Source organism: Marinobacter adhaerens HP15 (genome assembly GCF_000166295.1).
GTDB classification, from domain to species: Bacteria; Pseudomonadota; Gammaproteobacteria; order Pseudomonadales; family Oleiphilaceae; genus Marinobacter; species Marinobacter adhaerens.
In genome coordinates, this window is sequence record NC_017506.1 from 3,544,770 (window position 1) to 3,602,440 (window position 57,671).

Sequence of the window (57,671 nt, forward strand, 5' to 3'; positions counted from 1 at the left end):
GTTGCTCCGGGGTCAACCCCTGAATACCTGAGGCCTGCCCTTCGTACATGGCCGGACAAGGCAACGGTTCAGGATCGGGTCGACGCTCGGGAAATCCCTGGATGGCCGCCCGGGTGTTCCGGAACAGCACGCGACCGGTACCATGCCGGTCCAGCAGGGCATCGATCACCGATTGCCTCGGATTGTCACCGGCAAACAGCTGGTCCAGCTCTTCACCCAACCATTCCCGCAGCAGCTTCTGATCGCCCTCGCTGATATCGGAGCTTTCGTCCTGAAGCCGTCGAACAACACTGTTGATGGCTTCATACTGCTGCTCTTCTCTGCGGAAGGTTTCCAGATCATGGAAACGGGCCGGGTCGAGAAGCCGCAGGCGGGCAAAGTGACTGGCGATACCCACCTGCTCGGGCGTTGCTGTCAGCAAGAGCAGGCCGCGGCTGACCGCCGACAGTTCCTCAACAATCCGGTATTCCGGGCTAACCTCTTCAGGGCTCCACGCAAGATGATGGGCCTCATCAACAATCATCAGGTCCCAGTGAGCCTTGAGGGCATCGTCCTGCGCCTTCTGGCTTTTCTTCAGGAAGTCGAGACTGCAGAGCACCAGCTGTTCGCTCTCGAACGGATTCACCGCATCTTCATCGCCAAAAATATGGTTAACCAGCGCATCCACGTCGCTTTCCTGCTCTTTCAGAGCGTCGTAGCGACCCTGATCCACTATGGAAAATCGCAGATTAAAGCGGCGGAGCATTTCCACCAGCCATTGATGGGTGAGGGAATCCGGTACCACGATCAAGGCACGCTTTGCCCGGCCAGTGTGCAGCTGATAGTGGAGGATCAGCCCCGCCTCGATGGTTTTGCCAAGACCGACCTCATCTGCCAGAAGAACCCGTGGCGCATGGCGCCGGGCAACTTCATGGGCAATGTATATCTGGTGTGGCAGATGCTGCGTGCGGGCGCCGATCAACCCCTGGGCTGACGATGCCCGCAGGCGGTTCATGTGCTGAAGCGTGGCAAACCTCAGGCGAAAGGCGCCGTTGCGATCGAACTGGCCCGCAAACAGCCGCTGGTGCGGCGCAGAAAAATTCACGGATCCGGCGAGTTTCACCTCGGATATTTCTTGCAGATCGGTGCCGTCGTCCCCGTGATACAGGAGCACCCCGCCCCGGTCCTCAACTGCGCGGACGGTGTACCGTTCGCCATCGAAGGTCTCAATCTCTTCCCCCAACTGATAGATGATGCGGGACAGCGGGGCGTTATCAATCGCGTAGGTGCGCTCCTCATCGGCGGCAGGAAACCCCAGGGTCACCCGGCGCCCGGAGATATCCGTGACGATCCCGAGCCCCAGGCCGGTATCACTGTGGCTGACCCAACGCTGACCAATAACAAATTCCGATGTATCCAAGAAACCTCCAGACCAATTAAGTTCTTGTGGCGCCGTTCTCACGCACCCAGTAAGCCGTCGCCCCACATACCGCCGCCGGCACCACAAACAGATTCAGCACCGGCACCATGGCAGCCAGCGCCACCGGCAGGCCAAAGCCAAAGGCAGACAGGCGTGTGTCGCCGAGCAACCGTCGCAGGGCAGGGAAACTCACCTTGTGGTTGTCTGCCGGGTAGTCCACGTATTGCAGCGCCATCATCCAGCTGTTGAACAGGAACCAGAGAACAGCAGCCACCAGATTAACAACCGGTATAAGACCGATGATCAGCAAACCGATAGCCCGCGGCAGGTAATACAGGATCTTCTGAACCTCGCGCCAGAGTGCGCGGGGAATATCCTTGATGATCGATGCCCAACTGTCATCGGTATTCACCTCCTGGCCGGTCAGGTGCTTTTCTGTCAGTTCGGCAAGATAGCCATAGAAAGGGGCACCAATCAGATTGGCAACGATCACAAAGCCGTAGGCGAGCATCAGTACGATGACCGCCCCGTACAGAATCCAGAACAGCCAATCCAGTGCCTGAAGCCACGCCCAGTCCGGCAACCACGACATCGCGGTGGCAATCAGGCCTGCAAACAGCTCTCCCATGAAGAAGAACAGCAATCCGAAGAGCAGAATATTGATAACCAGTGGAATGATGACGAACAGCCGAAGACCGGGCTGACGAATCAGGCGGAAACCCTCACCCAGGTAGCCCAGTCCACGAAAAAATTACCCTTGAGCATAGCTGGCAGGACCTCCGCTTCAATGACAATGACGGGGCGCAAAGCATATCATGTTGGCAACATTCCCACAGCCCGAGAACGCTCAGTGACTTCCCCGATGGATACATTGAAACAACAACTGACCAGCCTGCTGCAATTCCGCCCCCTCTGGCAGGCAGCCTTTGTGGTTTCCGTTCTGGCCATCGGGTTTCTGGCGACAACCGACAGCCCTCATGCCATACCTTCATCGTCGAACGACAAGGTGAACCATCTGATCGCCTTCCTCGAGCTCACCATCCTCACCCGGCTGGCCTGGCCGGAGCTCCGGCCCATCTGGTTTGCGCCGGCCCTACTGGGCTTTGGCCTTGGCATTGAGCTTATCCAGGCAACCCTGCCCTATCGGGAATTTTCCCTGGCCGATCTGGCTGCGGACGGCGCCGGCATTGCCATCGGACTTCTTCCCTGGCCCGGCATCCGAAACACCGGAAAACCGGATTTGCGAAATTCGCCAGAATCGCTGTGAGATATCTCTTACAAAGGCGTGAGATCTTGCAGTGACGTTGTGTACGCGGCAGTGCCAGAAACTCTTCAGGGAAAAGCTAACTCACTGATAAATTTGTTTTATTGTAGACACCCACGCTGACATCTCCTGCGATGCGTGCACAGTTCACACGTTTGTCAGAATCCAGTTGGTATATTGTTGTTGTCAAGGATGACAGGGAAATGGACGACGCACTGGATGCACCCCGGCAAGGACCGCGGGGAGAGGTAGGGACACAAGGACGCCTCGCTTAAGGGATAACTATTCGGATAGCCGGCTCGGATGCCGGCACCACGGAGTGGCTCAAGGATCTCGCAACACGGCTGTTGCCAAATGCGCAAGGATGCGCCGACCTGTTCCGAGAAAGGGTAACCGTTTGGTTGCCCTTTATTTTTTTATACCTTCTTTTTTCTCACCTCTGATCCATCACTGGTTGTTCTCGGCCAGGTAGATACGAACCCTATTGAACTCCTCGAATTCGTTAAGATCCGGCCAGGTCCGGGCCTCAAGCGTTGTCTGCTTGCGGTAGGCATCGTCACCCAACACTTTCATCCGCGAATCCGCCAGCAGCACCCGAGGAGCCGCCTCGCGTAAAACGCCGAGCAACGGCCGGTTTTCCGGATCGTAGAGCACATCCGCCGCGGTCACGACATCTATTTCGTCCGGTCGGGCTGCCCAGTCAGGGCAAAGGCCAACGGAAACACCATTGAGAGCCGCATTCGCATTAGCCGCGTCCAGCGCAGCCGGATCAATGTCACAGGCGATGGCTTCCTTCGCTCCGGCCATTGCCGCCGCGACAGCCACGATTCCGGATCCCGAGCCGAAATCCAGGACGCGCTTGCCCTCAACCCAATGGGGATTGTCCAGAATCCAGTTGGCGAGCACCTGGCCGCTGGCCCAGCAGAACGACCAGTAGGCGGGTTCGGCAACGACCGCCTGGGCCTCTTCGTGCGATAACGGCCCCTCAAGCACCCTCGGGTCAAAGAGGTACAGGGCAATGCGCTCACAACCGGCAGGACGGGAAACGGCCACCCGGCCTCGGGAGAGGGTTTTGCGCAGGTGCTGATTCAGACTGTCCACTGACATGGGGTACCCAACCTCAATTTTCCGGAAGGCGTCATTGTACCCGTGACCAGTCCGGGAAACAGGCGGCGACAAGCAGAAAAACCCCATTTCCGCTATACTGCCGCCTCCATCTGACAACTGGTTTACCGCTGAAATGGCAAGCAGACCCGACACCGACGACTACCTTTCCCTGTTCCTGAATGATGTGCCGCTGATGGACGTCCGGGCACCGGTAGAGTTCAGCCGTGGCAGCTTTCCGAATACCGAAAACGCGCCCCTGATGAACGATGAGGAGCGCCATCGGGTTGGCATCTGTTACAAGGAGAAAGGTCAGGACAAGGCGATTGAATTGGGGCACCAGCTTGTGTCCGGTGACATCAAGGCCCAGCGCATTGAAGCCTGGAAACGTTTTGTCGCCCGCCACCCGAACGGCTACCTGTTCTGTTTTCGGGGCGGCCTGCGCTCCCGGCTCACACAGCAGTGGATCCGGGAGGCCGGCATTGACTACCCGCTGGTCAAAGGCGGCTACAAGGCATTGCGCCGATTCCTGATCGACAGCCTGGAAGCGCAGATCGAATCCGGCGAGTTCCGCATTCTCAGCGGGCGCACTGGAACCGGCAAAACGCGGGTTCTGCAACAGTTACCCAATCCGGTGGATCTTGAAGGCCTGGCCAATCACCGGGGCTCCAGTTTCGGGCGTCAGGTAACACCGCAGCCTTCACAGATCGATTTCGAGAACCGGCTGGCGGTAGCCATGCTCAAGGCCCGCCACCTGAACAGTGGTCCGGTCTATCTGGAAGATGAAAGCCGCCTGGTGGGCCGTTGCGCCCTGCCCGAATCCCTCAAGGAGCGCATGGCCAGGTCGCCGTTGCTGATCCTCGAGCAACCGATGGAAGAGCGTATTGGCATCATTCGCGAAGATTATGTTGAGGGAATGTACTCGGATTACGTGGATCGCGACGGGGCCGAAGCAGGGTGGCTGAATTTCCGGGACTATCTGCTTAGCGCCATTGACCGCATCCGCAAGCGCCTGGGCGGGGAGCGACACCAGCAGCTGCGCGGCCTGATGGAACAGGCACTCGTGCAGCAGGAAGCCACTGGAGAGACAGCGGCCCACAACGCCTGGATCCAGTCACTGCTCCAAGATTATTACGACCCCATGTACGACTACCAACTGGGCAAGAAAGAAGGCCGGATTCTTGTCCGCGGAGGCCCCGAGACCATTCTCGACTGGGCCAACAAGAGCTCGGTTGCGTAAGGCCCTGACTGAATATTACGCCTGCAGTACACAGCCCTGACATTTGTCTGCTATATAAGGAAATAGACGAATCAGGTTTTTGCAGTAATTTGTCCGTTAATCCGACACTTATGAAAAATACCAACGAACAAGGAGTCCTTTATGGAAGACCTATTTGGCGCTGAAGGCGGTGCCTCGGAACTCATGAATCAGGCCATGTCTCTGGTCATGACATACGCACCCAAGGTCGTGCTGGCGATTGTCACTCTGATTGTGGGCATGTGGCTGATCAACCGGTTTGTCGGCGTTCTAGATAACAAGCTGGGCAAAAAAGACCCCACCCTGAACAAGTTTCTCTGCGGCCTGATCGGAGCAATCCTCAAGATTCTGCTGCTGATCTCTGTCGCCTCCATGGTCGGCATTGCCACCACCTCCTTCATTGCCATTATCGGTGCTGCCGGCCTGGCCGTGGGTCTTGCTCTTCAGGGCAGCCTCGCCAACTTCGCCGGCGGCGTGCTGATCCTGATCTTCAAACCGTTCAAGGTTGGTGACACGATTGATGCCCAGGGCTATCTCGGCTCCGTCCGCGAAATCTCCATCCTGTACACCATCGTCGACACCTTCGATAACCGCCGGATTGTGATCCCGAATGGTCAACTGGCCAACGCCAGCCTGACCAACCTGAGCGCCTATGAAACCCGTCGCTGCGACATGAGCTTCGGTATCGGCTACGGTGATGACATCGACAAGGCCAAGGCCGTCTGCAAGCGCCTTATTGAAGAAGACGAGCGCGCACTGAAGGACCCCGAACCACTGATCGTTGTTGGTGCCCTGGGTGAAAGCTCCGTCGATCTGACCGTTCGGGCCTGGACCAAATCAGGTGACCTCTGGCCCTTCTACTGGGACATGCATGAGAAAGTGAAGAAAGCATTCGACGCCGAGGGCATCAGCATTCCGTTCCCCCAGCGCGATGTTCATATGATTAAAACCGACTGAGATTCGCGATCGGTTTCTCATTGATACATCCGGTTACTCGCAAACTGCGTAACCTCGACTAAGCTGACCATTAATGGCGGGGTTGACCAACCCCGCCAGGCCATCGGGGCCAGGCAATTAGATCAACACAGGCTCCGGAACGCTGTCATTGCTGGTAGGAGGTTGTCACTATGCCGGTACAGCAGTTGAAGGAATTCCTCGATGAGGCAGGTGTGGAATACATGTGCCTCTCCCACCCTCCTGCATTTACCGCCCAGGAACTCGCCCACCACGTCAAGATTGCCGGCGACCGTGTCGTCAAAACGGTGATCATCGAACTGGATGGCAAAATGGCAATGCTGGTGATGCCGGCCACCTGGCGAATCCGCTGGGACAGGTTATCCCGCATCCTAGACACCGACTTTCTTGACCTCGCTGACGAACAGGAATTCCAGGACCGCTTCCCGGATTGCGAGGTAGGCGCCATGCCCCCCTTTGGCAACCTGTTCGGAATGACCGTCTATTGCGCCGAAGCGCTGACCGAGCAGCCCGAACTGGCGTTCGCCGCAGGCAGCCACAGTGAATCGGTACATATGAAAACCTCGGATTTCCTGACCCTCGTGCAACCCATGGTCCTGAACCAGGGATTCAACAAACCGGGTGCACAGAAGCCCGCCTGGCTGATCAAGAACCGTCGCAGGCCTGACGACACTGCCGAGCCGCGGGTGTCAGGTATGGCAGGCTATTGAGGGTTTTCATTCCGGCTTGATCCCGGTCTCTTGTCTGGCTGCCGTCATCGCGTAAACTGAGGGCATCAGACAGGAAACCGATATGACTCAAGTCTTTGATATTGTCGTAGTTGGTGCCGGCATGGTCGGCGCTGCTCTCGCCACTGGCCTCGGCCAGAATGGCTTCCGCGTTGCCCTTGTCGACCGGGCTCAGCCCCCCGACTTTGACCCGGAAAGCGCCCCGGACATCCGGGTTTCTGCCCTGAGCGCCGGCAGTGAGCGCTATCTCCAGAGCCTGGGCGCCTGGGACCACATCCTCGGGATGCGCTCAACGCCCTATAGGCGACTGGCCGTGTGGGATGAAACCCGCTATCCACTGCAGAACCTGGTGCCCCGAAAACTGGCTGAGGTCCAATTCGACGCCACCGAGCTGGGCGCCCACCACCTGGGACACATCGTCGAAAACTCAGTAACCCAACAGGCGCTCTGGCAAACCGCCGAGGCCTGCCCCCAGGTATCCCTGTTCCACGGTCAGGGTGTCGCCTCACTGGCGCAGTCCGGTGATACAGCCACGGTCACCCTGGATGACGACCGCGAGCTGCTAGCAAGCCTGGTAGTCGGTTGCGATGGCGCCCAATCCCGGATCCGGGACCTGGCCGGCATCGGCGTAACCCGTAACCAGTATGACCAGCAGGCAATGGTCATTTCGGTACGCTATCAGGGGCCTGTTGAAGACATTACCTGGCAGGGCTTTCACCCCTCGGGGCCCCGAGCCTTCCTGCCCTTGCACAGTGCCGGTCCGGAACATCCCGGCGAAAGCTGGGGCTCCCTGGTCTGGTACGATTCGCCCGAGGAGCTTGCTCGCCTGAAAGCAATGGACGACAGCACCCTGATGAACGAGATTCAGTCGTCGTTTCCCGCGAGCCTGCCGCTGCTGACACACATCGACAGCAAGGCCTCGTTTCCCATCGCGCGCCAACATGCCAAACACTATCACTCCGGACGGGTCGTCCTGGCTGGCGACTCGGCCCACACCATCAACCCGCTGGCCGGACAGGGCGTAAACCTGGGCTTCCAGGATGCGCAGGCGTTACAGTCGGCTCTGAAAGAAGCCAAGCGCGCTGGAGATGATCTGGCAAATCCGAAGTGGCTGAACCTCTACGAACAACAGCGCCGGCCGGCGAACCGCAGAATGATGCTGACCATGGATGTGTTCTACCATCTTTTCAGCAACCGGATTCCACCGGTCCACCTGCTACGCAACCTCGGCCTCGGCGCCGCCCGCGCCCTGCCCTTCGCCCGCAACCGGGTTGCCCGCTACGCCATGGGCATCGACGAGGAACTGCCGGCCGTGGTCAGGCAGATAACTGCCCGGATTCCCGGCCTTAGTCAGATTTGAAGCCAAACAACAATCCCAAGGACACGCGAAAAGGAGCCACCATGTCAGAGACGATTTTCACCAAGATCATCAACCGGGAAATTCCCGCGGACATCCTGTACGAGGACGACATCGCCCTCGCCTTCAGCGACATCAACCCCCAGGCGCCGGTTCATTTCCTGGTCATCCCGAAAAAGGCCATCGCCACCATTAACGACATCACCGAGGAAGATCGGGAACTGGTGGGGCATCTGTATCTGGTGGCAGCGAAGATTGCCCAAGAGAAAGGCTTTGCCGACGACGGCTATCGCGTCGTCATGAACTGCGGGGAAAATTCGGGGCAGACGGTGTTCCACATCCACTTGCACGTTCTTGCCGGCAAACCTTTGGGCTGGCCGCCTTATACCGACAAGATGAAGCAGGCCTGATTTTCTAGGCTTGGGTGGAGGGACGGCATGTGGGCTGGTAGTGCTGTTTGGGACTATCTTTCGCCAAGGATGGCGAAAGCTAAGCGCGCATGGATGCCTTGAGCGTGTCCCAAACAGCACTACCAGCCCGCTTGCTCCCTCCAAAGCAAAAATCAGCGTCCGACCACCTTCTCAGCTTCTTCCACCGGCGTATGACGAACGTCCTCGCCTTTGACCATGAAGATCACGTTCTCAGCAATGTTACATGCGTGGTCACCCACCCGCTCCAGGGCACGGAGCACCCACATTACGGACATGCACCGTGAGATGTTGCGGGTGTCTTCCATCATGAACGTCAGCAAGGTACGGGCCGCAGCCTGATATTCCTCATCGACACGCTTGTCTTCCTTCATGATCCGCAACGCCTGCTCGGAATCCAGCCGGGCAAAGGCATCCAGGGCATCGTGAAGCATGCTGAGCACGTGGGTGCCAATGTGGCGTACTTCCACATAGCCCCGCGGGGCCTGGCCCTCTTCCTGCAGCTTGATCGCCAGCTTGGCGATTTTCTTGGCCTCGTCGCCAACCCGCTCAAGGTCGGCCACCATCTTGATGACCGAGATCACCAGACGCAGATCCCGGGCCGTCGGCTGGCGACGGGCGATGATCAGGGTGGCTTCCTCGTCGATTTCCACTTCCATCCGGTCAACTTTCTTGTCGTTGGCACGGATTTCGTCAGCCAGATGACCATCGCCATCCACCAGGGCCAGGATGGCATTATCGACCTGGGCCTCAACCATGCCGCCCATTTTGAGGAACTCGGTCTTGAGTTCCATCAGTTCGTCATTGAACTTGTGGGAGATGTGATCCCCGTAAACGTCGTCCTTCTTTGTAGGCATACTGTTCTTCTCCAAAATTCCTCAGGTCCGGAATCAGCCAAAACGGCCGGTGATGTAGGACTCGGTCAGTTCATGTTCCGGCGAGGTGAATACCTTGTTGGTCTCGTTCACTTCAACCAGGTGTCCCAGGTGGAAGTAGGCCGTACGGTGAGATACCCGGGCCGCCTGCTGCATCGAGTGGGTCACGATAACGATCGTGTAGCTTTCGGACAGCTCGGCAATCAGCTCTTCCACTTTGGCGGTCGCAATAGGGTCCAGGGCCGAGCAGGGCTCATCCATCAGCACCACTTCCGGGCTGACGGCAATGGCACGGGCAATACACAGACGCTGTTGCTGGCCGCCGGACATGCCGGTTGCGTTGGCGTCCAGGCGATCCTTTACTTCTTCCCAGAGGCCGGCCTTGCGCAGGCTGTTTTCCACTATCTCGTCCAGATCCGACTTGCGGTTGGCCAGCCCGTGAATCCGGGGGCCGTAAGCCACGTTGTCATAGATGGACTTGGGAAAGGGGTTCGGCTTCTGGAATACCATACCGACCCTGGCCCGCAGTTCGACCACATCCCGCTTGGGGTCGTAAATGTCGTGGTCGTCCAGTTGCAGGGAACCCTTCACACGACAGATATCGATACTGTCGTTCATGCGATTCAGGCAGCGCAGGAAGGTGGATTTGCCGCAACCGGATGGGCCGATGAAGGCAATGACTTCGTTACGGCCAATATCCAGGCTGATCTTCTTGATCGCGGGGGCATCCCCGTAGAATACCTCGACATCCCGAAGCTTGAACTTGGGGTCGTCCGAGTATGGCTTACCAACGGTCTTGCCTTCCTCGATGATGGTTTCAGCGGGCTTCGATTCCTGAACTGGCACGGCAACCTCGTCCGGTTGGGTAACTTCACTGGTAATGGTTGTATTCACACTATTCATCTTGATTCTCCTTACCACCGGCGCTCGAGACGTTTGCGCATCCAGATGGCCAATGCGTTCATACTGATCAGGAAGGCCAGCAGCACCATGATGGCTGCCGACGCTCGCTCAATAAAGGCCAGCTCCGGGCTGCCCGCCCACAGGAACACCTGCACAGGCAGCACCGTCGCCGAATCGAAGAACCCGTCGGGTACGTCCACAATGAACGCCACCATACCGATCAGCAGCAGCGGTGCGGTTTCACCGAGTGCCTGCGCCATTCCGATGATGGAACCGGTGAGCATGCCAGGCATGGCCAGCGGCAGCACATGGTGCAGAACTACCTGCATCTTGGATGCACCGATACCTTCAGCGGCCTCGCGGATCGAGGGCGGAACGCTTTTGATCGCGGCCCGGCTGGAAATGATGATGGTCGGCAGCGTCATCAATGTCAGAACCAGACCACCAACCACAGGAACCGAACGTGGCATCCCGAACAGGTTGATAAACACCGCGAGGCCAAGCAGACCAAAGATGATGGACGGCACCGCCGCCAGGTTGTTGATATTTACCTCGATGAAATCGGTGAATTTGTTCTGGGGCGCAAACTCTTCCAGATAGATCGCGGCCGCGACACCGATCGGGAACGACAATATCAGGGTGACGAACATCGTCAGCAGCGAACCGACAATCGCCCCGAGAATACCTGCCTTGGACGGATCACGGGAATCGCCGCCACTGAAGAACACATCATTGAACGATGTCTCGATAATGCCCCGCTCCAGAAGATCATCTACCCAGGCTTTTTGCTGGTCGTTCAGCTTGATCGAGTAGGCATCATCCCCTGCATGCTTGACGTAGACATCCACATCAGTGTGCGTGAGAAACGTCATGGTCTGGGTGGTACCCAACCACTCGGGATTTGCCTTCAGGGCATCCCGGAGCGTCACCGAGGCGTAAGGGTTGATCAGCTCGCGAACCTGTTTCCGGTCGTCCTCCGTTGCTCCGGGGATCTCCTTGATCAGCGCCTGAACCAGAGGCTCGACAAAATCGGCCATCTTGATCTGGCGCTCGTCCGTGGGATCATCCAGGTACATCATCTCACCATCCAACTGCACATCCATGGTGATGGTGGTCTTCACGAAGCCGGTATAACCCTTGCCGATGATATCGGTGAACAGGATTAACAGAGCCCCCAGGGCAATGGCGATGGCCAAGATGCCGTAGGCGCGGAAACGGCGTTCCTTACGGTAGCGGCGCTTGAGCGACTGGCGGACAATCTCCGCCTGTGAACGTTGGTCAGTCATACTGTTCCCGATATTTGCGTACGATTTTCAGTGCAATGACGTTGAGCAACAGGGTTGCCAGGAAGAGCATGGCGCCCAATGCAAAAGCGGCCAGCGTCTTGGCGCTGTCGAATTCCTGGTCACCGGTAAGCAGGGTCACGATTTGCACGGTCACGGTGGTAACGGTTTCCAGCGGGTTGGCCGTCAGGTTGGCCGCCAGCCCTGCGGCCATGACCACGATCATGGTCTCGCCGATCGCCCGGGAGACCGCCAGCAGAATACCGCCCATGATGCCGGGCAGCGCAGCCGGGAAAATTACCTTCTTCATGGTCTCGGACTGAGTGGCGCCAAGTGCCAGAGAGCCATCACGCATAGCCTGTGGCACGGCATTGATCACGTCATCCGACAAGGAAGACACAAACGGAATGATCATGATGCCCATAACGGCACCGGCGGCCAGGGCACTCTGGGATGACGCCTCGATACCCATGGAGGCGGCCACATCGCTGATAAATGGCGCTACGGTCAGGGCGGCGAAGAAGCCGTAAACCACGGTGGGAATACCCGCCAGCATTTCCAGCAACGGCTTGACCACACCGCGCACTTTTCTACCCGCGTATTCCGACAGGTAAATAGCCGACAGCAAGCCGACCGGCACGGCCACAACCATGGCAATGGCAGAAATCAGCAGAGTGCCGGTAAACAGGGGGATCATGCCAAAGGCACCCTGGGAAGCTACCTGATCAGCACGAAGGGCGGTCTGAGGACTCCAGTGACTACCAAAGATAAATTCGGTGAACGGGACCTTGCCAAAGAAACGAAAAGTCTCGAACGCCACCGAGAAAATGATTCCGACGGTCGTCAATATAGCCAGGGCTGCACAGGCGAAAAATACCCACTTGAGAATGGACTCAACCTGGGAACGGGCATTCAGCCGCGGACGGATTCTCAACCAGCCAAGGAAACCGGCGAGCACGGCAACCGAGATAACAAGGCCAGACATCAGGAACCGACTCTGCGTGCGCAGCGTCTGTAAACGCTCGGCGGCCTCGGCTATCGGGGCTTCAACAAAGCCCGGAGGCAAGGCTCCGCTGGCCACATTGCTGATTTTGCTCAACAGCAGGCTCGCTTCACCGTCGGTCGCCGGAATCATGCCGTCCGGCAAACCACCAATAACAATCAGCTGAATGACTTTGCCCTGAAATGCGGCCCATAAACCGAGCACGATGAGGGCCGGGATACCACTCCACAATGCCGCTCTGGCTCCGTAGTAGAAAGGGAGGGATTTGAGATGACGGATCCCACCCAGCGGCATCGCCAACGACCGGGAGCGAGCGTAACCGAGCCAATAGGCTACGATCGCCAGCACCAGAGTCAGTAATAAAAGATTAGCCGGTTGCATGAAAATTCCTGTATTCGACTTCGGATTGGCGCACAGTTTACAGATTCAGGTCCGCACTGGCACCGGATCGTCCAAACGTGCAAAAGGTGCGGGCCTCCAACGAGACCCGCACCTCCATTCTTGACCGGACGACGGTGTTACTTGAGCTCGTCCAGGGTCAGGTTCGGCATGCTTTCTGCCTTATCCATCAGGTCCATCAGCGCAGCACGGGGCGGCACGATCAGGCCTACATCTTTCAGGTAGCCGTTCTGGCCCATGGCAGCGTTACTGATGAACTCGCCAATGTATTCCTGGATTCCCGGGACCACACCAACGTGGGCCTTCTTCACGTAGAAGAACAGTGAACGGGCCACCGGATACTCATCCGCAGCAATGGCTTCGGCAGTCGGGATCATACCGTTCAGGGTGGCAGCCTGCAGACGGTCTGCGTTTTCTTCCAGGAAGCTGTAACCGAACACGCCGTACATGCCGGTATCACCGATAAGCTTCTGCACGATCAGGTTGTCGTTCTCACCCGCTTCGATAAAGGCGCCGTCTTCACGAACGCTTTCGCAGATGGAGGCGTGCTCGTCCTTACCCAGATTGGCGGCTTCAGGCAGCTGGTCACAACCTGCGGCCAGGGCCAGCTCGTTGAAGGAGTCACGGGTACCGGAAGTCGGGGGCGGACCCATTACACGAATCGGCTTGTTCGGCAGGCTGGAGTCAACATCGCTCCAGTTTTTGTTCGGGTTGGCTACCCACTCGCCGTTAACAGGCACTTTGGAGCCCAGGGCCAGGAACAGCTGCTCGAGGGTGATATCCAGGTTCTCGGCTTCTTTGGAGCTGGCGATCACAATGCCGTCAGAACCGATACGGAACTCGGTAATGTCTGTAACGCCGTTGCTCTGGCAGAGCTCAAGCTCGGAGGTCTTCATACGGCGTGAAGCGTTGGTGATATCCGGGTGCTGGGTACCAATACCCTGACAGAACAACTTGAGACCGCCGCCAGAACCGGTGGATTCCAGCTTCGGAGTGCTGAAGTCGGTCTTGGTGCCAAAACGCTCGGCAACAACCGTGGCGAACGGATAAACGGTAGAGGAACCCACGATGCTGATGGTGTCACGGGCCATGGCCGGTGCAGACATGGCGGCAACGGAGCCAGCCAGTGCTACAGTCGCGAGTGCTTTGTTCAGTTTCATCACGTCAAGTCTCCATTATTCGGTTTGGACGTTGTGTCGGATGTGTTTTACCGATGTGTGCAGACTAATGGCACTCTGTGACAACTTTGTTACAGCTTCTGAAATATAGTCCGGAATGTTCAAATTTGCTTGCAGCGGTGCCTCAGCCCGCTACCATGCGTGTTAAAACAATTCCAGGCTCGCAAGAAGGCAGTACTATGACAGCGTTAGATGATGACAAACCCACGCCCCGTGGCGAACTCACCCTGCAGATTATCCCGCTCCCCTCAGACACCAATGCCAATGGCGACGTCTTCGCAGGCTGGCTGGTAAAACAGATGGATCTCGCCGCTGCGACCATGGCCGGACGGATTTCCCAGGGCCGTAACGCCACCGTGGCCATGGACCGGATGGAGTTCCTGTCACCGTTGCGAGTAGGTTCTCAGGTAGGTTGCTACTGCGAACTCGTCGATATCGGCCGCAGTTCCATGAAAATCAGCGTGGAAGTGTGGACCCTTGACCGCACTGCCAAGAATCCACGTAAGGTCACCGAGGGTCTGTTCGTCTACGTTGCCATTGATGAGCACGGTCGGATCCGCGAGGTGCCGGAGCAGGTTCTCTGACCCTGATCCGCTCTAGTTCCAGCCGTGCAGAAGGCGGGCGTAGTTGAGACGCTCCCAGGTTCGGGCATTGGGGGCGTTCGCCATTGACAGAACGCCCCGGGCTTCCGCCAGCGAGCGGTATCCCATTCCGGAGAGCCGAGCCGTCATTTCCCGGGTAATCCTCGACAGGGCGCCAGCACCCTCCGACAACACGGCCGAGACCACCTGCACAGCGGAAGCGCCCGAAAGGATGGCTTTTGCCGCATCGTCACCACTGTGAACGCCGCCCGAAACTGCCATCTCCAGTGTTGTCTGGCCATACAACATGGCGGCTGCGTGTAACCGCAACGGCAGCTCCGCACTGGTCGACAGCACCACCTCCCGGCTTAACTCCAGCTCGTCCAGATCCATATCCGGCTGATAGAACCGGTTGAACAAAACCACGCCCCGTGCTCCTGACTCTTCGATACCGGCGACGAACGCAGGCAAGGCCGAGTAGAAAGGCGACAGCTTGACGCTGACCGGAATGCTCACCTGCTCAGTCACTGACCTCACAACCGAGAGTTGCCTCTGTTCCAGTGCCTCCGCAGTTTCCTCCGGATCCGAGGCCAGGTCGTAGAGATTCAGTTCGATGGCATGGGCGCCCGCCGCTTCCAGCTCACGTGCATGCCGGGTCCAGCCACCCGCTGAAATACCGTTGAGCGAGGCAACCACCGGCACACCCAGTGAATGTCGCAACAGCTCCAACCGCTGCAGGTAGCTGTCCGATCCCATCTCGAAGAGTTCGGATTCGGGAAAAAACGATCGGGCCTCGGCGTCCATGTTGATCCGCGAATCAATAAACCGGTGAGCCGCCAGCTGCTCCTCCACAAGCTGCTCCTCGAAGAGGGAATGCATCACCACGGCACCGGCGCCAGCGTCAACACAGGCCTTCAGCGCGTCCAGGTCATCGGTCAGGGGGCTGGCGCCGACCACAAGGGGCGAGCGAAGCTCCAACCCCAGCCAACGGGTTGCCAATTCAGTCATGACGTTCACCCTTTTCGTTGTCAGCGTCAGAAGTTTCATGGGGCTCGAAGTGGATCCCCGCCAGCTGCTTGTAGAGCTCACGCTGCTCAGTTGCAGCCTCAGAAGCTGCCGCCACCAGCTGTTCGTAACGTTGGGGATCCCGCAGCTCCAGCATCCGGAACCGGGCCTCTTCCTGCATGTAGGCTTTCATGGTGACTTTCTGGCGCAGGGAGTCCAGCTGCAGGGGCGGCAGCCCTTCGTGGATGCGCCGGGGATCAAACCGGTACAGCGGCCAGGCCCAGCTGTCTACCGCCCGCTTCTGCTGTGCGGGCGAGTGCACCAGGTCGTAACCGTGGGCAATGCAGGGGCTGTGGGCGATGATCAGTGCCGGGCCGTCGAAGCTCTCAGCTTCCTGCAGGGCCTTGGTGGTGTGATTGCTGTGGGATTGCATGGCAATCTGGGCCACGTAGACGTGACCATAACTCATGGCCAGCAGACCCAGATCCTTCTTGCGAGTAGCCTTGCCGGCGGCGGCGAACTTGGCAATTGCACCCATGGGGGTGGCCTTAGACTGCTGCCCACCGGTGTTGGAATAGACTTCGGTATCGAGTACCAGCAGTTTCACATTCTGACCCGAGGCCAGGGCGTGGTCGAGACCGCCATAACCAATATCGTAGGCCCAGCCGTCGCCCCCTACTACCCAGACACTCTTCGGGCAGAGTTCATCGGCCAGGCTGTCCAGCTCCCGGGCCTCTGGCGTCTGCTTGTCCGCCAGCCAGTTCCGCAGTTGCTCAATCGCTGTGCGTCTGGCTGCCATTGCCGATTCATCAACGGTGGTGCAGGCGCTGGTCAGCTCCGGGTAGAGTCCGTCAGGCAGTTCTTCCCGGAACCCTTCCAGTAACTGCCGGGCCCGACCGACAAGCTTGTCCAGCCCCAGACGCATGCCCAGGCCCAGTTCCGCCGCGTCCTCAAACAACGAGTTGTTCCAGGTAGGACCACGGCCGTCGGCGTTCACTGTGTAAGGCGTGGTGGGCAGATTGCCACCATAGATCGAGGAACATCCGGTGGCGTTGGCAATCAGCAACCGATCGCCCACCAGCTGGGTCAGCAGACGGATATAGGGTGTTTCACCGCAGCCGGAGCAGGCGCCGGAATATTCAAACAGGGGAATCAGCAGCGGCAGCGATTTGAAGTCCCGGGGGATACGATCCCGGGGCACATCCGGCAATTGCCGGAAAAACGCCAGGTTCTCTGCCTCCACCTCACGGTACGCTTCGATCGGCTGCATATTGATGGCTTTGCGTTTGGGCTGGGTGCGGTCCTTTGCCGGGCAGACCTCGACACACAAGCCACAGCCGGTGCAGTCATCCGGCGCCACCTGAATCCGGTAATCCAGGCCCTCCAGTTCAGACGTCTGGGTTTCCGGCACCACCTCGAACGCCTCCGGCGCCCCTTTGACCGACTCGGGCTCAAACACCTTGCTGGTGATCGCGGTGTGCGGGCAAATCATCGCGCAGAAGTTGCACTGCACGCAGAGGTCGGATTCCCAGATCGGGATTTCCAGGGCGATGGTTCGCTTCTCGTACTGGCTGGTTCCCGTTGGCCAGGTACCGTCCGGCGGGAACGCGCTGACCGGCAGTTTGTCCCCCTGCCCCTCCAGTAACAGGCGAGTGACTTTCTGCACAAAGTCCGGCGCATTCTCGGGCACCCTTGGCGGTCGGGTGCGGGTGGCCGTCACCTTGTGCGGGACCGGCACCTCATGCAGGTCGTCCAGGGCCGAGTCCACAGCTTCCACGTTGCGGCGCACCACCTCCGGCCCACGGCGACCCCAGGTTTTGCGAATGGATTCCTTGATATGGGCAATGGCCTCTTCCCGGGGCAGGATATCTGCCAGGGCGAAGAAGCAGACCTGCATCACGGTGTTGATCCGCCGCTCCAGACCCGCCTTTTCCGCCACCTCGGCGGCATCAATCACGAACAGCCGGGCCTTGCGCTCGACCAATACCCGCTGGACTTCGACCGAGAGCCGATCCCAGATCTCGTCCTTTGACCAGGGCACATTGAGCAGCACCGTGGCACCCTCGGCAGCGTGTTCGAGCACATCAAACCGCTCCAGAAACTGGGGCGCGTGAATGGCGACGAACTGGGCCCTGTTGATCTGGTAACTGGAGCGGATCGGCAGCGGCCCGAACCTCAGATGGGAGACAGTGGTAGCGCCGGATTTCTTGGAGTCATAGACAAAATGGCCCTGGGCGAACAGCTCCGTGCCCTCACCCAGGATCTTGATGCTGGCCTTGTTGCTGCTGACAGTGCCATCGGCACCGAGACCGAAGAACAGCGCCCGGCGGGTTTTCGGGGATTCAATATCCAGTTCGCTATCCACCTCCAGCGAAAGGTGGCTGACATCGTCCCGCACGCCCACGGTAAAGCGGGTTTTCGGCGCTTCGGCTTTCAGCTCGTCGAAAATAGCGCAGACCATGGCCGGGGTAAATTCACGGGAAGACAGACCATAACGGCCCCCGATCACCCGTGGCAGTACCTTCCGATCGCCCCGACTGTAGGCCTCCATCAAGGCACCACTCACCTCCAACAACAACGGCTCGCCCTGGGCCCCCGGTTCCTTGGTGCGATCCAACACCGCGAGATGTTCGACGGTGTCGGGCAAAGCGTCCAGAAAACGCGCCGTGGCAAAGGGTCGGAACAGGCGGACCTTGAGAACCCCGACCTTCTCACCCTGCTCCAGCAGCCACTCCACCGTTTCATGGGCGCATTCGGCCCCGGAACCCATCAGGATGACCACTCTGTCGGCCTCAGGGTGCCCAACATAATCAAACAGACGGTATTGCCGACCGGTAATACCGGCGAAACGGTCCATCACGGCTGCCAGCTTCTCCGGAAAGGCCTCGTAGAAAGGATTAATCGCTTCCCGGGCCTGGAAGAAGGCGTCCGGATTCTGGGAGGTGCCCCGAACCACCGGTCGGTCCGGCGTCATCCGGCGACTACGATGCGCCTCCACCCCTTCGTGAGATACCAGCGCCTGCAAATCTTCGTTACTCAGCGCTGCGATCTTGGAAATCTCATGGGAAGTCCGGAAGCCGTCGAAGAAATGCATCACCGGCACCCGGCTTTCCAGGGTGACGGCGTGGCCGATGGCCGCAAGGTCCTGGGCCTCCTGTACCGACCCCGAAGCCAGCAGGGCGAATCCGGTACCGCGGGCACTCATTACATCGGAATGGTCACAGAAGATCGACAAGGCATGGGTGGCGATGCTGCGCGCAGCAATATGCATGCAGAAGGGCGACAGCTCACCGGCAATCTTGTACAGATTGGGCAACATCAGCAGCAGCCCTTGGGACGCGGTAAAGGTGGTCACCAGTGAACCGGCCTGCAGTGCCCCGTGCATGGCACCGGCGGCACCAGCCTCGGACTGCATTTCGACCACACTGGGCACCTGCCCCCAGAGATTGGGTTTGCCCAGGGCCGCCCAGTCATCGGCATGCTCGCCCATGACCGAGGCAGGGGTAATGGGATAGATGGCAATGGTCTCGCTCAGGCGATAAGCCACCGAAGACACCGCTTCATTGCCATCGAGGGTATGAAACTCCATGGCCACGACTCCTTGTGGTGAGGCCGAAAGACAGTTCTGAGTCTAGTATCGGCCGGGCCAACCGCAAAGGATCGGGATTGATCTGAGACAGATTTGAAGAAGAAACAGGTTCAGGAACTGGCTGATCCTGCCTGAATCAAATCCTGGAACAGGGAATGATAATCGCCGGCCAGGCTGGATGCCCGCCAACCCTCCGGCGGGCAGGCCAGAAGCTGTCCTTCCAGCAGCTGTTCAAGCGTGTCGGCAGCCACTTCAGCCTCCAGCGCCGCATCTTCCTGATGACTCTCATAGCGACACAGATCCGGCACGTACTCGCGATAGGCCAGGCGATCCGGCGCCAGTGGCACGCAACCTGAAGCCATGGCTTCCAGCATCGACAGCCCCTGGAAATCGTGCAGTGCCGTGGAGATCACAATATCGGCCTGACGCAGCAACTGATCATAGTCTTCACGATTCTCGAGAAACCCCCAGTGTTCGATGCAAGGACCAAACTGTTCCCGGATCCGGTCAAATGCCTTCGGATAGCTGCGAAATCGCTCACCCACCACACTCAACCTGAACGGCATCGAACGCTGGTCCAGCACCTGCAGGAACTTCAGCAGACGATCAGGCCCCTTGTCGTATTCCCAGCGATGGTTCCAGAGCAGATGGGGGCAGGCCCGGTTCATAAGTGACCGGCGATCAGCAAACAACCGGTCCTCGATCGGCACCGGTATCACGCGGGACTTGTCACGCAGCGTTTCGATCAGTCCTTCGGGCACTTCATCGGGCAACTTCTTGAGGAAAGAGTCGGCGCCTGCCAGGAAACTGTTCCGGTTCCAGCCACTGTTGAATACCACACAGTCGGCAGAAAGCGCGCTATAGAGGTTCACCATCTGCGGATCGGCACTGGCGTTCTGGCCACTGGATACCGGGAAGGCGAACTGGTTTTCATGCATGTACAGCAGGCAGGGGGTATTGGCTAGGCGCGGATGTAGCCCCCGCAAGGTTGCCAGGTCCACCATGGAGGTGGCGATGATCAAATCCCAGGATTCCTGCAGGAGTGGCTCGTTCAGCCAGCTCAGTGGATTGCCACGGATACGCCAGCGGAAGAACCTGGGCGGCAGAACAAGACTCTGCCATTCATAACGCGGAAACATGGCGCCTAACTGCTCCCGCCAGCGCCTGTGACTGGCGGCATCGTAGCCAGACAGAAGGAGTATTCTCGGCGTGGTTCCAGAGGTCGTCATACGATGTCTCACTAACCAGCCTGAACCTCAGGCCGAGCCCGGGAGAGCGCGCAAAGCCCGAGCACCGGACCGGGGAACAGCAAGAGAACCACCCAGACATTCAACTGGCCCCAGAGCCCACTGGTCAGCCAGATGGCAGGCAGCGTCAGACCAAACCCGACCGCATTCATCACCGCCAGAGAGGAGCCTACCGACTCCCTCGGTGCCGTTGCCGATGCCAGCGCCGAGAATTGAGGTGAATCGGCAACCACAGCAATGCCCCAGACTATCAGCAAAACGATCAGCAAGGCCGGCGATAGTCCGTTCAGCCAAGGGTAAACCAGGCAGAAGGCTCCGGACACCATCAGGGCTCGCCGGGCCACCCATTCACTACCCCGTGTTCGGCTGAGCCGGCCACCACCGACGCAACCTGCCGCACCAATGCCAATGACAGCAAACGACAACCAGGGAATAAGTGAGTCACTCTGCCCCATCCGCTGCAGCTCCCGGCCGATGAGCAGGGGGGTTAATGTCCAGAACGCGTAGAGTTCCCACATATGGCCGAAGTAACCACCGGCCACTGCCCGGAATCTCGGAATGCGCAGAGCCGCCAGCCCCTGGCTGAGGGGCAATCGCCCGCTGCTTTTAGGCAGGTGCGGGCCGTCACCCAGCAGAAACACCAGCAGCCCTCCGGCCACGGCAAGACAGGACGCTGCCATCAGAGGCCACTCCCAGGGCATGCCCAGGGTTGCTCCGCGCATCAGGTGTGGCAGCGCCGTTCCCAGTGTCAGCATGCCCACCAGCCAGGCCAGGGCAGCCCCGGCGTACTTTGGCGTCCAGGCGATTACCATTTTCATGCCCAGGGGATAGATGCCGGCCAGACACAGCCCGGTGGCAAAGCGCAGGAGGAAATCGAGCGGCGGCGCACCGGCAGCGAAAATAAATCCACCGTTAACCAGAGCCCCCAACAGGCTCGACAGCGCAAAGATCCGACTCGCGCCAAAGCGGTCGGCCAGGCCGGTCACCGCAATGGTCAGGGTGCCCGCGATAAACCCGGCCTGCACCGCCAATGTCAGCCGCCCGAGATCACTCTCGGTCAGGCCCAGCTCGCCGGCCAGCGACAACCAGACACCGTTGATACTGAACCAGAGCGAGGTGCCGAAAAGCTGGGCCAGAACGATCACAGGGAGGGGGTAACGTCGTAGCAGGTCGATCATTGTTTCACCAGTCGGTCCAGTCGCAGGCGCTCCCGGTCGTCGAACAGTCTTCGCCCGCCCCAGGAAACTGCCATCAGGGCACCGAATCCGGTGCCGACGGTGATGATCAGCATCACCAGAATCTGGTATTTCACCGCCACTGCCGGCGGGCTGCCTGCGAGAATCTGGCCGGTCATCATACCGGGCAGGCTGACGATACCGGCAGCGGCCATGGCGTTGATGGAAGGCATCATACCACTGCGCATGGCGTCCCTCCGGATATCCTCCAGTGCCTGCTTCCAGGTCTGGCCCAGCATCAGGCGGTTTTCGATGACGGCCCGCTGCCGCCAGACCGATTCGTTCAAACGATCCAGCGCCAGGCTGACGCCTGTCATGGTGTTTCCGAGCATCATGCCCAGAAGGGGAATGGCGTACTGTGGGGTGTACCAGGGGTCTGGGCCGATCACTACCGAGAGCGCCAGTACCGTCACCGAGAAGGACGATACGAACATCGATCCGGTGCCGATACCGAACGCCCACCAGCCCTGGAGTCTTCGGCCCTGACGCGCAACAACCTCCCGGCCGGCAACCAGAAGCATGACCAGGGCCATCAGGGCGATCCAGTAGAACCCGGACGACGCAAACAGTGCCTCCAGAACCAGCCCGATCAGCGCCAGCTGAATCACTGTTCGAAGTGCAGCGATCAACAGGTTTCGGGTAATGCCCAGTCGGGCCAGATACCCCGTCCCAGCCAGGGCGAGCACCAGCAGCGCCGCCAGCCCCAACTTCCACCAGGCCAGATCAATCACTTCCATCGGCGCGCTCCAGACTGGTGCCAATAATCCGGTAATGGGCATCGGCCACCCGATGAATCTGGCCAACATCATGGGCGACCCAGAGCACTGCGATCTGCCGCCTCCGGATTTCCTCAAGCAACCAGGTTTCAATCGCTTCTGTGCTGTCGTTGTCGAGGTTGGCGGTGGGTTCGTCCAGTAAGAGAACCTCAGGCTCAAGCAGCAGGGCCCGCCAGAGCGCCAGCCGCTGCCGCTCACCGGAAGACAACCGGCTTACCGACCACTCCATAACCTCGGGCGGGAAGCCCAGCGCTGACGGCAAATCTGCCTTCACATGATCCGGGAAGTGACCTCCAACCTCATCAAACCACCACTGGCTGTCTGCCGGCACCATCACCACCCGGCTTCGCCATTGGTGGGCGGGCAAATCCTCCTGGCAGGTATCAGCCACAGACACGGTGCCCCCATGGGGCTCCAGGTCCGCCACGGCTCTCAGCAGCCGACTCTTGCCACTGCCTGACGGACCGGACAGACAGACAACCTGTCCACCAGGTACCGTCAAAGACACGTTACTGAGAGTGCCAACACAGAGATTTTTCAGGACCAAATCTGTCAAGATAGCCTCATCAGGGCTCGCCAATGTTCATAACGGATATACCATTGCACAGTGTCCTGCCAACAACCAGCCACACAGGCCAGGGATGTATGAAGCTTCGATCTCTTGTTACGTTCACACTGGCAGCTGCACTGATTGCCCCGCCGTTGGCAGCAGAAGTCAGTCTGGCACCGTTTGCCGGTTTTCGCATGAGCAGTTCGGTGGATATCGAGACCGCTGGCGCCAGCACCTCAGACCAGATCGACTTCCGGGATTCCGCCAGCCAGGGACTGGTGTTCAATTTTGATCTGGCAGAGCCCGGCAAACAGGGAGAGATTTATTTCGGCCAGCAGAGCACCTCGGCCCGACTGGACAATGGTCTGTTTGCACCGGGCCTGGATTCCATCGACCTGACCATCTACCAGCTCCAGTTCGGCGGGCTGTATTTCCCGGGTGGCCAGAATCACGGCGGGTTTGTCTCTGGTGTGTTCGGCGTTACCCGCCTAGAGCCGGACGATTCACGGTATGAAACCCACCACCGGGCCGCCCTGTCCATTGGCGGCGGGTACCAGTTTTTCCTGACGGAACAGCTGCGCCTGAGGCTTGATCTGCGTGGCGTTTACACAGCCCTGAACTCGGGCGGCTCCGCGTTTTGCTCCGGCGGCTGCGAACTCAGATTCGACAGCAGCGGCTACCTGCAGGTGGAAGCCGCCGCAGGGCTGGCCATTCGGTTCTGAAGCCCGGTCAGGCCGTCACTGGCCGACGCTCCGGCAACAAAACCGACAGCAACGCGGCCATGGCCACCAGACCCGACGATATCCACAAGCAGGCCTCCAGCCCCCAGGCCTGGTAGACCCAGCCGGACAGAATCGTTCCCAGCAATCGCCCGGCCGCATTCGACATATAATAGAAACCCACATCCAGCGACACCCCATCCCCACGGGCGTAGCTAACGATGAGATAGCTGTGCAGGGAAGAGTTGACGGCAAACAGCACGCCAAACAGCAGCAGACCACCAACAATCACGATTTGGGGTGACCAGCCCGCCATCAGGCCAATGGCAATCGCCGCCGGAATCAGCGCCAGCGCTGCTGCCCAGAGCACAGCAGGCTGTTTGCCTTCCATGTTGCCGGTGATGCGCGGGGCAATGGTCTGGATAAAGCCATAGCCGATAATCCAGCTCGCCATAAAGCCGCCTACTTTCCAGAAATCCCAGCCAAAGACCGTGTGCAGGTATACTGGCAAGGCCACCACAAACCAGACATCCCGGGCGCCGAACAGAAACATCCGGGCTGCGGACAAAACGTTGATGGCCCGGCTTTTGGAGAGGATCTCGCTGAACTTCGGTTTGGCTTTGCTCTTGCCCAGATCCTGTCCCAGCAGGAACAGGCTGGACAGCCAGACCAGTCCCAAAGCCACCGCCATGATAATCACGGCACCCTTGAAGCCGGCCGCCATCAGCAGGAGCCCACCGAGGAAAAAGCCCACACCTTTGAGGGTATTCTTGGAGCCCGTCAGAATGGCCACCCACTTGTACAGGGTGCCCTGCTGCTCATCCGGCACCAGCAGCTTGATGCCGCTCTTGGCGGACATCTTGTTCAGATCCTTGGCAATGCCTGAGAGCGCCTGCGCCGCCATTACCCAGGGCACGGTCAGCATCGCCGCCGGTACCGCCAGCATGGCCAGCGCCACAATCTGCAGGAACAACCCGATGTTCATGGTGCGGTTCAGCCCCATGCGGGCGCCCAGGTAACCACCCACCAGATTGGTGACCACCCCGAAGAACTCGTAAAAGACGAACAGCAGGGCGATTTCCAGGGGCGAGTAGCCCAACTGGTGAAAATGCAGCACTACCAGCATCCGCAGGGCGCCATCGGTAAGGGTGAAAGCCCAGTAGTTGCCGGTGATTACCAGATACTGTCGGATGGCAGCCGTCATATCAGGCCAGACCCACCCTGCGCGCCAGTTCCGCGGTGCGGTTGGCGTAGCCCCATTCGTTGTCGTACCAGGCGTAGATTTTCACCTGGGTGCCATTCACCACCATGGTGGACAGGGCATCGACGATGGAGGAACGCGGGTCGGTCTTGTAATCGATCGACACCAGCGGTCGCTCTTCGTAACCCAGGATGCCTTTGAGCTCGCCTTCCGCGGCTTCTTTCAAGAGCTGGTTTACTGTATCCCTGTCCGTGGCCGTTTCAACTTCAAACACGCAATCGGTGAGCGACGCATTGGTCAGCGGAACGCGCACTGCGTGGCCATCCAGACGCCCTTTCAGCTCGGGGAATATTTCGATAATCGCCGTTGCCGAACCGGTGCTGGTAGGAATCAGTGAACTCCCGCAGGCCCGCGCCCGGCGCAGGTCCTTGTGGGGCGCATCAATAATGGTCTGGGTGTTGGTCAGGCTGTGAATGGTGGTGATAGAGCCGTGCTTGATGCCCAGCTTCTCGTGAATCACCTTTACCACCGGTGCCAGGCAGTTGGTGGTGCAGGAAGCAGCGGTCACAATGCGGTCGCTGGCCGGCTCGAAAATATCGTCGTTCACACCAACCACAATGTTCTTGGCGCCCGCCTCCTTCACCGGTGCGGTGACCACGACGCGTTTCACGCCCTGATCCAGATACGCCTGCAGGGCACTGACCTTCTTGTTGACGCCACTGGCCTCGATCACCAGATCGCAGCCGGACCAGTCAGTTTCGCCAATGGTGCGGTTATGGGTCACGCGGATGCGCTTCCCTTCGATCTCGATCTCCGTTCCATCGGCTGTTGCGTCATGGCTCCAACGACCATGGATGCTGTCAAAGTTGAGCAGATGCGCCAGCGTAGCTGCGTCGGCACCCGGATCGTTGATGGCTACAAACTCCATGTCTGGCCAGCCCCAGGCGGCCCGCAAGGCCAGACGACCGATACGGCCGAATCCATTAATGCCTACTTTGATTTTGCTCATAATCTGCTCCTGATGGACCTGTTCCCTGAATTTAACCGCGCGGGCACTACAGGCATTGGACAGCCGGGCGGTCTGCCATGGCCAGCAATCGCGCCAGCGGGCTCTCTATCAATTGTTCGTTATGGCTGGCGGTTTCATCGAGCACCCGGGCCAACCACTGTGGAATTCCCGGGCTGAGGGAATAGTAGATCCACTGGCCCCGACGCTCCGTGGCCAGCAGGCCTGCATCCCTCAGAGTGGCCAGATGCCGGCTGACCTTTGGCTGGGGCGCCTCAAAGGCTTCCGTAAGCTCGCAGACGCAGAGTTGTTCCTGGCTTCGAATCAGCAGCAGGGCTGCCAGGCGTAAGTCGTCAGCCATGGCCTTGAATACTGTAACCGGGTCATAGCTGGCGGGTTTTGGTCCGGTTTTTTTCTCATGCACCATTGCGAACAGCGCAATGCGCTCTTTGATTTCCTTGAGAGTGAGGGCGAAGGTGGAGTGGCGGTTTGCCGGTACCGGATCGGCAAAATCCCAGGCAATCTGCTGGGCCGGCTGGCAGACCGTGCCGCACTCGCTGGAGGCTTTCTCGCAGAGGGTAATCACGTAATCCCAATACTGTTCCTTCAGATCTGCCAGCTGCTTGCTGTGTAAGCCTTGGGTGGAGATGCCGGCTTCCTCCAGCACCTGCAGTGCTATGGGGTGGGGCCTGGTTGGCTCGGTACCGGCGCTGGCGACTTCAAACCGGTCCCCCGCCATGTCGCGAAGCAAGGCTTCTGCCATCAGGGAACGGGCACTGTTGGCGGTACAGACAAATAGAACGCGGCGCTTCATATCTGGAGTTCCGTATATTCGGTTTTATGAATATCTAATTTTGTGCATAATAGATTCAGCGTCCCTACGAGTAAAGGAATCATCAAACAGGATGAGCACCAACACAGAAATAACCCGGGCTGAAGACGCCGACGGCGGCATGGATTTGTTCGGCAAGTTCCTGTCGGTATGGGTGGCCCTGGCCATCATCGCCGGCGTGGCGCTCGGTCAGCTCGCACCAGTGGTACCCGAAACCCTGTCCCGTTTCGAGTACGCGCAGGTCTCCATCCCCATCGCCATTCTGATCTGGGCAATGATTTTCCCGATGATGGCGCAGATTGATTTCAGTGCAGTGGTCGGCGTCAGAAAAGAACCGAAAGGCCTGGCGATCACCACCATCGTCAACTGGCTGATCAAGCCTTTCACCATGTTTGCCATTGCCTGGTTTTTTCTGATGGTGGTGTTCGAGCCATGGATCGCTCCGGGACTGGCCAGCGAATACCTGGCTGGCGCAATCCTGCTAGGCGCGGCGCCCTGCACCGCCATGGTGTTCGTCTGGAGTTACCTGACGAAAGGCGATGCCGCCTACACCCTGGTCCAGGTATCTCTCAACGACATCATCATGCTGTTCGCCTTCGCGCCAATTGTTGTTTTCCTGCTGGGCATTTCGGACATACAGGTGCCCTGGGATACCGTGCTGCTGTCCGTAGTCCTGTACATCGTGATTCCGCTAGCGGCCGGGTACCTGACCCGCCGCGCCCTGATCTCGCGGCACGGTCAGCAATGGTACGACGACGTTTTCATGAAGCGCCTCAGCCCGGTCACCCCGGCGGCGCTGATCGTCACTCTGGTGTTGCTGTTCGCCTTCCAGGGTGAAGTGATCCTGAACAATCCCCTGCACATTGCACTGATCGCCGTGCCGCTGATTGTTCAGACTTTCCTGATTTTCTTCCTGGCCTACGGCTGGGCGAGGCTGTGGAAAGTCCGCCATTGCATCGCGGCGCCAGGCGCCATGATTGGTGCCAGCAACTTCTTCGAACTGGCCGTGGCCGCCGCCATCGCACTGTTCGGCCTGCAATCCGGCGCAGCGCTGGCAACCGTCGTCGGGGTTTTGGTGGAGGTACCTCTGATGCTGGTGCTCGTTCGCATCGCCAACAAGACCCGGGATAGGTTCCCGGCATAAATCGCGGCGGCCACCGCCGGGCTTTTGGTCACGGCGCTGGCCTCACTCGCATTACCTGTTCAGCTCACCGTCACCCTGCTAATATCGCGGCCACATTTCTGACGTACTGAATCTGACGGAATCCACGCAATGGACGTTTTCCAGGCCCTTTTCCTTGGCCTTCTCCAGGGACTGACCGAATTCCTACCCATCTCCAGCTCCGCTCACCTGATCCTCACCCCGGCGCTGTTCGGCTGGACCGATCAGGGCGTAGGCTTCGACCTGTCGGTGCACGTCGGGACCTTGCTGGCGGTTGTGCTCTATTTCCGGAGGGATGTTTTTGGTATTGCCCGGGACGGAATGATTTCCGTCAGCCGCCGCAAAATCGTTGGCCAGGGCGCCCTGGCCTGGTACCTCGTCATCGGCACCATCCCTGCGGGCCTGGCCGGCCTGGCGTTGCTCGATATGATCGACAACGAACTGCGGGCGGTGGAAGTCATCTTCTTCACCACCCTGTTCTTCGGCCTGCTGCTCGGTCTCGCCGACTGGCTGCCCAAACGTCAGCGCACGCTCGACAAACTGAACTGGAAAGACGCCGTCCTGGTAGGCATTGCCCAGGCCATGGCTTTGGTCCCCGGGACGTCTCGCTCTGGCGTTACCATCACCGCCGGTCTGTTCCTGGGCATGACCCGCGAAACCGCCTCCAGGTTCTCATTCCTGTTGGCAATCCCGATCATCGTGCTGGCATCGGCAGTGAAACTGCTGGAAGTGGCAACTTCGGATGTGATCGTCGACTGGAGTGGTTTTCTGATTGGCGGAGTGACCTCATTCCTGATGGCCATTACCGCAATCCACTTCTTCCTGAAGTGGCTCAACAAGGTAGGCATGTGGCCGTACGTTATCTATCGGATTGTTCTGGCGGGCGTGATTTACGCAGTTCTTATGTAAACGCGGCGCCCAGCAAAGAGTCTGAAGCGCAGGGTTGGGGTGGCCTTTCCAAAACTGTGCGGAGCCAAGGATGGCGGAGCCCAAGCGCCACATGGGTGAGGCCGAGCGCTTATGAAGCGAAGCTTCATGCGACAGCCGAACGACTGCAATCTGTGATTGCAGGCTGGACCCCGGAGGGGTGCCGCAAGGAGCGTGTTTTGGAAAGGCCACCCCAACCCTGTGCACGCACCCAAACTAGCAGGCCTCCAACGGCGCATACGCCAGAACCAGCCACTTGGCGCCCTCATCAAAGTTCACCTGCACCCGAGTATGGTGCCCGGTACCCTCCGAATTCATCACGATGCCCTCGCCAAACTTGGGATGGCGTACGCGCTGACCCAGGCTAAAGCCTGACTGCTGCGCCGAATCCTGGCTGAACATGCTCTCATTCGGACGCTCGACCATGGCCGGACGGGTGACGGTATTTCGCAGCCGTACTTCCTGTAGACAGTCGCCCGGAATCTCCCGCACAAACCGGGACAACGCGTTGAACTTTTCCTGACCGTACAAACGCCGGGATTCGGCGTAAGTGAGTACCAGCTTCTTCATTGCCCGGGTTATGCCTACGTAGGCCAGTCGGCGCTCCTCTTCCATGCGACCCGGCTCTTCCAGGGACATGCCGTGGGGAAACAGCCCCTCTTCCACACCGGCCAGGAACACCAGGGGAAACTCCAGGCCCTTGGCAGAGTGCAGGGTCATCAGCTGAACGCTGTCTTCATGATCCCCGGCCTGGGACTCACCCGCATCCAGAGCCGCCTGGGCGATGAATTCCGACAGCGCGTCGACCCCATCCTCCACTTCGTAATCAGACAGGGCATTCACCAGTTCCTCCAGGTTTTCCACCCGGGCCTGGCCTTTCTCGCCTTTTTCGCTGGCGTGATAATCCTTCAAGCCGCTGTTTTCGATGGTCTGTTTCATCAGGCCATGCAATGACGCATCGCCGACCATTTCGGAGAGGCCTTCGATGATCGCAATGAAAGACTGCAGGCCGGTTTTGGCCCGGCCTTTCACCTGCCCGGCGTCCAGCAGCCGCTCGGCGGATTCCCACAAGGAGATGCTTTGCTCGGTGGCGTATTCCCGAAGTTCAGCGAGACTTTTTGCGCCTATGCCACGGGGCGGCACATTCACCACTCGCTCAAATGCTGCATCGTCGCGGCGATACTGGACCAGCCTCAGGTACGCCAGGGCGTTTCGGATTTCCTGGCGGTCGTAGAAACGCAGACCTCCATAGACCCGATAAGGGATCCCCTGGCGCATCAGGGATTCTTCCAGAACCCGGGACTGGGCGTTGGAGCGATAGAGAATCGCGGATTCACTGCGCAGATTGCCGTCCTGCACCCAGGCGGAAATGCTGTCGGCAATGTAGTTGGCTTCGTCCTGCTCGTTGAACGCCGCGTACAGGCTGATCGGTTCACCTTCAGGACCGTCGGTCCAGAGCTCCTTGCCCAGCCGGCCCTGGTTGTTGGCGATCACCGCGTTGGCCGCCTTCAGGATCATCTGGGTGGAGCGGTAGTTCTGCTCCAGACGCACCAACCGGGCATTGGGGAAATCCCGCTGGTACTGCTGGATGTTTTCGACCTTGGCGCCCCGCCAGCCGTAGATAGACTGATCGTCGTCCCCCACCACCGTCATTGGCACGCGATTGCTGGCCAGCACCTGCAGCCAGGCGTATTGAATGGTGTTGGTGTCCTGAAACTCGTCCACCAGGATATGCTGGAACCGGCTCTGGTAATGGGCCAGCAGCTCCGGGCGATGCAGCCACAGTTCATGGGATCGGAGCAACAACTCGCCAAAATCCACCAGACCACCCTGCTGGCAGAGTTTTTCGTACTGGCGATAGATCTTCAGCATGATCGACAGGAAATGGTCGCCCGGATTCTCCTGGATATGATCCACCCGCAGCCCTTCGTCTTTCTGGCTACTGATAAACCACTGGGCCTGCTTCGGCGGCCACTTGCTCTCATCAATCTGGTTTTCCCGCATCACCCGCTTGATCAGCCGCAGCTGGTCGTCACTGTCCAGCACCTGGAAGTTCTCCGGCAAGCCAGCGTCTTTCCAGTGCGAGCGCAGCAGACGGTGCGCGATGCCGTGAAAGGTGCCGAACCAGAGGCCGCGAGCCGGAATGTCCATCATCTGCTCAATGCGGTAACGCATCTCCTTGGCGGCCTTGTTGGTAAACGTAACCGCCAGGATGCCAGTGGGCGGTACCCGATCCACGGTCATCAACCACGCAATCCGATGGACCAAAACGCGGGTTTTGCCGCTACCTGCGCCGGCCAGAACCAAGAGGTGATCGTTCTGAGCGGTAACAGCTTCACGCTGGGCATCGTTCAACGGATCGATGATGTGGGAGACGTCCATAAAGAATCGGTTCGCTACTGGTTAAATAAACAGGTCTGAGAGTATAACAGGAGAAATGCGGGATTTCTTTTGGGCTTGGGTTAGCCCTTTTCTTGAGGGGAAAAGCACGAGGGCGGGGCTCTGTTCAGGACACGCTACGAGCACATCCATGTGCGCTTGGCTGTGGCCATCCCTGGCCACAGACAGTCCTGAACAGAGCCCCGCCCCCGCGCTTATCTCGCTTTGGAGATGGCTTCTCTGTTAAAAACCCCTTGGTACAGTCTGCGCTTCAACAAACTCGAACAGACCTTCCAGGCCGCCTTCACGACCAATACCAGAGGCTTTCATGCCACCAAACGGCGCTTCCGGTGTCGGGCCGGTGCCGGTGTTCCAGCCGCAGTGGCCGAAACGAAGGCCAGCAGCCACGCGCTGGGCGCGTTCGGCATCGTTGGTGAACACGTAGGAGGCGAGACCGAACTCGGTGTCGTTACCAGCTTCGATGACTTCCTCTTCCGTGCGGAACAGGGCCATGGGCACCAGCGGACCGAAGGTTTCTTCCTGGTAGCAGCACATATCCCGGTTTACGCCGTGCACGACGGTCGGCGGGAAGAACAGGTCGTTACCCAGATCTTCCGGTTTCTTGCCGGCAACCAGGGTAGCGCCTTTTTCGAGGGCATCCTGTACGTGACGCTTGACCTTGTCGTAGCCGGCCTGGTTGATCAGGGGGCCAAGGTCCACGTCGCCGTTGATGCCGTCGCCGACGGTCATCTTGTTGACCCGCTCGGCCAGTTTTTCACCGAAGGCATCGGCCACTTTCTCGTGCACAAAAATCCGGTTAGCACAGACACAAGTCTGACCGCCACCCCGGAATTTGTTGGCGATGAGGTTATCCGCCGCCGCATCCAGATCGGCATCATCAAAGACAATGAACGGCGCGTTGCCGCCCAGCTCCAGGGCCAGTTTCTTGACCTGATCCGCCGTATCGACAATGAGCTTGCGGCCCACTTCGGTGGAACCGGTAAAGCTGAGCATGGGCACGTCGGGGCTCTCGCAGAGAACCTTGCCGATCACGCTGGCTTTACCCATCACCAGGTTCACCATGCCGTCGGGTATGTCGGTGTGCTTATCCATCAGGCTGAAGAGGGCAATCATGGTCAGCGGGGTTTCACTGGCCGGTTTGATCACCGAGGGGCAGCCTGCCGCCAGCGCAGCGGAGAGCTTCTTCGCGATCATGCCAATGGGGAAGTTCCAGGGCGTGATCAGGCCGGTGACACCAATGGGCCGGTAATGGACCGTCCAGGTGCAGTCTTTCGGCTTTTCCGGAATGGTATGGGCATCCAGGGCCTGGATGTGCTTGGAGCAGTAATCGAAGAACCCGGCGGCGTAATCCACTTCACCCTGGGCCTCCTGCAGCGGCTTGCCGTGCTCCATGCACAGGATCCGACCGACTTCCTCCTTGTTGGCCTTGAGCGCGTCCCGGATGTCTTCCAGCCACTTGCGGCGGGTCTCGATGCTGTAGGGACTGGTCAGTCGCAGTGCCGACTTGCCGGAGGCAACGGCGGCGTTCACTTCGTCTTCAGACATGGATGCGACCTGGGCGATCACCTTACCCGTTGCCGGGTTATAGACATCGAAGGTGTTGCCATGTTCATTGTCAGTCCAGCGACCACCGATATAGCCGGTCAGCTTTTCCAGCAGGGGTGACTCGATCATCTCGGCTCCTCTTCTGTGATTGGCTCCGCCCCGAGTGGGGCGCAGTAAGGGTAATCTGGTTGCGTCAGTGTTTTATGTCTTTCATAGTGGATGTTGTATCCCAACCTGTAAAGTCAAGGGCAGGCTTTTGATCATCGCCTGAGTGTGCCTATACTCGGGGGATCAGCCACCCAGGAGACCGAACAATGAAGGCATTTTCCATCCCGCACAGGATGAGCATGTTCCACAGACCTACTTTACCCGGGGACAGATGCGCCAGCCCCAGGAAATTCCTGCCCGCACTGGTGAAATGCTGGGCGGACTCAGGGAACTGGGCATCTCTGTGCTGCAGCCAGCAGACCAGGGCGCGGGGCCGATTTCAAAAGTCCACGATCTGGGCTACCTGCGCTTTCTAGAATCTGCGCATCGGCGCTGGAAGCAGATGGATGACTGGGGCGATGAGGTTATTTCGAATATCTTCGTCCGCTCCCCGAATCACCTGACTGGCATTCTCGCCGAGGCGGCCCGCTATCAGGCCGATGGCAGCTGCCCGATTGGCGAACACACTTGGCATGCCGCGTACTGGTCTGCCCAGAGCGCGCTGGGTGCGGCTGATGCACTGATCGCCGGCGACAGAACGTCGTACGCCGTGTGCCGTCCGCCTGGGCACCATGCCCGCCGGGATGCCGCCGGTGGTTTCTGTTACCTGAACAACGCCGCAATTGCTGCCGAGCATATGAAGGCCCGGTTCCCGAAAATCGTTATCCTGGATACCGACATGCACCACGGCCAGGGTATCCAGGAGATTTTCTACGATCGCAGCGATGTGCTGTACATCTCCATCCACGGCGATACCACCAACTTCTACCCGGTAGTCAGCGGCTTCGAGAACGAACGTGGCGAAGGGGAAGGGTTTGGCTACAACATCAACATGCCGATGCCCCATGGTTCCACGGAAGATGACTTCTTCGCGAAACTGGACGACGCCCTTGCAGCGATCAAGCTGTTCCAGCCGGACGCCATCATTCTGGCCCTCGGGTTCGACATCTACAAGAACGATCCCCAGGCCAAAGTATCGGTATCATCGGAAGGTTTCTGCAGGCTCAGCACCCATGTGCGCCAGCTGGGACTGCCTACTCTGGTGGTGCAGGAAGGCGGATATGACCTGGACGCCCTGAGCGAGAACGTCCAGCAGTTCTTCAAAGGCCTGGCCGGCTGATATTTCAGGCAGCGGGCGCGTAAACCTTTACGTTTTCGTGCCCCTCGGCCCTGAGGTGCCCCGCATGCATGCGGCTCATGGTGCCGCGATCGCAATACAGGAGATACTGCCGGTTGGCCGGCAACTCCGGCAGCTGTTGATTCAGCTCGTAGAACGGAATCTGCAGAATTTCGTTGTTAGTCAGTTTCAGCGGTGACTGCTCCCCCTCGGAAGGGTGGCGGACATCAATGATCACGTCGTCCACGGAGGGCGTCTGCACCATTTCCACTTCCTCGGGGGTCACGGTCGTTTCCAGCAACCGATTGACCGGCGTTTCTTCCCGGGCCTCGATTGCGCTTGCAAGCACGGAAAAATCCATCCGGGATTCATCTTCCTCTACCCGGTGTAACTTGGCACGAGTGGCCGGCTTCTGGGAAATCACACCACAGTATTCCGGCATGTTGCGGGCATAGACTTCGGTACCAATCTCCCTGGCGATGCGGATAATGGATTCCTTGTCCATGGACACCAATGGGCGCAGGACCACTTCGTCACTGGCCCGATCCACCACATTGAGGTTACTCAGGGTCTGGCTGGACACCTGGGCCACGGCATCTCCTGTCACCACCCCCGAGGCGTTGTTTTTGCGGGCAATCTCTGCTGCCGCCATCAGCATCTGACGCTTGAGCACCACGCCCCAGTGACGGTGACTCACCGAACGCATGATTTCAGCGACAACACCCTCGAAGGGCACCGAGATAAACTTGGCACTGTGGGAGGCACCGTAGCGATCCCACAGGTAGTGCACCACCTGGCGCACACCAACCTCGTGAGCCGTGCCTCCGAGGTTGAAAAACAGGAAGTGATTGCGCAAACCCCGACGCATCATCAGGTAAGCCGCCACCGACGAATCATAGCCCCCGGAAATCAGGGTCAGCACATTTTCGACACTGCCCAGCGGATAGCCGCCCAACCCCCGGTGCTTGCGATGGGCAATATGGAACTGGTCGTCCTGGACTTCAATCCGCACCTCAACCTGTGGGGATTTCAGGTCAACCCCACTGGCACCCGATGCCTGCATAAGCGCGGCACCCACGGTGCGCTCCAGATCAATAGAGCGGAAACTGTGTTCACCGTGACGTCGGGCCCTGACGGCAAAGGTTTTGCCAGTCAACCTGTCCGCAAAGGCCTCAACAGCCTTCTTGGCAACGTCTTCCAGACTGACAAATGGAAACGCTCCGATTTCCTGGATCGTGGAAATGCCCGGTATGCGCAAAAGCAGCTCAAGGGCCGGCCCGGACAACCCGCGACCGTCTGGCACCTCCACGTCTACCCTGTCCCAGCTGCCTTCAACCCGAATCTCCGGATCAAGCCGCGCCAGCAGCTTTCGGATGTTCTGGCGCAGATGACGCATCTGCTGGCGACGGACGGGTTTACTCTTGATAGCAACTTCCGGAGCGGGACGAATAAGCAGTTTCATAAATCGGAATTTTGTCGGGTGGCGTATTGTACTGAAAGGCCTTAGTCTACCCTTTTGACTGCGCGCCTCAAAATCGGGCATTTCCGCAACATCCAGGAGTTTCACCGTTAATGCAGGAAACCACCATCAATGCCCTCGTCTCACCAGAGGGCAGCCTTGAAATTCTCTCCAATCATGAGGTCAACCGCCTCAAGGACCGCAGCGAAGGCGGGCTTTACCGGCTGTTTCGCCAATGCGCGCTGGCGGTTCTCAATACGGGCATCGAGACTGACGACTGCAAGGCATTGATGGAATCTCATGCCGACTTTGATGTCCGCCTGGTACCGCAGCCCCGGGGCCTCAAACTGGAACTGATCAATGCGCCCGGCCATGCCTTTGTTGATGGCGAAATGCTGAGGGCGATCCGCGAGCACCTGTTCTCGGTTTTACGAGACATTATCTACTCGCATTCAATCCCTCAGACAGCCGCCGGTTTTCGCCGGGATGATCCGGAGGACCTGACCAATTACGTATTCCACATTCTCCGCAACGCCCGGGTGCTGCAGGCGGGAAGACAACCAGACCTCGTGGTCTGCTGGGGTGGCCACTCCATCGGGCATGAAGAATACCAGTACAGCAAGGATGTCGGTCATCAGTTGGGGCTCAGGGCCCTGAGCATCTGCACCGGATGTGGCCCGGGTGCCATGAAAGGTCCCATGAAAGGTGCCACCATTGGCCACGCCAAGCAGCGGGTAAAGAACGGTCGCTACATCGGTATTACAGAACCCGGCATCATTGGCGCCGAAGCCCCAAACCCGATCGTCAATGAACTGGTCATCATGCCGGACATTGAAAAGCGCCTGGAAGCGTTCGTCCGCTGTGGTCACGGCGTGATTGTATTCCCAGGCGGTGTCGGCACCGCCGAGGAAATTCTCTACCTGCTCGGGATCCTGCTGCATCCGGACAATGCAGATCTGCCCTTCCCGGTGGTATTTACCGGCCGGCAGGAAAACGCGGAATACTTCGAGATGATCGATAAGTTTATCCGGAACGCCCTCGGGGATGAGGCTGCGAGCAAATACGAGATCATCATCGACGATCCGGTGCGCGTGGCCCAGACCATGAAAAAAGGAATGAAGGAGGTCGAGACGTTCCGGCGCGCCATGCAGGATGCCTATTATTTCAACTGGATGCTGAAGATCGACCCGGTGTTCCAGCTGCCGTTCGAGCCCAATCACGACAACATGCGGGCGCTGGAGCTGCATCGGGACCAGCCTGTGCACCTGATCGCTGCGAATTTGCGCAAGGCCTTCAGTGGCATTGTTGCCGGTAACGTCAAGGAGGGTGGTATACGACAGGTTCAGGAGAAGGGGCCGTTCGAAATCGCAGGCGACCCGACTCTGATAAAACCGCTCGAAGCCATGCTCGAGCAGTTTGTGACCCAGAACCGGATGAAACTACCGGGTTCTTCGGCCTACAGACCGAGCTATCGCATCGTCAGCGGAGCGGCCTGAGCCGCTTCGCTGACAGGGTAAGGCTTACTTGCCGCCGTCTGCCGGCAGGCTCGCGAAGTAGGCCGCCAGATTGGCAATGTCGGCGTCACTTAGGGCAGCAGCCTGCCCCTGCATAATCGCGGCCTGGCCGCCAGAGCGTTGCTTGTTCTTGTACGCCTTCAGGGCCGATACCAGGTACTGCTCGTTCTGGCCCGCCAGGTTGGGGTATGTCGGGATTTGCGCAAGACCATTCTGGCCATGGCACGCAGCACAGACAGCCGCCTTGGCCTTGCCGGCTTCGGCATCTGCGGCAGAAACTACTGCAGGCACAGCAGCGCCAAGCGCAAAAATTCCCGCAACAGCGTAGTGTTTCAGATTCATTGTTATTACCCTCTCATCGTCATTTTCCAGATTTTAAGGCCGGTTCGGAGGCCGGGCGCTAAACTGACTTGCACTTATAGCACAGAGCGGGGCAACCTCAAATGCGATAGGTCAAGGACATCTTTTCGACGTTAGTCCTCTTTCCTGTTCTGGCTATTAGGGTGAAAGTACGTTCGATTCCGTATCCAAGATTGATTTAATTCTCCGGAGAAAACGCCAATGTCTGTAGAGGCCGAGGAACTTGCATGCCGCGAAGGGCACATGGGTGTTCTTACACTGAACTCCCCGGGCACTCTCAACGCGCTTTCCGAACACATGATCGAGCAGATCCAGGACATCCTGGACCGCTGGGCCAATGATGACCGAATCTGCATCGTGGTCATTCAGGGCGCCGGTGAGAGAGCCTTTTGCGCCGGCGGTGATATCCGCGAACTCTATGATGCAATTCTCGACGGGCAAGAGCCGGAGAAACCGGTACGGTTTTTCAGCCGGGAATACCGGATGGATTACAACATCCATCGCTTCCCAAAGCCCGTGCTGGGTATAGCCCACGGCGTGGTGATGGGCGGCGGTCTTGGTGTGTTCTCAGGCTGCCGGTATCGGCTGGTTACGCCGGATGTCACGCTGGCAATGCCCGAGATCACGATCGGGCTGTTTCCGGATGTGGGTGCCAGCTGGTTTTTGAAACGGCTGCCAGGAAGGCTGGGGCTGTTCATGGGGTTGACCGGCGCCCGTTTGAACGTCAGCGATACGCTGCGGGTTGGTCTCGCCGACATGGCCATCCTGCCGGAGGACCGGGATCGCCTGCTTGACCGACTGGCCTCGGAACGCTGGACCGGCCAAACCGCCGCCGATGACAATCGACTGTTCAGGTTACTCAACCAGATCCAGACACCGGATTACCGGACACTGCCACCCAGTCACCTCGCCCGGCACGAACAGCGGATTGCCAGGCTGAGCGCCGGCGATGAACTTCCGGACATCGTTGATCAACTGCTGGCAGCGGAGGTTGACTGCGACTGGTGGCATGCCTGTATGAACACGCTCAGAAACGGATGCCCGGTCTCTGCATGGCTGGTCTGGACCCAGTTACAGAAAGCGCAGCAAATGTCCCTGAAGGACGCCTTCCGCATGGAACTGGCGATGGTTTCCGAATGCATCCGCCGGCCTGATCTGACAGAGGGAATCCGGGCTCTGGCTATCGACAAGGACCGCCAGCCAAAATGGAGTTACCCGAGCGTGGCCGATGTGCCGGAAGACGTGGTTGCGGCTCATTTCACCCCGGAGTGGGATGACGAGACGGATCCGATGGGCCTGGAGTAAGCCGGTCGGCGCTAGAATTCGGCGCCCGCCTGCACCAGCAACATTTCCAGATCCCGATTGTTGGTGGCGCGGGCAACGTCCAGTGCCGTTTGTCCGTCGCTCGCCTCGTAATTGACGTCGGCTCCGGCCGCCACCAGCCTCTCCGCCGTCAGCAAATCCCCGTTGGCCACGATTTTCATCAGCAAAGATTCGCCTCCCTGACTCACGTTGACGTTGGCACCGGCTGCCACCAATACCTTCACCACCGACAGATGGCCGTTTTCCGCCGCCCGCATCACGGGGGTATACCCGTACGGGTCACTGGTGTTCACATCGGCGCCGGCCGATAACAACAGCTGCACGCGCCGCTTTTCACCATTCCCGGCGGCTGAAACCAGCAGTGCATCCGCCTCGGCCAGGGCCTCGGGGCTCAGGGCAACCGGTTGGTTCGGGGAGGCGCAGGCGGACAGGAAAACAACAAGCGGAAGCAATATGAGCAAAACACGGAAGGCGCCGGTTCCCTTGGCCATAACAAACAGTCTCTGTGGATCTCGTTGAAAGGATACGAGGGCCCATTCTGGGCAGACACCGGCGGAAATTAAATCGAGCGAGTCACAAACCCGGGCCATCCTTCAAAAGATCACGCACCACCTGTCGCAGACGATCTTCGCCTTCTCTCTGGCCCAGGCAAAGCCTGTCCGCCTGCAGCGCGGACCAGGGCCGCCCCTGAAGAACACCCTGGCACCAGACCGCAAGCGCCTCATGGCTTTTCAGCCACGCCATGATCCCCGGTGCCTGACTCAGCTTCCGCAATACCGGGACCGTGACCTGAAAGCCACGATGCCCATTGGCGAAATTGCGGAGATCCCGCAAATCATCCCTGTCCAGCGTCGGCCCGGGGGGCAGATCGGCGGTTATCCCGGCCAGCAATGTCGGCTCCAGCCCCTGCCAGTTGCCGGGCAAGAGAGTAAGCCAATGGTCGGCCAGGCGGTTGCGGATGCGTTCTTCCAGATCGCGACCAGCCTGCGAAAAGCCGGCCACCATCTGCAGTGGATATTCGCCACTGGATGCTTCCTGCTGCCAGCCAACCCTGACAACATGCAGACCGCAGGTCTGCCAAAACGCGAGCAGGTCAGCGCTGCCACCGAAGCTGGTTCCGAGGTAATCAACATCCTGCTCGGCGGCATACGCCCTGGCAGCCTGCACCATGCTTTGGCCAATGCCCGCGCGTCTGACCTCGTCTGATACTGCAATGCGGACAACCCTCAGACCCCGCAGGACCGCGGCCTCGGGATAGCCGCTGTGGCTGGCCAACGATTGCGGCAGCAGATGGCCCCGTATTCGCCGGGTGCCCAGACTGACCTGTTCTGCCAGCTCAGCCGGAAGGCCACCCTCAAGCGCGCACCAGAGCACACCAACCGTCTGATCGCCAATTCGCGCGCGCCAGCTACGGGCGGCCGGGTCATCCAGCCACTGCCTCAGATCAGCGGGGCTGGTCCGGTAATGGGCATCCACCAGCAACCCAAAGGCACGGGACAGGGCTCCGTCACTTGCCTCTGCCGGCTCCCAGGGTTCGATGACCAGCTCCCCGGCGCTGTATTCAGTTTTCCCGGGCAAGCGACCACCGTCGGCAGCCAGCAGAAAGAGTCGGGTGATCAGGGCTTCCAGCGGATCGTTCAGGGTCCAGCGTACCGGCTCGCTCAACGTTACCGACTGCCACTGGGGCGTTGATTGATCAAGGACCTGCCGAAAACGAATGGCAAAGCCCCGGCCGGCCCCTTCGTAACCATGGACCGTGGTGGCGAACGCCACTCTCGGCCAGCCGAGCAGAACCGATTTCAGCAGCGGCGCCGGAATCGCTGCTGCCTCATCCACCAGGACCACTTCGGCTTCCGGCCGCAAAGTCAGCAATTCACGTACCGGCATAAACCTCAGGCGGCCACCGGCTCGGGAGCTGAGTATCCCTGGGCTGGCTTCGGCCAACTGGTCTCCGAGAGTCTCACAGGCGTGGCGAAAGAGGGTCTCCACATTCTGCTCCGAGGGCGCGGTAACCACGATGTCCTGCCTGCCTTGGCGCAACAATTCGGCTGCAGCCATACCCATCGCCGCAGATTTGCCACGGCCCCGGTCCGCCGTCACTACCAGCGGCCTGCGCCGGCGGCCTAGGCCAAAACGGACGAGGCGCTGAACCAATTGTTCCTGATCCCGGGTGGCGGCGATTCGAAAGCGTTTCTCAGGCAGGGGCGGAACCGGCGGCCGTGATTCCGGACGGTCGGGTGACACCCGGATGACCGCATCATCGTCGGCAAGCAGGTCGGCCATACGGGCAGCAAACGGATGGTTCGGACCATGCTCCAGACCGGTTCTCGAGTAATCGGGATCCGCAAAGCGGGACCACTCTGCCAGCGGCGGCATCAGCCAGAACAGCAGGCCACCAGCGGTGAGCGCACCCGAGAGCGCGGCAAAGGCATCCGGAGGATTGCCGTGCCAGCCATCCCAGACGATAAGCGAGACTTCACACCCGAGCCACTTTCGAGCCCCGGGAGGCGTGACCCGGGTCAGCCGGGTATCGGGGCTATGATCCGCTGGTCCCGTCCATAGGCCGCTCTGTATTTCCAACCCGGGTAACAGACCGGAAAGCCACCTGAGGTTCTGTTCCCGATCACCCTCAAGCAGAACCAGTCGGCGTTCACCGTTGGCGGTGAGGCTGTCCTGCAGGGCACGCCATGCGGACGGATCCGCTTTGGCATCGGGTCCGGAATGGCTCATCAGCTAAGGTCGGCACCATGAGACTTGAGGTCGTCCAGGGCGCATTTTTCAAGGGCAGCCCGATGGGTAGCCCGCAGTCGGACCCTGGGGGCGCAGCCGGCTTCAAAGGCTTCCTGCCACCGGCCGGCACACAGGCACCAGCTATCGCCCGCTTTCAGGCCTTCGAAGCCGAATTCAGGCCTGGGGGTGCTGAGGTCGTTGCCCTGGGCTTTGGAGAATTCGAGGAATTCGTCGGTTACCACGGCGCAGACGGCGTGCAGGCCAAAATCATCCGGGCCGACGTTGCAGCAGCCATCGCGGTAAAAGCCGGTGATCGGGTCTTTGCCGCAGGTTTCGAGTTTTTCGCCAAGTACGTTTACCGATTCGGACATTTCCATGTTTAAGACCCTTTCGCTCTCATGTTTTGATCGCAATTATGCGGGAGCGGTATCCGCTCTACCAGCAGGCCGTTACAATACCGGCCATGCCGACCGAACCCCAAATTCCTGAGACCACCAACCTCCCGGATTTCCTCACCGATGAGCAGCGGGCGATTATCACCGCGGGCTATGAGAATTCGGTGATTACCGCCGTAGCCGGCAGTGGCAAGACGTCGACGCTGGCCTGGCGAATCCGGTATCTGCTGGAACAGGGCCACGATCCGGACCGGATGCTGGTGTTGATGTTCAACCGCAGCGCCCGGGTGGATTTCGAGCGCAAGCTGCAGGAGGTGTGCGCCCGGAGCGGGCTGGCGCTGCCGGAGATACGGACGTATCACGCCATGGGCTTGAGGTTGTACAAGAGGTTTGTTCGGGAGGGCTATCTGCCGGGGTTTTCGGACAAAATCCTGACCGAGCAGGAGATCAGCTTCCAGGCCTGGCAGTTGACCCGACGGCTGGCGCCGGAGGATCTGGCGGATGAAATCCGGCGCAACAAGAAAGATTTTGTCGAGACGGCGACGGGGTTTATTGATCTGGTGAAAACAACGCTGTCGCCGGCGGAGATCGTGTTTGAGGAGCTGGGGTACTCGGACAAGCACAAATACCTCATTGACCTGTTCCACAGCTTTGAACAGTGGCGTAAGAGCCAGGGGCGGATCAGCTACGCCGACATGCTGTACGAGCCGGTGATGGCGATTCACCAGAATCCGCCTTTGCAGCGGCTGGTAGGCAACAAGATGGATCTGATTCTGGTAGATGAGTACCAGGACACCAATGAAATCCAGCACCTGCTGCTGCGCTACGTGGCTGGAGACCGGGCCCGGGTGACGGTTGTTGGCGACCCGGACCAGACGATCTACGAGTTCCGGGGCGCAAAGCCCGAGTTCATTCTCAAGCGGTTCAGCGATGAGTTCGAAAGCCCGCTGGAGCAGACGCTCAGCTATACCTTCCGGTACGGCCATCGCGTCGCTTTGCTCGCCAACCATCTGATCTGTCACAACACCGGTCGCAAAGATGTGCTTTGCCATTCCCACGCTTCCACGCCCGGCACGGAGATCACCCTGCATCGGTCGGAAAGCGATGCCGATACCGTGCTGCAGATTCTTCAGGGCCAATCGGAACCGGCTCTGGCAGGCACGGCCATACTGTTCCGGGTCTGGAGTCAGAGTGTCCCTATCGAGCTGAAGTTGCTGGCTCGTCAGATTCCCTACCGGATTGATGCCGGCAAAGGCGCGCTGTTCAGCCGGGAAGTTCAGGCGATCACTGCCCTTCTGATGGTGGTGACCGGGAAACTGGAAAACCTGCCGGACGAGGATCGCCTGGAGCTGGCACGACAGCTGTTGCGCTTTCCTCATGTGGGTCTGAAAGAGCCGGAGCTGGAGCAGTTGGCGCGTTTCCTGGCAGGATTTTCCAGTGGCTGGCACGAGCGTCTGCTGGCGATGGACTTCGACGCGCTTGCGCCCATGGCCGCCCGCAAGCTCAGGAAACTCGGCGAAGTGCTTGCCCAACTGCACAGCTACGGAGGTCCGGTTGCAGGACTGATCAGTGTCTATGCCGAGCACACTGATCTTTACGAGGGCATCCGCAGCCTGGCGCTGACGCATGAGAGTGCCGAGGAACGGATCGATACGATACAAGGATTCCGGCAGTACCTTAAAAGCCTTGATGTCACAGCTGAAGGCGCCCTGGAGCACCTGAAAACCCTCAAGCAACAGGCGGGTGAAAAACAGCAGGGTGGGGTGCTGCTCTCAACGATTCACCGCACCAAGGGTCTGGAATGGCCAACAGTTATCATTCCCGGACTGCAGGAGAAATACCTGCCGTACAGCCCCCGCCCCCAGGACAATGCCAGAGCATTTCTGGAAAGCGAGCGACGGCTGCTGTATGTGGCCATGACACGCACACGCCAGCAGCTTCACCTGATCACCCGACCGGCCAGCAAGCAACCGCACCTGGACGGCGATCTGGGCCCAAGCCGTTTCGTGGAAGAGTGCTGCTTTGAGCTTGCCGAGGAATTCGGTCGCTGGCTGGATGAGCGATCTCCGGCAGAATCATCAACCACTCGGTTAACTGCCCCCCTGACACCGGTCAGCCAGCGTTACGCCGACCGGGAGAGCGTCACCCTTGAGGGCCAGGCGGCAACATTCGAAAACTCAACGGAACCACTCTGGCATCAAAAACGTCTTGGCCACGCGATCTTTGGTCCCGGCTCGGTGGTCGCCGAAGATGAGAATTCTTTCGAGGTACATTTCGACAACGGCGAGGTGCTTAACTTCAGTAAAAAAAGCGCGCATCTGTATTTTTCCGCTCTGGCCTGAAACGACCTCGGGGTCGTAAAGGTCAACTGGGTACAATTGCGGACGTAACAATCCGTATCATTTTTTTGTTTTTTTTGGCCTACTGGCCTAAATTCCGGGTATACAAGCACTTTTCATGTGGAAGTGCGGTACCACAACGACAATGAACAGGAGGTTCTGCATGAACGTCATGCGTCCGATTTCCGCGGCTGTACTGGCCGCTACCCTGGCAACCCCGGCCATGGCCGATCGTCAGGAAACCGTTTACATCAACCCGTTTGCCGGTTTTCAGCTGTTTGACGACAAGCGCGATCTGAGCGAAACCGGCACCTTCGGCGTTGGTGTGGAATACCGCTTCCGTCCCCACTGGTCGGTAGAGGCGCTTTACTCACGTGCCGATGCAGACCGCAAATACGTGCCGGGCGAATCGGAATTTGATGAAGTCCGGGTTGACGGTACCTACTACTTTGCAGGCCCGGACGAAGCCTGGAACCCATACGTGTCTCTGGGCGCAGGCCATGCAGACTTTGGTTCGGACAACAGTGGCGTTCGCACCGCGGGCAGCAATCATGACGAAACCCGAGTGAACGTGGGTACCGGCTTCCGCTACAACATCAACGACGCCGTATCACTGCGCGGCGACCTCCGTGAATTCCACGGCATCGATGAGAGCACCTTCGACACTCAGGTCTCTCTGGGCATCAGTTTTGCGTTTACCCGCACCGTGGCACAAGCGGCTCCGGCGCCTGCGCGCCCGGCAGATGCAGATGGTGATGGCGTGCCGGATTCACGGGACCAGTGCCCCGGCACCCCGGCAGGCGCAACCGTTGACAGCAATGGCTGCGAGCCGGATTCGGATCGCGACGGCGTGGCCGACAGTCGTGACCAGTGCCCGGACACACCGCGCGGTGCGGAAGTAAACAGCCGTGGATGTGAGCTGGACAGCGATAATGACGGCGTGGTCAACAGCAAAGACCAGTGCCCGGATACCACCGCTGGCGCGGACGTGGATGCATCCGGCTGTGAAGGTGTAACTGAAACCATCCAGACCTTCACCATCGAAGTCCAGTTCCCGACCAACAGCTCGGTCATCGGCAATGCCTACGATGAGGAAATTCGTCGCGTCGCAGACTTTATGCAGGAAAACCCGGAAACCATCGTGGAAATTGCCGGCCACTCTGACAGCCGCGGTGACGCGGACTACAACCAGTTCCTGTCCCAGCGTCGCGCTGAAGCAGTTGCCGGCCGTCTGACCGGGCCTCTGGGTGTTGATCCGGCACGAGTGGAAGCCGTAGGTTACGGTGAGGAGCAGCCGATCGCGTCCAACAACACAGCGGACGGCCGAGCTGCCAACCGCCGGGTTGAAGCGCGCATTCAGGTTCGCCGTTAATTTAAGGTTTTACCTGAGTGGTTTGAAAAGGCGCCTTCGGGCGCCTTTTTTGTTTCTGAAAAAATGCGAGGAACCGATGCTCAGAGCCATGGCACTGATCTTCACGCTCTCTGTTCTGGCAGTGCCGGCGCAGTCCCAGGTTTTTCGCTGCGAAAAAGACGGCAATACGGTGTTCTCGGACCAGCCCTGCGGCGAGGATGCTGAATCGCTTGAGCTACGGGATAACCGCATTGGCGGCAGTTTCAATCAGAACCTCCCGGTGCAGGAGTCCCCTGATCCAGAAGAACAGACAGAAGAGTCAGAACAAGAAAAAGAGGCCGGCACATGCCGTTTTATCAACTCCACCGATTTGCGTCGTTATCTGGTTCGCGAGCAGGTGGTGCGGGGCATGACCCGGGACAACGTGCGCCGTGCTTTCGGCAACCCTCCTGAAACCTACACCAGCCCCCAGGAAGTCTGGATCTACCAGACCCGCTATTATGGCGCGCTCTATGAGCTGACCTATGTGTATTTCAGGGATGGCTGTGTTGAACGGGTTGAGTACCGGAAACCCTGACCGCATCGAGCAGGAGGTTGCGGGGTGTCAGTGAACGATCGCAGAAATGCCCCAGCCTGACCCTGTACCCCTGCTCTTCCAGAAAGAGCGCGTAATCCAAGACCATCCAGAGCTCCAGAGGACGCCGGAACAGATGCCTGACCAGCTCATGGCGGCGAACCTCGGCCAGCCGTTGCACGCCAAACGCCTGCCAGTGATCAAAGTCCACCGTATCGGGTAATCGGAGCTGCTTTTTTGCCGCCGCCCAACGGCAAAAGGCGGGAAAGCCTTCGTTCAAAAGGCGGGGCGGATTCGAAGGAACCGGCAGATACTCATCACACCCACGAAGTTGCCGCTGCAGACCATCAAATCCCAGGCGCCACTGGCTGACAAGGCGGGTCTGTTCCCTCACCCGGGCCGGTGCCGTCACGGTTTCCTGAACCGCAAGCCGAAGATCGTTACGGCTCGGCTGCAGCGCTTTTGGGTGATCCGCCGCCCGCTGTGAAAGCGGCCGGTAGTGTTCCATCTCAGTGAGGTGGTAGCAGCAGGGCGAGACACTCAATCTTGGCAACCCGGCTTCACTGCCTCGCTTCAGCAACTGTCGGTGCAGATCGCCACAAGCATGCAGTGCAACACCGTGGTGACGGCTGGGAAGCGACAAATCCTCTGCCATGACATCCTGGCAGCGGATCGACACGGGATCTCCGAACTGTTGTGCCAGTCGGTTGCCATCGCGCACCAGCTCCGGATTCCACTCGAAACCCTGTATCTCACCGGGGCAAAACGGCGCCAGTGTCCGGGACAGATGGCCCTTACCACAACACCAGTCCAGGGCGGGGTGTTCCAGCGGTATCAGTGCCGCCGTAAAGGCGCCCGACTGCAGGCGTTTCCGACCGGGCATATCCGTGGCCCGGATTTCCGGGAGCGTCGCCTCTGATGCCTTTTCGGGTGCCGGCAACAGCTCCGGCAGTTGAACCATGTCGGCGTAACGGTCGAGGGACGGCAACCATGAGGCAACCCGAGCCGCCAACTCAACCGGGCTGCCATCCAGTTGCTGGCATTCCCCATCGGTTAGTTCCGCCAGCATGGTGCCCAGTTCCGGATAAAGACGCGCCCAGGCAGGCTCCGGCGTCATGAACGGCGCCGGTTGCCAGAACTCGGAATGCTGTACCAGCCAGTCGTTCAGCTGCTGCCAATGCTGGTAAAAAGATTCCGCGCCGTGGTGTAAACTCGCCGCCGGAGGTAACGTCATGCAACTGGCCTTTGTACTTGTTGAACCCAAGGTTCCGGAAAACGTCGGTGCAGCCGCCCGTGCGCTGTGCACCATGGGTTTCGGCGAACTGTGGTTGGTCAATTCCGATCTGCACACCCGCCCGGAAGCCCACTGGCTGGCCCATGGCAGCGACCATATCCTGGACAATGCGCGCATTTTCCCCGATCTGGCTGCGGTAAGAAACTCCGTAGACCTGCTGATGGGGACCTCCGCCAAGACCCGGCATCAGCGCCAGGATTGGCACGGCCCCTCAGATCTGCGGAAGGTTCTGGCCACGAAGGGTGCGTCCGTGGCAACCGCAGCACTGGTGTTTGGCCGGGAAGATCGCGGGCTGTCCAATGAAGAGCTGGCTCTCTGCGATCTGTTAACCGGCATCCCCATGAAGGTCACCTACCCCTCCCTGAACCTTGCCCAGTCGGTGATGCTCTACGCCTGGGAAATGTCCGGGCTTTCGGATGCCATGGATATCCGGCATGAACCTGCCGATGACAATCGTCTTGGCGCGCTCCGCGGCCGGCTCGAAACCTTACTACCGGAGCTGGACACTCCGCCGGAAGGGAAACTGTCCCAGTGGGTCTTTGAGCGGCTGCCGTTATTGTCTGATCGGGATATCGGGTTTGTTCATACGCTGTGCTCGAACATTGAGCGCGCTGTGGATTGCAGATCTCAGTCGCGCTCGAATTCCAAGGCGGAGCAGGACGGATAGCCCCTCCCGGGATACGCTGTGAATACGTCCATGTACGCTCGACGAAAACATCCATGTTTTCGACGCTCCCGGGAGGGGCTATCCGCCCTGCTCTCGGGCCTTTTGCGCGCACCGGGGTATTGAGCCTACTCCCGGAATCTTCCTGGGCGGAAGGCATCCAGGCAAACGGACGGTTCCTCGCCTTCAATTACCTGGGCGATGACATCGGCACTGCCGGCAGAGAGAGTCCAGCCGAAGGTGCCGTGGCCGGTATTCAAATAGAGGTTCTCTCTGGGGCCTCGCCCGATAATCGCAGGGCCATCCGGGGTCATGGGGCGGAAGCCGGTCCAGGTTTCGGCGGCGTCGAGATCGGCGCAGCCGGGGAACCGGGACTCCACCGATTTTCGGATCGTGGCCAGCCTCGCCTCCGGAATGTCTCTATTGAAATCCGCCAGCTCGACAAACCCTGTGGCGCGTAATCGATCGCCCAGACGAGTAGAAACCACTTTGAAGTTGTCATCGTGAATGGTGGAAGCGGGGCCTTGTTCCGGGTCCTTCATGGGGACCGTCAGGCTGTAACCTTTTACCGGATAGATGGGCAGTTCGAGGCCGAGGGGCTGAACCAGGTGGTTGGACCAACACCCGGCGCTGATCACCACGGCATCCACTTCCAGGGCTTCCATGACTCCATCGCTGTTTCTGACTGAAATTGCGCTGACCCTCTGGTCATCGGCAATCAGCTTTTCCGCTTCCACGTTGTAACGAACCACTATCCCCTTTGCCTCGCAGACTTTAGCGAGTTCCCGGGAAAATTTGTGGCAATCGCCGGTTCCGTCGGTGTCATAGCTCAGGGCGCCATAAAGCGGACCATTGCCAACCATGCCGGGCTCGGCGTCGCGCACCTGTTCGGGTGTGAGCAAACGGGAAGGGATGCCCAGTTCGTTCAGCAGTTCATGGGTCGTCCGGTAGCCTTCCAGCGCTTCCGGTGTGCTCGCCAGGTGCAGCAGACCCTGGTGGTCGCCATCGAAGGACAGATCAAGCTCCTTCTCAAGCGCCATGAATCGCTCCCGGCTGTGGATACCGAGGCGCAACATGGCGCGGCGATTCAACCCGAACAGCCCTGGCGACCAGGCGTAACGGAGCGTAGCAAACATGAACTTGAGTGTTTCCACAGACGGCGGGAAGCGAAGTTTCAGGGGGCCATCCTGCTTGAGGATCCAGGGGATGGCCTTGAACACAATCGCGGGATCGGCCCAGGGGTACACCACCCCATAGGATCGCTGGGCCGCGTTGGCCTTGCTGGTCTCGTTGCCGGCCATTGAATGACGTTCCAGCACAGTCACCTGGTGGCCCCGGCGATTCAGTTCATAGGCGGTGGTCATTCCCACCACGCCGCCACCAACAACAGCAATGTGCATGCATTCCTCCCTCATGTTTACTCCACGCCGGTCTTCGCCAGAAGACGCCGGTACTCTTTTAAAACGCTTTCATCTTCTTTCGGATATTCCGGCGCCAGTTTCTGCAATTGCTCAGCCAGTATGGCTGCGACAATCGGGCGCGCCTGGGGCTTCCGATCGCCCGGCACGATAAACCAGGGTGCCTGCTCTGTATGGGTCGCGGCAATGGCTTCCTCGGCAAACGCTTCGTACTCCCTGCGTTTTTCCCAGCCATCGATATCGGACCGATCAAACTTCCAGCGCTTGCGCGGCTTGTCCAGACGCTTGAGAAGCCTCTGGCGATGCTCATCCTCAGACAGGTTGAGCCAGATCTTGATCACCGTGGTGCCCTCTTCCACGAGATGATTCTCGAAGTTCCGGATGGAGCGGTAACGGTTTTCCCAGTTATAGCTGTCTGCTTCATGAACCGGCCAGACCCGTTCTGCGATCACAGCCTCATGATGGCTGCGATTGAAGGCGACCATCTCACCAAAGCCGGGCAGAAACGGCGTGACCCGCCAGAGAAAGTCATGGCGGGTTTCGGCCCCCCTCGGCCGGCTGAACGACCAGGCATGGAAACCAGCGGGGTCGGCGTAGGTTGCCAGAGTACGGATCAGGCTGTCTTTTCCACTGGTGTCCGGGCCGTGGGTAACCAATAGAACCGCCCTGGACTGGTTGGCCCAGAGCCGGCGCTGGTATTCACCGATCTGATCCAGACTGGCTTCCAACCCTGGCAGGGTGGTGTCATCGCCATCCAGAAAAGTCGGGTAATCCCGGAATCTGGGTTTTCCAGGGTCGTAGAGAAAAGAACTGGCAAACGCCGACAATTTCATCCAATGCTCCGTGCAAGTCCCTATGAATGTAATACAGGTCAACAATCGTACAAACTGGTAAACTTGTAAGATTGAATTCACAGAATAGCAGCCCGAATACAGGTTGCGATGGAGTGTAGTACCCGGCAATGAGTAAAAAACGTCGCGAGATTCCCGTATTCGATCAGCCGATCATCGAAACCCACTGTCACCTGGATTACCTCACGGACCGCCCGCTTGAGGAAACCCTGGAGCAGGCAAAAGGGGTCAATATCGAGAAAGTGATCACCATTGCGGTGTCCCCGGACAACCTTGCCAGAGTACGCGAACTCAGCCAGGTTGCGCCTTGGGTTTATGGTACTCAGGGGATCCACCCCCACGATGCTGAAAGCTATTCTGATGACGTGGAAGCCGAAATCCGTGCCCACGCCCGGGACGAGAAGATCGTTGCGGTGGGCGAGATCGGGCTGGACTATTTTTACGACAACGCCGACCGGGACGTGCAGCGCGAGGTGTTCCGGCGCCAGCTCCAGATCGCCTGTGACACAGACAGACCCGTGGTGATTCATAGCCGGGAAGCCGACGAGGATACCATCGAGATCCTGGGCGAGTTTGAGACCACCCTCAAGCGCCGTGGCGTCATTCACAGCTTCACGTCCGGCCCCGGGCTTGCACGCTATGCCCTGGATCAGGGCTGGTGCCTGGGCTTCAACGGTATCACCACGTTCAACAAGGCGGAGAATGTACGGGACATCGTGCGCATGGCGCCGATCGAGCAGATCCTGCTGGAAACCGATTCCCCCTTCCTGACCCCGGTGCCCTACCGCGGGAAGGAAAATGCACCGTTTTACCTGCCTTTTGTCGCCGAGAAAATCGCCGAGGTGAAAGAACTGCCTCTGGACGAGGTGATTGGTAAGACTTACGCAAACAGCCTGAGGACGTTTTTCCCCGGCGAATGATCAAACGCGTCCCCATTTCAGCACTCAAGGTCGGCATGTACATAACCGACCTGAACAACGACTGGATTCCCCACAACACCCAGCGCAAGCGCGGTGTGATCAAAAAAGAGGAAACCATCGAGAAAATCCGCCGTATGGGCGTGGAGTTTGTCTATATCGATGCCTCGAAGGGGCTCGACACCCAGGACTCGGAAACCGCCGCCGAGGTGGATCGCCGGAATGAGTCGGCCCTGCAAAAGGCGGGTGAACTGACGCCCGGCCTGCGGCCCTATGTACCACTTGCCGAAGAAATGGTCATCGCCCAGCAGATCCATAGCCAGGCCCAGGGGCTGGTGGGCGAGTTCATGAATCACGCCAAGGTGGGCGGCGCCATTGATGTGGCCCCCATCCATCAGTTGGCAGACGAACTACAGCATTCTGTGCTCCGAAATGCCAACGCCCTGAGCTGTCTGGGACGCATCCGGGAAAAGGACAATTACCTGCTGGAACACTCGGTCAATCTGAGTGTGCTGATGTCCCTTTTCGGAAACTACCGGGGCCTGTCGTCTGACGTCCTGCACCAGACCATCGTTGGCGCCCTGCTCCACGACCTTGGCAAGATCCTTACACCCGACGAGATACTGCACAAACCCGGCCGCCTGACTGCCGAAGAGTTCGAGGTGATGAAACTCCACGCCCGCCATTCACGGGACATTCTGGCTACCACAGAGGGCATTGGCGAGCTCACCGTCATCACGGCGGCCCAGCACCACGAACGCCTCGACGGCACAGGCTATCCAGAGGGTCTGAAGGGTGATGAGATCTCGGAATACGGTCGCATGGTGGCGATCAGCGATGTATACGATGCCATCACCGCAGACCGGGTCTATCACAAGGGCATGACACCAACACAGGGTCTGAAGAAGCTTCTGGAGTGGAGCGGCACTCACCTCGATCCCAGTCTGGTCAAACAGTTTATCCGGTGCCTGGGCCTTTACCCGGTGGGCTCGCTGGTGCTTCTGGAAAGTGGTCGCCTTGGCGTCGTGGTTGAAGCCAATGAAAGTGACCAGAGGCTGCCGACTGTGCGCATTATGTACCACACCAAATTCCGAATGCCGATCACGCTAGAAACCCTCGATCTCGCGAAACCGGGCACACAGGACCGGATTCTGCGAGCCGTTGATCCGGAAACCTACAAGATTGATGTCCGGAAATTCCTCGCCTGAGAACGCTGACAGCCGCGGACAGCTCGGAATGGAGTGGTTCAACGGCTGCTATCAGGAAGATGGATCAGAGAATCGGACATAGCGATTGCGGCCCCGGTGCTTGGCCTGATACATGGCCTGGTCGGCCTGGCGCAGGAGCTGGTCGCCGTCCAGATCCTCTGCCTGCGGGAACAGCGTGTAGCCGATACTGGCTGAAACTTCGACGCTGTGGTCCGCTACCCAGACCGGTTCGGCCACCCGGGCCAGCAAACGCATCAAGAGGCTTTCCAGGGCCGGATCGTCCTGAACATTCATGACAATGGCCGCGAACTCATCACCTCCGATCCGCGCCAGGGTGTCCTCTTCCCGGAGTTCCGAACGCATTCGGTGTGCGATCTCGACCAGCAACTGGTCACCCGCCTCATGGCCGAAGGCATCGTTTACCGGCTTGAACTCGTCCAGATCAATATAAACCACAGCCAGTTTGCCGCTCTGTCGGCGTGTCAGGGCCATGGCCTGCTGCAACCGGTCGGCAAACAGAACCCGGTTAGGCATTCCGGTCAGGGCATCGTAATGGGCCATGATCCGGAGCTTTCTTTCCTGCTCTTTAAGCCGACTGATGTCACTGAAAATACCGACAAAATGCGAGACTTCGCCATGATCGCCACGAACACTGCTGAGTGTTACCGACAAGGTAATCGGCTCGCCATCATTGCGCCTGCTGGCGAACTCTCCGGACCAGAAGCCCTGAGACCGGGCACTGGCGAAAATACCACTGCCTTCCTCCACCGGTAAGGGTGGCAGTCTTCCTATTGCCCGATTGCGGGGCCGGCCGGTTATCGCCAGATACGCATCGTTGGCATCAATCACGATGCCGTGATTATCAGTAATGAAAATAGCCTCGCGGGCGTATTCGAAGACGCTCGCCGCCAGCCGCTGCCGCTGTTCCGCGTGTTTCCGGAGAGTGATCTCATACAGGGAGCAAAGAATCAGAGCCTCCGGTTCGTCCTCGGTGTGGACGGGCGCCATGGTAAGCTCCACCCAGATCTCCGTGCCGTCAGAGCGATTCAGAACCCATTCGCACTGTTCCACCTGACCCGCCGAAACCCGGGCCAGCATGGGCGCCATTTTCTGTCGGGAAATCTGCCCGTCTGGCTGGAATTCCGGCGAAAAGACCGCCAGATCCTTGCCGACCAGTGATTCACTGGAGGTGTACCTCAGCAGGTCGACAGAAGCCCGGTTGGTGTCGATGAAAAGTCCACCCCGGATCAGCAATGCAGCTTGTGGCCAACCCCGGATAAGCTGGCGCAGACGCCTCTGTTCCGCGGCCAGCTGCCGCTTGCTCTTGCCCAGCCAGAGCGACGATGCCACCAGCAACATGAGCAACACCAGAATGGTAAAGACCCAGAGGCGATACTGGTGCAACGCATCCACCCAGGTAAGTTGGGGCGCCTGGTCGTAGGGCGGCACCCGCAGAGTGCGCGCCAGGTACTCAACCGACTGGTAGTCTGCAGGCGGCGAAAAACCCGAAATGCCGACTGACAGCGCCACCTCGTCTTCCGGCTCAATGGCAAAAAGCGCCGACGCGATACGACGGACAGCCCGCTCGTTTACATGGGGCAGCGCCACCAGGGGCCATTCCGGGTATAGACGGGTTGAAACAACGTAGGGGAAACCCGCCAGCCGCTGACGGTTCAGAACCTTTACCTTGGTAAACAGATCAGGGTCTTCCTGCGCCATCTGCTCCAGAATGCTGGTTCGGATAAAGCCTACATCGGCATCTCCGGAGAGAACCGATCGAACCACTCGGTCGTGGGTGCCCATAAACCGGATCAGATTCACTCTCCGGATATCAATACCGGCATCCAGGAGCTCGAGAACCTGCGTCTGGTAGCCCCCCAGGAAATGGACACCGGGCGAGGCAATGGTCTTATCACGGATATCAGCGAGCTGTTCAATGTCGTCGCGCTCGGCCCTGGTAAAGATCACGCCACCAAGACTGCCAGTCGAAGACTGGCCGGAGCGCCTGACCAGAGTCGCCAGAACGCCGGTCAGACTGCGTTCGCTTCGGATCAGTAGAAAATGGCTGGGATTGGTAAGAAAAAAATCGAGCCGGTTGGCGGCGATCGCCCGGCTCATATTCTCCTGATTGAGAACCTCCAGCCTTACGGATATGCCGGTTTCCCTGGACAAGTAGTCCGTCAGAGGCTGGTAACGTTCCTGAAGCACACTGTCCGGCCGATAGGCGAATACACCCATAGTCAGTGTTTCATCGGCACTGGCTGATGCCATCGCCACAAATTCCGTGGCAAACAGAAAACAAAGACAGGCAGCAAACCGGCGAATATTCAAGAGACCCTCGCTGGCAGAAACGAAGGATCTGACATGCGCTGGATGCCAGGATTCTGATCAATCATACCCTCTGCCAGCATAAGGCGAGACAGGGATCCGGCCATGGTTTCGATGGGTCCGGCTGCTCTGAGATAACGCTGGTTCGCGGCCAGATCCGGCAGCATAACGCTGGCCAGTGCCGTGCGGACCTCGTCCGGACTGATCCCCTGACGGGTGGCAATCCGGTACATTGAGTCGTGCATGCTCCGCACGAGATGCTGCAGGCCGGAAAAATGTCCGGTCAAAAGGTCGCGAACCGCTCTGGAATTGCTCTCTGCCACTTTCCGGGTCACCACCAGCACATCGAAGATGGTTTCCGGAATGGCACTACTATCGAAGAGTCTGACGCCTCCGGCGTTCTCTATGAGTGACGCTGTTGGCTCGTAGCACACGGAAGCATCCACTTCACCGCGGGACCAGGCTTGTGCATGCTGGCTTACCGGCAAATCCACTTTTATCACGTCGCTGCGATCGAGCCCCGCTACCTCAAGGATTTTAAACAGCATAACGCCCGAGACACCGTCCAGCTCCACCGCAATTCGCTGCCCCTTGAGGGCTGCCAATTCCGTGATCGATGGCTTGACCATCAGTACATCGGCGCCGGCGGACACATCAGCGACGGCGACCACAACCAGTTCCAGCCCTCTCGACCATACGCGTATGGTTTCATCGAGAGTCAGCGCCGCCCCATCAAGCGCCCCTGAAAGAAGGCCCTCCATGGAGTCTTTGGCAGACGTGCCCGGCACCAGCGCAACCGTATCCGGCAACCAGTTGAAATCACGGGCAAGGTACAGTGGCTCGTAGCCGATCCAGGGGTGGATACCGAACCTCAGCGGGCCGGGATCGCTGCAACCCGGCAATCCCGCCACGGACAGTCCGGCTGCTATCGATAGACCAAGGAATTCACGGCGTTGCATCAGGCTCCGGACCGGGCGAAGACATTAACATTTGTCAATAAACGACAGTTTACTGCTTCACATACTACCCGTAAAACCGCAACTTGCCTTGCACCGCGTCAATTTATCCCAAAGACAGGAACACCCCCATCAGCACCGGCGAGAGAAAAGACAGCAAGAAACCGGAGGCGATCGCCACCGGAACACAGGTCAGCCCGCCACTGCTGCGGATTACCGGCAGGGTGAAGTCCATGGCGGTAGCGCCACCATAACCAATAGCCATGGCCGGCCTGTTGGCAATCAACAAGGGGATGATTGCCAGTGCAACGATCTCCCTGAGCACATCATTGAGGAAGGCCACGCCGCCCCACGCAGGGCCAAGGGCTTCGCCGATGACAATGCCGGACAGCGAGTACCAGCCAAACCCGGAGGCAACCGCCAGGGCGTCGTGCCAGGGCAAACCAAGCCAGGGTATCAACAGGGCACCGGCCACCAGGGAACTGAGCGTCAGAGCCAGCGCGATACCGAGCCCCTGACGATTCATCAGAAGTTTGCGCAGCGAAAGCCCGGCATTGCGCAGCTGCAGGCCGATCAGAAACAGCAGCAACATCAGGGACCAGGTCGCCAGCTGTTCCGCCATGGGCATGTCCGGCAACAGGTAGTAGCCGGCAAGCAGCCCGGCAATAACCGCCACCAGCGGTTTCAGGCCAGCCAGAAAAAGCCGGCGGTATCCGGGGCTGACACTGCCCTCGACCCGCTCGATGGACATTGGCTGCCAGCGGTGGAACATCCAGAGCCCAAACATGTTGGCGACGAAAAGCACCAGCACCAGTGCCAGTACCTGGGTCGCCATGCCACCCAGTTGCGCCGCCAGGCCCTCCATCTGGCCAAGCCCCAGACCCAGCAGCAACAGGATGAAGTAAACCAGTGCCTCCACCGTGTAATGGATCACCGTCATGGCCCGGCGGTTTTCCAGGGCGATGGCAAAACCCAGGAACAGGGGAGCAAGAATGAGCAAGGCTCCAGTCAGCATGGCGTCCTCGAAACAAAAAGGGGGTTATCAGGTCAGGGGTTTGAACTGGTCGGGGTCGGCATCCGGGCTGGCCTGTTCACCCTGCGGAACGCCGATGGTGCGGGCAAGACGTTGGGCGGTAACGGACCAGACCGCATAATCTCCGGGCTTCGGTTCGTAGCCTTTTCCCATCATGGTGCCGGCGACGCTCCTGAGAACCGATTCAGCCCGGGCCTGGGTTGGCCAGGGCCCACGGCAGAACTGTCCATCCGGGCGCCCCTGATCAGGGCCAGAGAGAGCGACCAGGCCCCAATGGCCGCCGCCTGCTGGCCGGATGTGTAGCTCGATGCGTTGGCCGTCTTTCACCATGACAAGATCCCGGAGCGGGCTACGGCCGTGGAAATAGTGGAGCTTCATGGCGTTATGCTGTCAGTGCAGAACATGCCCTGACCTGTCCTGAACGAGAACCCAGGGTGCGATGACGACCGCCCAGAGTTCCGCATTGCGATCATACCAATCCTGCGCGGTGTCCGGCGCAACCTCACCAACGCGTCCATCGTTCATCCACTGTTCGAAACGGGCTTTGTTATCCGCCGCCAACTCAGTCGCCACTTCAAGCAGATCCAGGTCCGGCGACACCCTGACGACCTGTCCCCTCGCAAAGTAGGTCTGCAGTTCGTGCCAGTGGATGCGAGAAGTCTCAAGATTCAGCTTGGCTTTCAATTCGTCCCGGGATGGGGAGG

At 59.1% G+C, this 57,671-nt stretch carries 51 protein-coding genes (2 of these 51 cut by a window edge); 19 read left to right on the forward strand and 32 right to left on the reverse strand.

Features of this window, described 5'->3' with window-relative positions:
• Positions 1-1,399 carry the 5' portion of an RNA polymerase-associated protein RapA gene (rapA, locus tag HP15_RS16730; protein WP_014578556.1) on the reverse strand. 1,463 nt of this gene lie to the left of the window's left edge, so 1,399 of the gene's 2,862 nt are visible here — the first part of the coding sequence; its start codon is at positions 1,397-1,399; the stop codon falls past the left edge of the window.
• Between the two features lie 16 nt (positions 1,400-1,415).
• Entirely contained in the window at positions 1,416-2,138 is a 723-nt protein-coding gene (gene cysZ / locus HP15_RS16735; protein ID WP_041645684.1) for a sulfate transporter CysZ, read from the reverse strand.
• A gap of 123 nt (positions 2,139-2,261) precedes the next feature.
• On the opposite strand from cysZ, the gene HP15_RS16740 reads away from it, so the two are divergent.
• Positions 2,262-2,666 carry a VanZ family protein gene (locus HP15_RS16740; RefSeq protein WP_014578558.1) on the forward strand — a complete coding sequence of 135 codons (405 nt, stop codon included), beginning with the start codon at positions 2,262-2,264 and terminating at the stop codon, positions 2,664-2,666.
• Between the two features lie 444 nt (positions 2,667-3,110).
• Here HP15_RS16740 and HP15_RS16745 read toward each other — a convergent pair whose 3' ends face one another.
• On the reverse strand, positions 3,111-3,770 hold the full coding sequence (locus tag HP15_RS16745) for a class I SAM-dependent methyltransferase (RefSeq protein WP_041645686.1): 660 nt from the start codon (positions 3,768-3,770) through the stop codon (positions 3,111-3,113).
• A 133-nt stretch (positions 3,771-3,903) separates the two neighbouring features.
• Here HP15_RS16745 and mnmH point away from each other — a divergent pair, with 133 nt between their 5' ends.
• The 5 genes from mnmH (at position 3,904) to HP15_RS16770 (ending at position 8,495) form a co-directional block, all read left to right on the forward strand.
• A complete protein-coding gene (gene mnmH, locus HP15_RS16750) occupies positions 3,904-5,007 on the forward strand; it encodes a tRNA 2-selenouridine(34) synthase MnmH (protein WP_014578560.1) in 1,104 nt (367 codons plus the stop codon).
• Positions 5,008-5,148: 141 nt separating this feature from the next.
• Positions 5,149-5,982, forward strand: a complete 834-nt coding sequence (locus HP15_RS16755; protein WP_014578561.1) for a mechanosensitive ion channel family protein — start codon at positions 5,149-5,151, stop codon at positions 5,980-5,982.
• Between the two features lie 170 nt (positions 5,983-6,152).
• Positions 6,153-6,710: an aminoacyl-tRNA deacylase gene (locus HP15_RS16760; protein WP_014578562.1), complete on the forward strand. Its 558-nt coding sequence runs from the start codon at positions 6,153-6,155 to the stop codon at positions 6,708-6,710.
• An 82-nt stretch (positions 6,711-6,792) separates the two neighbouring features.
• Complete coding sequence (locus HP15_RS16765; protein ID WP_014578563.1) at positions 6,793-8,088, forward strand: FAD-dependent monooxygenase; 1,296 nt, start codon at positions 6,793-6,795, stop codon at positions 8,086-8,088.
• Positions 8,089-8,129: 41 nt separating this feature from the next.
• A complete protein-coding gene (locus tag HP15_RS16770; RefSeq protein WP_014578564.1) occupies positions 8,130-8,495 on the forward strand; it encodes a histidine triad nucleotide-binding protein in 366 nt (121 codons plus the stop codon).
• 152 nt (positions 8,496-8,647) lie between these two features.
• Here the strand turns inward: HP15_RS16770 and phoU are convergent, their stop codons facing one another.
• The 5 genes from phoU to HP15_RS16795 all read right to left on the reverse strand — a co-directional run bounded on the left by phoU (position 8,648) and on the right by HP15_RS16795 (position 14,136).
• A complete protein-coding gene (gene phoU, locus HP15_RS16775; RefSeq protein ID WP_008172965.1) occupies positions 8,648-9,370 on the reverse strand; it encodes a phosphate signaling complex protein PhoU in 723 nt (240 codons plus the stop codon).
• Positions 9,371-9,403: 33 nt separating this feature from the next.
• Entirely contained in the window at positions 9,404-10,291 is an 888-nt protein-coding gene (pstB, locus tag HP15_RS16780) for a phosphate ABC transporter ATP-binding protein PstB (protein WP_041645688.1), read from the reverse strand.
• Between the two features lie 11 nt (positions 10,292-10,302).
• Positions 10,303-11,577, reverse strand: coding sequence for a phosphate ABC transporter permease PstA (gene pstA / locus HP15_RS16785; protein ID WP_014578567.1), 1,275 nt, complete (start codon positions 11,575-11,577; stop codon positions 10,303-10,305).
• Positions 11,570-12,958 (reverse strand): phosphate ABC transporter permease subunit PstC, encoded by a 1,389-nt coding sequence (gene pstC, locus HP15_RS16790; RefSeq protein WP_014578568.1) that lies wholly within the window; start codon positions 12,956-12,958, stop codon positions 11,570-11,572. Before pstC ends, pstA begins: the two co-directional genes overlap by 8 nt.
• A gap of 137 nt (positions 12,959-13,095) precedes the next feature.
• A complete protein-coding gene (locus tag HP15_RS16795; protein WP_169702178.1) occupies positions 13,096-14,136 on the reverse strand; it encodes a substrate-binding domain-containing protein in 1,041 nt (346 codons plus the stop codon).
• Between the two features lie 197 nt (positions 14,137-14,333).
• On the opposite strand from HP15_RS16795, the gene HP15_RS16800 reads away from it, so the two are divergent.
• Positions 14,334-14,738 carry an acyl-CoA thioesterase gene (locus HP15_RS16800; protein WP_008172970.1) on the forward strand — a complete coding sequence of 135 codons (405 nt, stop codon included), beginning with the start codon at positions 14,334-14,336 and terminating at the stop codon, positions 14,736-14,738.
• 12 nt (positions 14,739-14,750) lie between these two features.
• On the opposite strand, the gene HP15_RS16805 is transcribed toward HP15_RS16800, so the two are convergent.
• The 6 genes from HP15_RS16805 to HP15_RS16830 all read right to left on the reverse strand — a co-directional run bounded on the left by HP15_RS16805 (position 14,751) and on the right by HP15_RS16830 (position 23,143).
• Positions 14,751-15,743: a dihydroorotate dehydrogenase-like protein gene (locus HP15_RS16805; protein ID WP_014578570.1), complete on the reverse strand. Its 993-nt coding sequence runs from the start codon at positions 15,741-15,743 to the stop codon at positions 14,751-14,753.
• A complete protein-coding gene (nifJ, locus tag HP15_RS16810) occupies positions 15,736-19,329 on the reverse strand; it encodes a pyruvate:ferredoxin (flavodoxin) oxidoreductase (protein ID WP_041645690.1) in 3,594 nt (1,197 codons plus the stop codon). The genes HP15_RS16805 and nifJ overlap by 8 nt, the downstream gene beginning before the upstream one ends.
• A 110-nt stretch (positions 19,330-19,439) precedes the next feature.
• Entirely contained in the window at positions 19,440-20,558 is a 1,119-nt protein-coding gene (locus HP15_RS16815) for a tRNA-queuosine alpha-mannosyltransferase domain-containing protein (protein ID WP_014578572.1), read from the reverse strand.
• Between the two features lie 11 nt (positions 20,559-20,569).
• On the reverse strand, positions 20,570-21,754 hold the full coding sequence (locus HP15_RS16820) for an MFS transporter (RefSeq protein WP_041645692.1): 1,185 nt from the start codon (positions 21,752-21,754) through the stop codon (positions 20,570-20,572).
• On the reverse strand, positions 21,751-22,548 hold the full coding sequence (locus tag HP15_RS16825) for an ABC transporter permease (protein ID WP_041645695.1): 798 nt from the start codon (positions 22,546-22,548) through the stop codon (positions 21,751-21,753). Before HP15_RS16825 ends, HP15_RS16820 begins: the two co-directional genes overlap by 4 nt.
• Positions 22,535-23,143, reverse strand: coding sequence for an ABC transporter ATP-binding protein (locus HP15_RS16830; RefSeq protein ID WP_041645697.1), 609 nt, complete (start codon positions 23,141-23,143; stop codon positions 22,535-22,537). The genes HP15_RS16825 and HP15_RS16830 overlap by 14 nt, the downstream gene beginning before the upstream one ends.
• A gap of 89 nt (positions 23,144-23,232) precedes the next feature.
• On the opposite strand from HP15_RS16830, the gene HP15_RS16835 reads away from it, so the two are divergent.
• A complete protein-coding gene (locus HP15_RS16835) occupies positions 23,233-23,859 on the forward strand; it encodes a hypothetical protein (protein ID WP_014578576.1) in 627 nt (208 codons plus the stop codon).
• A 7-nt stretch (positions 23,860-23,866) separates the two neighbouring features.
• On the opposite strand, the gene arsJ is transcribed toward HP15_RS16835, so the two are convergent.
• Genes arsJ through HP15_RS16850 form a run of 3 tightly spaced genes read right to left on the reverse strand, consistent with a single transcriptional unit; the run spans position 23,867 to position 26,877 of the window.
• Positions 23,867-25,060, reverse strand: coding sequence for an organoarsenical effux MFS transporter ArsJ (arsJ, locus tag HP15_RS16840; protein ID WP_014578577.1), 1,194 nt, complete (start codon positions 25,058-25,060; stop codon positions 23,867-23,869).
• Position 25,061: 1 nt separating this feature from the next.
• Positions 25,062-26,066 carry an ArsJ-associated glyceraldehyde-3-phosphate dehydrogenase gene (locus tag HP15_RS16845; RefSeq protein WP_014578578.1) on the reverse strand — a complete coding sequence of 335 codons (1,005 nt, stop codon included), beginning with the start codon at positions 26,064-26,066 and terminating at the stop codon, positions 25,062-25,064.
• A gap of 46 nt (positions 26,067-26,112) precedes the next feature.
• On the reverse strand, positions 26,113-26,877 hold the full coding sequence (locus tag HP15_RS16850) for a metalloregulator ArsR/SmtB family transcription factor (RefSeq protein WP_014578579.1): 765 nt from the start codon (positions 26,875-26,877) through the stop codon (positions 26,113-26,115).
• Between the two features lie 91 nt (positions 26,878-26,968).
• Here HP15_RS16850 and arsB point away from each other — a divergent pair, with 91 nt between their 5' ends.
• Complete coding sequence (gene arsB, locus HP15_RS16855; RefSeq protein ID WP_014578580.1) at positions 26,969-28,039, forward strand: ACR3 family arsenite efflux transporter; 1,071 nt, start codon at positions 26,969-26,971, stop codon at positions 28,037-28,039.
• A 129-nt stretch (positions 28,040-28,168) separates the two neighbouring features.
• A complete protein-coding gene (locus tag HP15_RS16860) occupies positions 28,169-28,966 on the forward strand; it encodes an undecaprenyl-diphosphate phosphatase (protein ID WP_014578581.1) in 798 nt (265 codons plus the stop codon).
• A gap of 234 nt (positions 28,967-29,200) precedes the next feature.
• Here HP15_RS16860 and uvrD read toward each other — a convergent pair whose 3' ends face one another.
• Positions 29,201-31,366, reverse strand: a complete 2,166-nt coding sequence (uvrD, locus tag HP15_RS16865; protein WP_014578582.1) for a DNA helicase II — start codon at positions 31,364-31,366, stop codon at positions 29,201-29,203.
• A gap of 240 nt (positions 31,367-31,606) precedes the next feature.
• Positions 31,607-33,058 (reverse strand): NAD-dependent succinate-semialdehyde dehydrogenase, encoded by a 1,452-nt coding sequence (locus HP15_RS16870; protein WP_014578583.1) that lies wholly within the window; start codon positions 33,056-33,058, stop codon positions 31,607-31,609.
• Between the two features lie 250 nt (positions 33,059-33,308).
• On the opposite strand from HP15_RS16870, the gene HP15_RS16875 reads away from it, so the two are divergent.
• Positions 33,309-34,256, forward strand: coding sequence for a histone deacetylase family protein (locus HP15_RS16875; protein ID WP_014578584.1), 948 nt, complete (start codon positions 33,309-33,311; stop codon positions 34,254-34,256).
• Between the two features lie 4 nt (positions 34,257-34,260).
• Here the strand turns inward: HP15_RS16875 and thiI are convergent, their stop codons facing one another.
• Complete coding sequence (thiI, locus tag HP15_RS16880) at positions 34,261-35,715, reverse strand: tRNA uracil 4-sulfurtransferase ThiI (protein WP_041645701.1); 1,455 nt, start codon at positions 35,713-35,715, stop codon at positions 34,261-34,263.
• A 110-nt stretch (positions 35,716-35,825) separates the two neighbouring features.
• On the opposite strand from thiI, the gene ppnN reads away from it, so the two are divergent.
• Positions 35,826-37,208, forward strand: a complete 1,383-nt coding sequence (gene ppnN / locus HP15_RS16885) for a nucleotide 5'-monophosphate nucleosidase PpnN (protein WP_014578587.1) — start codon at positions 35,826-35,828, stop codon at positions 37,206-37,208.
• Positions 37,209-37,232: 24 nt separating this feature from the next.
• Here ppnN and HP15_RS16890 read toward each other — a convergent pair whose 3' ends face one another.
• Entirely contained in the window at positions 37,233-37,568 is a 336-nt protein-coding gene (locus HP15_RS16890) for a c-type cytochrome (protein WP_014578588.1), read from the reverse strand.
• A gap of 219 nt (positions 37,569-37,787) precedes the next feature.
• Here HP15_RS16890 and HP15_RS16895 point away from each other — a divergent pair, with 219 nt between their 5' ends.
• The gene (locus HP15_RS16895) at positions 37,788-38,891 is read left to right on the forward strand and encodes an enoyl-CoA hydratase/isomerase family protein (RefSeq protein ID WP_014578589.1); all 1,104 of its coding nucleotides are present in this window, start codon (positions 37,788-37,790) and stop codon (positions 38,889-38,891) included.
• 11 nt (positions 38,892-38,902) lie between these two features.
• Here the strand turns inward: HP15_RS16895 and HP15_RS16900 are convergent, their stop codons facing one another.
• The 3 genes from HP15_RS16900 to HP15_RS16910 all read right to left on the reverse strand — a co-directional run bounded on the left by HP15_RS16900 (position 38,903) and on the right by HP15_RS16910 (position 42,016).
• Positions 38,903-39,400 carry an ankyrin repeat domain-containing protein gene (locus HP15_RS16900; RefSeq protein ID WP_014578590.1) on the reverse strand — a complete coding sequence of 166 codons (498 nt, stop codon included), beginning with the start codon at positions 39,398-39,400 and terminating at the stop codon, positions 38,903-38,905.
• Between the two features lie 82 nt (positions 39,401-39,482).
• Positions 39,483-41,639 (reverse strand): tRNA(Met) cytidine acetyltransferase TmcA, encoded by a 2,157-nt coding sequence (locus HP15_RS16905; protein WP_014578591.1) that lies wholly within the window; start codon positions 41,637-41,639, stop codon positions 39,483-39,485.
• A complete protein-coding gene (locus HP15_RS16910; protein WP_008173000.1) occupies positions 41,639-42,016 on the reverse strand; it encodes a DUF2237 family protein in 378 nt (125 codons plus the stop codon). The genes HP15_RS16905 and HP15_RS16910 overlap by 1 nt, the downstream gene beginning before the upstream one ends.
• Positions 42,017-42,054: 38 nt before the next feature.
• Between HP15_RS16910 and HP15_RS16915 the strand changes: the two genes are divergently transcribed.
• The 3 genes from HP15_RS16915 to HP15_RS16925 all read left to right on the forward strand — a co-directional run bounded on the left by HP15_RS16915 (position 42,055) and on the right by HP15_RS16925 (position 46,301).
• Positions 42,055-44,376 (forward strand): ATP-dependent helicase, encoded by a 2,322-nt coding sequence (locus tag HP15_RS16915; protein ID WP_014578592.1) that lies wholly within the window; start codon positions 42,055-42,057, stop codon positions 44,374-44,376.
• A 160-nt stretch (positions 44,377-44,536) separates the two neighbouring features.
• A complete protein-coding gene (locus HP15_RS16920; RefSeq protein WP_014578593.1) occupies positions 44,537-45,745 on the forward strand; it encodes an OmpA family protein in 1,209 nt (402 codons plus the stop codon).
• A gap of 49 nt (positions 45,746-45,794) precedes the next feature.
• Positions 45,795-46,301, forward strand: a complete 507-nt coding sequence (locus HP15_RS16925) for a DUF4124 domain-containing protein (RefSeq protein WP_227499655.1) — start codon at positions 45,795-45,797, stop codon at positions 46,299-46,301.
• Here the strand turns inward: HP15_RS16925 and HP15_RS16930 are convergent.
• Complete coding sequence (locus HP15_RS16930) at positions 46,258-47,532, reverse strand: methyltransferase (RefSeq protein ID WP_014578594.1); 1,275 nt, start codon at positions 47,530-47,532, stop codon at positions 46,258-46,260. The two genes, HP15_RS16925 and HP15_RS16930, sit on opposite strands and share 44 nt — an antisense overlap.
• On the opposite strand from HP15_RS16930, the gene HP15_RS16935 reads away from it, so the two are divergent.
• Positions 47,531-48,259 carry a tRNA/rRNA methyltransferase gene (locus HP15_RS16935; protein WP_014578595.1) on the forward strand — a complete coding sequence of 243 codons (729 nt, stop codon included), beginning with the start codon at positions 47,531-47,533 and terminating at the stop codon, positions 48,257-48,259. The genes HP15_RS16930 and HP15_RS16935 overlap by 2 nt on opposite strands.
• Positions 48,260-48,384: 125 nt before the next feature.
• Here the strand turns inward: HP15_RS16935 and HP15_RS16940 are convergent, their stop codons facing one another.
• Both HP15_RS16940 and HP15_RS16945 read right to left on the reverse strand, forming a co-directional pair.
• The gene (locus HP15_RS16940) at positions 48,385-49,656 is read right to left on the reverse strand and encodes a D-amino acid dehydrogenase (protein ID WP_014578596.1); all 1,272 of its coding nucleotides are present in this window, start codon (positions 49,654-49,656) and stop codon (positions 48,385-48,387) included.
• 17 nt (positions 49,657-49,673) lie between these two features.
• Complete coding sequence (locus tag HP15_RS16945; RefSeq protein ID WP_014578597.1) at positions 49,674-50,507, reverse strand: polyphosphate kinase 2 family protein; 834 nt, start codon at positions 50,505-50,507, stop codon at positions 49,674-49,676.
• Between the two features lie 128 nt (positions 50,508-50,635).
• On the opposite strand from HP15_RS16945, the gene HP15_RS16950 reads away from it, so the two are divergent.
• On the forward strand, positions 50,636-51,445 hold the full coding sequence (locus HP15_RS16950) for a TatD family hydrolase (RefSeq protein WP_014578598.1): 810 nt from the start codon (positions 50,636-50,638) through the stop codon (positions 51,443-51,445).
• On the forward strand, positions 51,442-52,650 hold the full coding sequence (locus HP15_RS16955; protein WP_014578599.1) for an HD-GYP domain-containing protein: 1,209 nt from the start codon (positions 51,442-51,444) through the stop codon (positions 52,648-52,650). Before HP15_RS16950 ends, HP15_RS16955 begins: the two co-directional genes overlap by 4 nt.
• 51 nt (positions 52,651-52,701) lie before the next feature.
• Here the strand turns inward: HP15_RS16955 and HP15_RS16960 are convergent, their stop codons facing one another.
• The 5 genes from HP15_RS16960 to HP15_RS16980 all read right to left on the reverse strand — a co-directional run.
• A complete protein-coding gene (locus HP15_RS16960; protein ID WP_227499656.1) occupies positions 52,702-54,921 on the reverse strand; it encodes a PhnD/SsuA/transferrin family substrate-binding protein in 2,220 nt (739 codons plus the stop codon).
• Positions 54,922-54,977: 56 nt separating this feature from the next.
• Positions 54,978-55,937: an ABC transporter substrate-binding protein gene (locus HP15_RS16965; protein WP_041645704.1), complete on the reverse strand. Its 960-nt coding sequence runs from the start codon at positions 55,935-55,937 to the stop codon at positions 54,978-54,980.
• A gap of 103 nt (positions 55,938-56,040) precedes the next feature.
• Positions 56,041-56,949, reverse strand: a complete 909-nt coding sequence (locus HP15_RS16970; RefSeq protein WP_014578602.1) for a lysine exporter LysO family protein — start codon at positions 56,947-56,949, stop codon at positions 56,041-56,043.
• Positions 56,950-56,976: 27 nt separating this feature from the next.
• Positions 56,977-57,345, reverse strand: coding sequence for a PA4575 family protein (locus tag HP15_RS16975; RefSeq protein ID WP_041645707.1), 369 nt, complete (start codon positions 57,343-57,345; stop codon positions 56,977-56,979).
• Between the two features lie 12 nt (positions 57,346-57,357).
• On the reverse strand, positions 57,358-57,671 hold the 3' portion of the coding sequence (locus tag HP15_RS16980; protein WP_014578604.1) for a DUF2288 domain-containing protein. Its footprint extends 7 nt past the window's final position; the window shows 314 of its 321 coding nt (coding positions 8-321); its start codon lies off the right edge, out of view — the gene reads right to left on this strand; the stop codon is at positions 57,358-57,360.

Coding starts and splice junctions, on each gene's coding strand:
- HP15_RS16945 (WP_014578597.1), bottom strand. CDS start 50,507: ATGAAATTGTCGGCGTTTGCCAGTTCTTTTCTCTACGACCCTGGAAAA.
- HP15_RS16805 (WP_014578570.1), bottom strand. CDS start 15,743: ATGACTGAATTGGCAACCCGTTGGCTGGGGTTGGAGCTTCGCTCGCCC.
- pstC (WP_014578568.1), bottom strand. CDS start 12,958: ATGCAACCGGCTAATCTTTTATTACTGACTCTGGTGCTGGCGATCGTA.
- HP15_RS16935 (WP_014578595.1), top strand. CDS start 47,531: ATGCAACTGGCCTTTGTACTTGTTGAACCCAAGGTTCCGGAAAACGTC.
- HP15_RS16930 (WP_014578594.1), bottom strand. CDS start 47,532: ATGACGTTACCTCCGGCGGCGAGTTTACACCACGGCGCGGAATCTTTT.
- HP15_RS16860 (WP_014578581.1), top strand. CDS start 28,169: ATGGACGTTTTCCAGGCCCTTTTCCTTGGCCTTCTCCAGGGACTGACC.
- arsJ (WP_014578577.1), bottom strand. CDS start 25,060: ATGACGGCTGCCATCCGACAGTATCTGGTAATCACCGGCAACTACTGG.
- HP15_RS16755 (WP_014578561.1), top strand. CDS start 5,149: ATGGAAGACCTATTTGGCGCTGAAGGCGGTGCCTCGGAACTCATGAAT.
- HP15_RS16895 (WP_014578589.1), top strand. CDS start 37,788: ATGTCTGTAGAGGCCGAGGAACTTGCATGCCGCGAAGGGCACATGGGT.
- HP15_RS16950 (WP_014578598.1), top strand. CDS start 50,636: ATGAGTAAAAAACGTCGCGAGATTCCCGTATTCGATCAGCCGATCATC.
- nifJ (WP_041645690.1), bottom strand. CDS start 19,329: ATGGAGTTTCATACCCTCGATGGCAATGAAGCGGTGTCTTCGGTGGCT.
- HP15_RS16960 (WP_227499656.1), bottom strand. CDS start 54,921: ATGGCATCAGCCAGTGCCGATGAAACACTGACTATGGGTGTATTCGCC.
- HP15_RS16795 (WP_169702178.1), bottom strand. CDS start 14,136: ATGAAACTGAACAAAGCACTCGCGACTGTAGCACTGGCTGGCTCCGTT.
- ppnN (WP_014578587.1), top strand. CDS start 35,826: ATGCAGGAAACCACCATCAATGCCCTCGTCTCACCAGAGGGCAGCCTT.
- HP15_RS16915 (WP_014578592.1), top strand. CDS start 42,055: ATGCGGGAGCGGTATCCGCTCTACCAGCAGGCCGTTACAATACCGGCC.
- HP15_RS16940 (WP_014578596.1), bottom strand. CDS start 49,656: ATGCACATTGCTGTTGTTGGTGGCGGCGTGGTGGGAATGACCACCGCC.
- HP15_RS16910 (WP_008173000.1), bottom strand. CDS start 42,016: ATGGAAATGTCCGAATCGGTAAACGTACTTGGCGAAAAACTCGAAACC.
- HP15_RS16905 (WP_014578591.1), bottom strand. CDS start 41,639: ATGAGCCATTCCGGACCCGATGCCAAAGCGGATCCGTCCGCATGGCGT.
- HP15_RS16870 (WP_014578583.1), bottom strand. CDS start 33,058: ATGATCGAGTCACCCCTGCTGGAAAAGCTGACCGGCTATATCGGTGGT.
- HP15_RS16800 (WP_008172970.1), top strand. CDS start 14,334: ATGACAGCGTTAGATGATGACAAACCCACGCCCCGTGGCGAACTCACC.
- phoU (WP_008172965.1), bottom strand. CDS start 9,370: ATGCCTACAAAGAAGGACGACGTTTACGGGGATCACATCTCCCACAAG.
- HP15_RS16820 (WP_041645692.1), bottom strand. CDS start 21,754: ATGATCGACCTGCTACGACGTTACCCCCTCCCTGTGATCGTTCTGGCC.
- HP15_RS16760 (WP_014578562.1), top strand. CDS start 6,153: ATGCCGGTACAGCAGTTGAAGGAATTCCTCGATGAGGCAGGTGTGGAA.
- pstA (WP_014578567.1), bottom strand. CDS start 11,577: ATGACTGACCAACGTTCACAGGCGGAGATTGTCCGCCAGTCGCTCAAG.
- HP15_RS16825 (WP_041645695.1), bottom strand. CDS start 22,548: ATGGAAGTGATTGATCTGGCCTGGTGGAAGTTGGGGCTGGCGGCGCTG.
- mnmH (WP_014578560.1), top strand. CDS start 3,904: ATGGCAAGCAGACCCGACACCGACGACTACCTTTCCCTGTTCCTGAAT.
- HP15_RS16815 (WP_014578572.1), bottom strand. CDS start 20,558: ATGACGACCTCTGGAACCACGCCGAGAATACTCCTTCTGTCTGGCTAC.
- HP15_RS16740 (WP_014578558.1), top strand. CDS start 2,262: ATGGATACATTGAAACAACAACTGACCAGCCTGCTGCAATTCCGCCCC.
- arsB (WP_014578580.1), top strand. CDS start 26,969: ATGAGCACCAACACAGAAATAACCCGGGCTGAAGACGCCGACGGCGGC.
- HP15_RS16890 (WP_014578588.1), bottom strand. CDS start 37,568: ATGAATCTGAAACACTACGCTGTTGCGGGAATTTTTGCGCTTGGCGCT.
- HP15_RS16875 (WP_014578584.1), top strand. CDS start 33,309: ATGCGCCAGCCCCAGGAAATTCCTGCCCGCACTGGTGAAATGCTGGGC.
- HP15_RS16955 (WP_014578599.1), top strand. CDS start 51,442: ATGATCAAACGCGTCCCCATTTCAGCACTCAAGGTCGGCATGTACATA.
- HP15_RS16770 (WP_014578564.1), top strand. CDS start 8,130: ATGTCAGAGACGATTTTCACCAAGATCATCAACCGGGAAATTCCCGCG.
- uvrD (WP_014578582.1), bottom strand. CDS start 31,366: ATGGACGTCTCCCACATCATCGATCCGTTGAACGATGCCCAGCGTGAA.
- pstB (WP_041645688.1), bottom strand. CDS start 10,291: ATGAATAGTGTGAATACAACCATTACCAGTGAAGTTACCCAACCGGAC.
- HP15_RS16965 (WP_041645704.1), bottom strand. CDS start 55,937: ATGCAACGCCGTGAATTCCTTGGTCTATCGATAGCAGCCGGACTGTCC.
- HP15_RS16975 (WP_041645707.1), bottom strand. CDS start 57,345: ATGAAGCTCCACTATTTCCACGGCCGTAGCCCGCTCCGGGATCTTGTC.
- HP15_RS16920 (WP_014578593.1), top strand. CDS start 44,537: ATGAACGTCATGCGTCCGATTTCCGCGGCTGTACTGGCCGCTACCCTG.
- HP15_RS16765 (WP_014578563.1), top strand. CDS start 6,793: ATGACTCAAGTCTTTGATATTGTCGTAGTTGGTGCCGGCATGGTCGGC.
- HP15_RS16850 (WP_014578579.1), bottom strand. CDS start 26,877: ATGAAGCGCCGCGTTCTATTTGTCTGTACCGCCAACAGTGCCCGTTCC.
- HP15_RS16970 (WP_014578602.1), bottom strand. CDS start 56,949: ATGCTGACTGGAGCCTTGCTCATTCTTGCTCCCCTGTTCCTGGGTTTT.
- thiI (WP_041645701.1), bottom strand. CDS start 35,715: ATGAAACTGCTTATTCGTCCCGCTCCGGAAGTTGCTATCAAGAGTAAA.
- HP15_RS16745 (WP_041645686.1), bottom strand. CDS start 3,770: ATGTCAGTGGACAGTCTGAATCAGCACCTGCGCAAAACCCTCTCCCGA.
- HP15_RS16900 (WP_014578590.1), bottom strand. CDS start 39,400: ATGGCCAAGGGAACCGGCGCCTTCCGTGTTTTGCTCATATTGCTTCCG.
- HP15_RS16845 (WP_014578578.1), bottom strand. CDS start 26,066: ATGAGCAAAATCAAAGTAGGCATTAATGGATTCGGCCGTATCGGTCGT.
- HP15_RS16835 (WP_014578576.1), top strand. CDS start 23,233: ATGAAGCTTCGATCTCTTGTTACGTTCACACTGGCAGCTGCACTGATT.